The sequence below is a fragment of the Leptospira montravelensis genome, assembly GCF_004770045.1.
Taxonomy (GTDB): Bacteria; Spirochaetota; Leptospiria; order Leptospirales; family Leptospiraceae; genus Leptospira_A; species Leptospira_A montravelensis.
The window spans coordinates 202844-260514 of the sequence record NZ_RQFO01000016.1 but is presented as its reverse complement, the minus strand read 5'-3'; the positions used below and the strand labels follow the sequence as shown (position 1 = coordinate 260514).

The following is a 57671-nucleotide window of genomic DNA, read 5'->3' as shown; positions in this document are numbered from 1 at the left end:
CAGGAAACGAAAACAATGGAATACACCAAATCAAACAGATAGAATCAATCAACCGAGTCCTTTCGATAGGGGAGCCGCCAAGATTTTGCGATTGGGACATGCCGTTTTACTTAAACAGGAATTTTTTAAAAATGCGCAATGGTATTGCGACACTTTTGGCTTGATACCATCAGATATTCAAATTCTTCCTGATTCTAAAGAACCAGTCATTGTGTTTTTACGTTGTGATTTAGGAAATCAGCTAACAGATCATCATACGATAGTTATTGCAAATGGTCCTGATGATCGATTGGAACATTGTGCATTTGAATTAGAAGATTTAGATGAAGTAGCAAAAGGAAGAGAATGGTTATTGGAGAAGGGTTGGAAACCAGCATGGGGTATCGGGAGGCATCTTTTAGGGAGTCAAATTTTTGATTACCATAGAGATCCTGCAGGTATGCTCGTTGAACATTACTCTGATGGTGATAAGTTTGATAACACAATTCCTGTTAGTTACCATTTGGTGAATCGTAAAAGTTTATACCAATGGGGACAGGATATGCCAGAAAATTTTTTAGACTCAAAGTTAACTTTGGACAAAATTTATTCTCTCATAAAAGGAAAATTCAGCGGTCGGAACATTAAAATTGGTAATTTAATTTCGCTTAAAAAAACGATGAAAATCTCACCGAGAAAATGGATTCAGTATTAACAAGAAGGAAGATGATATGGCTACAAATTATATACGTTTTGAAAAAGAGAAAAAGATTGATTGGGCTAAATGGGAAAATGGAAAATTGTTTCCTCTGTTGGCTGGTGATTTGAATACTAAAGAATTTTTGGAATTTGTAAAAACCAAACCAAAAATTTCGGAGTCTTCCAAATTATCTTTAGAAGAAGTATCTCTTCTTTCCCCGATTACAGCGCCATGCCAAATCATTTGTCAAGGAGCAAACTACGAACAACATTTGATAGAGTCAGGACTAAATCCAAAAGAAAAAAAATATAATTTGTTTTTCACAAAATCAGATGCTTCTTTGTCTCCTCCAGTCGGTGAAGTGATTCGACCAAATCATGTTAGGTTACTTGATTATGAGATTGAACTTGGGTTGGTATTTGGAAAGCCAATCAATCAATCGCTGGAAAGTAATTCATTCAAACTAAGTGACTATGTTTCTGCTTTGTTTATGGCCAATGACATATCTGCTCGAGATATCCAACTCCCTCAGATGCAGTGGTACAAAGGAAAATCATACCGTAGTTTTCTTCCCGCAGGTCCAATACTAGCAGTATTAGAAGAAGGAGATGTTTCATTATTAGAAAATTTAGAACTTACCTTACTTGTCAATGATCGCATACGCCAACACGATTCTATTGCTGGTTTGGTTTATAAACCTGAAGAAACCATCCAAGAGTTATCTCAATTTTGCGATATAATGCCAGGTGATGTTTTATTAACAGGCACACCTTCTGGTTGTGCCCTAAGAGCCCCAGGAAAACTGGTACAGAAAATCGCTGCCTTACTTTCGGAAAAAAGGAAATGGGAACTTTTTATAAAAGGCCAATTAAAACGAACTGAATACTTGCAGCCTGGTGATACCATTCGTTCTTCCATAAGAACTGCGGACCGTCGAATTGATTTGGGAGACCAAATATTAAAGGTAGTCCAAGAAAAATGAAATTATTGTTGGATCATAAAAATATGTTTTGGAATGGAAAAGTTGTTTGGATTACGGGGGCTTCTTCTGGTATCGGAGAGGCTTTAGTGCAAGAATTAAAGGAAACAGGTGTTAAACTTGTACTTTCTGCCCGTCGTAAAACGGAATTGGAGAGAGTAAAAAGCCAATCAGGATTGTCAGACGAGAATTGTTTAATTTTACCTCTAGATTTAGAAAAATATACTACGTTAGTAGAATTTCCAGAATTAATACTGCAAAAATTTGGAAGTATCGATGTGTTAATCAATAATGGTGGAATCAGCCAACGTTCGTTAGCTCATGAGACTAGTTTGTCAACATACCAATCGCTTATGAATATCAATTTCTTTGGTAATATCTCTCTTTCACTGGCTTTGTTACCTTATTTTAGAAAACAGAATAAAGGTCATATTGTTAGTATCGCAAGCATTGCTGGAAAATTTGGTGTTCCTTATCGTACTGGATATTCCTCTTCAAAATTTGCGCTGACTGGTTTTTATGAAGCCCTTCGCGCAGAAAATACAAATCATAATATAAAAATTACTTTAGTATATCCTGGATTCATTAAAACCAATATTTCGGAAAATGCATATTCTGGAGATGGTTCTAAACATGGAAAGGTTGACCCTGGAATTCAAGAAGGGATCGATTCTCGCGTGTGCGCAAAACAAATCATATCGGCGATTGAAAGTGGAAGGTTGGAAGTAGTCATTGCTCGTCCAAAAGAAAAATTTGCCATTTTTCTACATAAATACTTTCCAAGATTGTTCGCTAAGTTGATTCCAAGAGTAAAAGTTGTGTAACCTGTTCACTTCATGGTTGTTTTGCGTTTGGAAATTTTTCACATCCACTCCATTCCCAAGCATTTTGTTTTAAGATTTTTTCGTTTGCACTTCCAGACGTGATTACATTTGGTACGAGAGAAAGACCATTTCGCTCTAATCCAAAAGCCAGATGGCGTAGTTCTTTTGGATATTTGCTGAGGGGAATAAATAAATAAGCAGCCCAAAATAGAAAGGAGGGGCCTACAGGATCGAATCGATCCTTTTCATAAATACCAATTCTTTTGTGGATACGCCAGCGACCATCTTCATCCAGTTCAAATTGATCATAAAACCGTGTGTAAGAAGTTACATCCAGTTCGATTGGCCCCGTATTACTTCGAACCATAATCATCACATCTGCTTCACTCAAGGCACGGTTTCCACAAAGGGTGATCCTAGGAGAGGAGATCCAATGTTTTGTTGGTGGAGTTCCACTATCTACCATTAGGCGAGATTTTTCTACAAAACTTTTCGCCGCTCCATCAAACCAACTGATAGAGATCGTTGCATCTTTTTGGAAAAGATCTTCTAATTCTTCCCACCGAGCTGAGTCTCGATAGGCAAAAGAAGAAATATTGGATGCAATTTCTAATTTTGATTTGGTTTCTAAAAATTGTAAATTTTCCGGCATTGTAGGTCTTGCGGAAAACACTATTAATAGTAATAATGTTTTAATCTTGAAACTGTTTTTATTTTCGTTAGTAAAGTTTTTCACGATTGTTAAGCCATTTGCTAAATTAGCGTGTGTTCAGTTCATAATGGAATCCATCATCCGCTATAATCACTTCACCTTTGTAAACATTAGAAACTCCTTCTAGAAACATTGGAACAGTAATGAAGGTTCTTGCAAGAAAAGGTCCGAGTGTAGGAGTGATATGGGTATAAACTAATGTTTTGACATTTGCTTTCTGAGCTATCTCAGCTGCATCTAACGGAGAGGAATGATAATCCATAACACGGACTGCCGTTGTAGCTGCAATTTGCATCGAAGTATCATCTGGATATTGGACTGTGACTTCTAGAAATTTTTTTAAAATTTGTTTATTTATAGCCTCGTGAACAAGGATGTCGGCATTTTCTGAGAAGTATTCAAGATTTTCACTTTTTCTTGTATCACCACTGATAACAATTGATTTCCCCTTGTGTTGGATCAAATAACCAAACGCAGGTTCGACTGGAGAATGTGATACGGTAAAACAATATACTTTTAATCCATTTAAACCTTCGAATAACAATGATTTTACTTTCTCGTTAGGGGTTGGAATTTCTTTTCCGATTGCTTTTGCAAATGAAATTGAAGAGTTTCCATCTCCATTTTTATGGCGATATGTTGCATCAAAGGACATAAATTGATTGATACCATCTACAACTTTAATCGTTCCTTCTGGACCTAAAACAGGGAGATTGTGTTTCCTTCCTAATCTCCAACTACTATTGACCATCATCGGGACATCGGCAATATGATCGGAATGAAAATGTGTTATAAAAATTGCATTCATCTGATCCATAGGCAGATGTTGTCTTTCGGCAGCAATGGAAGTGCCTGATCCTGCATCAAAAATCAAAAAATTTCCATCGGTGATGATTGCAGTTGAAGTTTGCATTCTTTTTTCATCCGCTCGAGGAGAACCTGTTCCAATCGTGATGAGATGAATTTTTCCGTCGGAAAGCCAATTTCTTTCGCTGTGTTCGGAAGTATTTTTGACGATTTGTTTTTTAATCAAATGATCTGCGATATAAGTATTATGAAAGGAACAGGAGCTAATGAATAAATAGAAAAATCCGATTAAAAGTTTAGGTGTAGATTTTTGAAGCAATAACACGAAATTTAATTTAACACTTTTACACCGAAAAATTAAAGTTATTTGTTTTTTCATAATATTGACAACTCTCTCAATTATGAAAAATATGTCAACTATGTTGAAAAGATGGAGAAACGGAATTGATATGATTCCACCAGGGCTAAGGTCATAGTAAGAAGTTTACGGAAACAATTGTGTTCTGTTACAGGTGGCAATTCTAATTTAATTCAAAAGGGCTCATTGTATTAGAGCCCATAGAATTCTTAAAAAGAAATATCATTTATTTCTTAAATGGCATCTCACCCAAATAATCTTTTTTGCCAATTTCAACTCCATTGTGTCTAAGGATCGCATAGGCAGTTGTTATGTGGAAGTAAAAGTTTGGGATTGCGTGATGGGTAAGATATTCAAAACCAGTCAAATATTTTCCTTCCCATCTTGGTTGGGATACTTTGATTTCGGAAACAGATTTAAAATCTTCTGCCTTATAGGTTTCTAAATATTGGATCACAGAACCAATTCGAGTTTTTAGTTCCGCTAAAGTTGTTTCTGAATCTTCATGAACGGGCGCATCTTTTGCTGTAATACGTGCCACACAAAGTTTGGCAGTATCACAGGCAATTTGGATTTGTTTAGTTAATGGGAATTGGTCTGGGAATAGTCTTGCATTCAGTAAATTCTCAAAAGGAAACTTTTTTGTTTCCGAATGGATTTCTGCTTTTTCTAAAATTTTAATTAAATTTCCAAGTCCTCTTTTAAACGATTGGACAGAGATTTCAAAAATAATGGATTCATTCATGAATCTACGTAAATTTTAGCTTAAACAAAATCAATCCATTAAATCAAAAATTCTAAATCGCAATTCCGCCAGAGAGAATCAGTTCTAAAAATCCAAAATTTTGAGAAGCACGGTTGGAACCCCCACTGGTCAAAACATCGGTGAGATCTATATACCCACCTTTTCCACCGAATTCAAGAAAGTAAGTGCGTGAAAATTCATAACGAGTTGCAACATATCCCGAAACACCATAACCAGAAAGATGGAAGTTGTTGTTTTGTCCTTTACCTAACACGCGTACGTCACTACGACATACCACAGGACCACCACCAATGGAGGATACTAAACTAATACCACTCAATCCATCGGCCGAAGTATAAAGGGGAGTGATCCATCCAAAATCTAAAAATAAGTAATTTAATCCATCGGTATGTTCGTACTTTAATATATCGGGAGTTAGTGCGATGGTTTGGTCTCCTCCATGATAACCTGCCATTTCCTGAACATGATTTGGGAACAGGTAAATAAAAAGGGCAGCTTCTGTGGATAAGGCCATCTGGTTTTTTGCGATGACACCGGGATCAATATAACCTGAATATTTAACCGGTTGGCCTTGAGTTACCACATATTTCATGTGATCTTCGCCAAAGGATAAAAAGAATCGATCAGTAAAAAAATAACTGAATTTTAAATTGTACTGTGGGATCTCAAATTTGGTTGGATTTAGATAAACATCAGCTTTAAAAGACTCTGGTTTATCCCTGGCATCGACTGACTTTAAACTGTAATTGTAACCGGGTCCCCGAAAGTTAATATCACTTTGAGTATAATAATCTCTATTATAACCCCATTGGATATTCCAATTTCCTTTTTTATCGTGAATGCTAGCAGGTGCCACATTTTCATCGGCCGTAATCGAAGAGCCAAACAAAAGAAACACAATCAAAACGTAAAATTTATGTTTAGTGGAAACAAGCGGACGTTTGTTTCTTAGGGAATACAAATTGTACATAAAGCCATCTTCTAAATCGGTAACAATTTGGAATAGGGGAATGTGTAAGGAGAGACCCGGAAAAGAAGAATTTTTAAGTAGGGATAAATACTATATTTAGATTCTGCCTGTCCAGGTTTTCAAAGAATGTTTGAATTGGTTTCCCCTTAGTAACTTCCTCCACTTCCTCCACCGCCAGAAGAACCTCCTCCAAAACTACCACCGCCACCTCCGCCACCGGAAGAACCACCAGAACTACTTTTTTGTTTTTTAGGAATGGTTTCGTATTCGGTAAGACTATGTTTACAATGGGCGCAAGTTCGTCTTACTTCTACTTTCCCCGAACTGCTGTAAGTTGCTTCTGATAAAACACGGCTTGATTTACAAACAAAGGTTTCAAATTTACATTCAGGGCAAACTTTGATTTTAGGAAAAGAGGTACCTTTGAATATATACTCTGGATTTATATTGCGAAATTTATATATGAAGTGTGAGTGGCAACTAGAACAAATCCAAACATCATAATCAATAGAGTTGACAATTTCTTCAGAAACCTGTCCTTCCGATAAATGTTTGTTATCTGCTTCTTCGGAAAGTTTGGTCATGATAGATCCACATTTTTCGCATTTTCTGGGGATGTTGCGAATGGTTTGTAATCGGCCCATGAGCTTACGCATTCGTAAGTCACCCCAGAATATAAAAAATATGACAATACTACCTATGATTAGAAAGATAGATACCGGAAATAGTGCATCTTCTAAAACCAAAGAAAGAAGAGTGATCGTTATGATGACAGGACTAATCACTAAGCCATAAAACAAAACAAAATCGGTTTTGTGAACTATATGGTATTTGGCAGTGGGGGAAGGTGTTATCCAAACAATGAGTCTTTGGAGTAAATTTAAAATTATAAAGAGCGTTAGGTACCCTAAAATAAAAAATTGTTTATAACGAAATGATTCTTCTTTTTCAATTCTTTCTTGTTCCGAAAATTTTTCGTTTAAAAGTCTAGATTCTTCATCGTTTAAAAAGAAATTACTTGTGGTATTGTATCGATCAACAGTATCTTCTAAAATTCGTTTTTCATCGTCAGTTAGTTGTGCATATGATTTCCCTTGGTAATCATATACATCCGTTCTTTGGGATTCATTTGGTGTATCACTATTTGATGGATAGGCACTGGAATTTGAAACATAGTCGGTAGTCGTTGTATTCGAAACTAAATCCTCTACCGCCAACTCAGGATGGTTTAATTTTTGAATTAGGGCTGCAACTGTATCAACATGACCTTTTTGAAAATTATCAGCTTTGAATGCTGGGATTGTATAGGTATCGATAATTCGTTTGATAGTGACATCAGGAAGGTCACCTTCCAAGCCATATCCAGTTTCAATTTCCACACGACGCTGGTCGATCACATGTAAAATTAGAATTCCGTTGTCTTTCCCTTTTTTCCCAATTTTCCAATAATTAAATAAAGCGACGGCAAAGTCTTTTGGCACATAACTTTCAATGGTGGGAAGAGTGACAACGGCAATTTCTAAACCGGAATTTTGTTCTTCGGCATTGATCATCTGGTCGATGACAGTTGTGTCTGTCAAAACTCCGGCACTGTCTTCTACCCAACTGTTTCTAAGTTCTTTGGGGTTCGGAACTTGTGCAACTTTTTGGTCGATTCCTTCCCCCGTGGGAGAACAAAAGAATAGGAAAGAGAGGGTTAAGTAGGGAAGGATTGTCAAAAAAAAATTGGCTTTGTTTGAAGGCATTGTGAATTCTACCGGTGGGATTAAATCTACTGAGTCTATTTTCAGTAAATTAGGAATCAATTAGAAAAAACGCATGGAATGGAAGGTTCATAACAGAAACGAATCATCCGCGGGGCTACGGTTTTACCAGAAACCGATTTAATTCCAGTAATGAAAATTGTATATGGCGTATTCATTGCAAAACTGTATGCCATTTGAATGTCCATTCTGTTTCCGGTGACCACCATATTTCCCTCAAACGGTGGGCTACCAATACTTGGAATTATGACTATTTTATCGAATGCCCAACTTTGAAATGTAGATCCAGATGCAACAAACTCAGGTATTTCTGAAAAGTACAATTGCATAGGATTAATGGTTGAGTATATATTCGTATTGTTTTTAGGAAACGAGTCTACTAAATCAAATTCAGAACCAATTTGATTTGGTTCAATGATCGCAAGTGTAATTTCCATTCCTTGTAGCGCACTAACCAATTGCACATTATTAGCGCTTAACACTTCAATTACGAGTTCAAAGTATAATAGTCCTTCTTTATATACATCAAAAGAATGTTTGCCTATTCCTAAGCTAATATAAAAACGACCTCCTACATCCGTTGTATAAGAGGGGGATGTATTCTTTTTATTTGCTGCAATGGATTTATTTATAAGTTCTAAATTTGCTTGGGCAACTCCATTAGGATCACGAATTTGTCCAGCAACAAGATATATATCTGTTCCTAAAGAGGAGACCCCTAATAACAATCCTAATTGTTTGATTTGTTCGGAACTTTCTTCTGCGGGGTTTAAAATAGATTGCCATAGTGGATGGTAATAGCAGCCAGATGTACTTACCAAAAAAAAAGAAAGAGACATAAAGAAACTTTTTGTTTTAACTTTTTCATGAAATTAAAATTTTTTATTTCCATACATTTAAAATTGAAAGGAAAAAGTGTATGTAGATTAGACAAATTCTAACACGAGTTGTATGATACTGTCAACGCAAAAGATTTTAATTTAAAGAGGCATACATCCAGAACAGGTAAAAGTGATTTTAGTATTGGGAGATAAAGTTTTGCCTGTTTTTGCTTTGATTCCTTCTCCGAATGCAATTGTGTATGTGAGTAAATTGTCCAAGGCCGGGTCAACGGAAAGTTCCATTTTTCTATCTGAAATGGTTACGACGGGAAAAATGTTGATTGTTTCAGTCAAAATTATATTTTCGCTAATCCAAGTCATAGGATCTGAAACGTTATTTTCTATTGCTTCTGAAAATGTAAAAGTGTAAGTAGTTAAGGGAGGTGTAATATCTTCACCATCTGCTGGTATAGAACTTACTAAAGAAAAATAGGGTGATGGGGCTAATCCCAAGGCTGCTAGTAGACTTGCGCTGACAGCACTACCTTCTTCTTTTACTTCTGGGTTTACAACCAATTGCACCACAGGATTGAAGTAACAATTTCCAAGGAACATCCATACGCACAATAGACAGAGTGAAACTGGAAATCTAGCATTTCTCTTCATAAAAATTGGCTCCCAAGGTTAGGATGATTGTTTTAAAATAAGGAAACTACGTTTGAGAAGAAAGAGCCCAGGGCCTTAATCCTACAGAAATCCCATTGCAATGGCAAGAAATTTCTTTACTAAAATGGAGAATCTAAGGATTACAAACCTCCCTTCGTTCCCTGATTCTATTCTAAAATTATTTTAATATACCTACTTTAAATTGGAAAGTACTCTGTTTTAAAGATTTCCCCGTTTTTGATTTAATTCCAGGATTCAAAGTAACAGTGTAAGTTGTCGATGGTTGGATTGACGCGTTATCCAATGACAATTGGACATAGTTGGTAGACACATTTACATACAATAAATACACCGCTGGAGTAACGATGAAATTATCCGCGGCCCAACCAAGTTCCGTGCCTTCCACCAGCTCTTCCAAGTTTTCCGAAAACAAAAACATAGATCCACTTCCGATCGTAGAGCTAAAATTATCTTTGTCAATGTACAACCCGTCATAAGGCATCGAAGCAATTAGTTCAAAGTATACGGGTGGTTCTACTCCCAATTCATAAACTTCAAAACTCTGAACTTGGTAATTTGTTTTGTCAATAGAGACAAGAGTCACTGAAGTTTTTGAAACTTCCAATTGAAAATTCACAATCGTTCCACTGTCGGAAAACTGTAATGAGACAATTCCTGTTGGTGTATCTAAAAAGAATCTTCCCGATGAATTTGTTGTAGAGGAGTTTGTTTGGCTTTTTACAGAAGGAGAAACATTTTGTAATGTGATTTGAACATTGGATAAAGCTGCCCCACCTTTTTTCAGTTGTCCAGAGATTTGAACAGTCCCTGTTTGGTTGGTAAGACCTGCAATCATTCCTAATACAGAAGAATTGTCTTTTGTTTTTTCTGGATTGAGTAAATCAAATACAAAAGGATTAAAGTAACAGTTCGTCAAAGAAACTAAAAAGACGAAGCATAGTAAAATTGGTTTTATACGGATACGTTTCATCTTTTGATTCCTCTATTTTCTTTTTTTCAGAGATTCTAAATCTTTTTCTAACTGTTCTAACTGATATTTTTCTTCTGCTTCTTTTAGTTCTTGTTCTGTTTTGATTTGTTCTACTGCTTCGTCTTTGATTCGTCTGATTTCAGAATCAGACACCATTCGAAATCCAGTGCCTTCACAAACATCAACTATAATTGTTTTGCGAGTGACCGTAATTGCAAATCCGCCTAACAAAGTAATCGCTAAGTCTTTCCAAGTGGAAGTTTGTTTGATGCGCACTGGGCGACTGTCTTTAGGAAGTAATTCGTTCCAATTTGGTTCATTGAAGCGAAGACCACCAAACAGCCAAAAGTATTCTGGATACTCTTTAAACGGTTGGCATTTTGCCGATTCAGGGGCAAGGGTGACCATATTTCCATCGGCGACAGAACCAAGGACAAAGGAATCGCGAAGACTATGAGTTGCTACTTCGCCACCACCCTCTGAAGCTTTTCTTTCTGTTTCTTGTCTTGATAACTCTTCCCGTCTTTTTCGGATTTCTTCTTGTTTGGCAGCTATGGCTTTTTCTTTTTCAAGTTTACGTTTTTCTTCTTCTTCTTTCCTTATGATTTCTTCTTCTGATTCAGCAATGTCTTTGTAGATAATTTTCAAAACTGACTTTTTGGAAATGACCATGTGTTTTCCGTTTTGTGTGTCTACTTCTACACTATCTACGTTTTGGTTTGTGACGATTCCTTTGATAGATTTGCCTTGTTTTAAAAGGATGGTTTGGACTGCATTTAACGGGAAAAAGAAAAAAGTTAAAAAGATAATAGTAGATAATTTGATGTTTCGCATATGCAAGCCTATACTAGTATTTTCCCTATAATATGAAAAATTAGAATCATTTGCAATACCGAATTTATCATTTTTGGGAAATACTCCAGGAATTGACCAGGATTCAGGGATTCATTAGGTGGTGACCACCAAACATCCCTCCATTGGTATCGCACGAACCTAGTGGTAAAATGGGTCAAAAAAATAATTCCTTCATTGTAAATGGCATTATATTTGCAATTTTTGTAGGTTTAGGCCTGAACTGTATTTCATTCCAAGAGGTAAAATGAAAGAAGATCAAAAAATGCATAAAGTTCTACATTCTGTCCATTTATGGGGCATCGCTGTGGGTCTTGTCATTTCTGGTGATTATTTTGGCTGGAACTTTGGGTGGTCCCGGGCCAGTTTTTGGGAATTTAGTTTTGCGGTTGTTTGGATTGCCACTTTTTACGTACTATTTGCACTTTGTTTTACTGAACTTGCTGCCAGTATCCCTCAATCAGGAGGTCCTTCCGCATATGCCAAAAGAGCACTTGGTGATTGGTTTGGACTGGTCACTGGTTATTTAGTATTAGTGGAATTTTTATTAGCTCCACCTGCCATAGCATCTGCATTAGGTGGATATATCCATTTTCTTTTCCCAGTGATACCTGCCTTTGGTGCAGGTATGGTTATGTTTTGTTTGTTACTTTTAATCAATCTAACGGGAATCAAACAAACCGCTCGTTTTGAACTTTTCGTTACGATTGTAGCTGTATTTGGACTTTTGTATTATTTGGTTTTTCTTTGGCCTCATGTTTCCTTGGAACGAATTCCCAGTTTACCTGTAGTAAGTTCTATATCTTGGTCATCGGTATTCCTTTCTATACCTTTTGCCATTTGGTTTTTTTTGGCCGTGGAGGGAGTTGCCTTGGCTTCCGAAGAAGTTCGTAATCCTGCTCGTGACATACCGATTGGATACACTGCGGGAATTTTCACCTTACTTTGTTTAGCAGGATTCATTTTTGTTTTCACTGCTTCCGTTGTGGATACCAAAGAAATTGCCGAGTTGGATTATCCTTTATCTTATGTATTACAAAAGTTATATGGCAAGGAACAAATTTGGCCTTTTATTTTTACCTTTATTGGGTTGTTTGGGCTTGTAGCTTCTCTATTTGGAATCATTCTCGGAAACTCGCGATTGATTTATGCAATGGCAAAAGAAGGTTATTTGCCAACTTACCTTTCGAAACTAAGTTCTGGATCTCTTGTTCCCCAAAATGCAGTCCTGAGTGGTGGAGTTTTAGGAATATTTTGTATGTGCTTTTTGGATACCGCTGAACTAATCACCATGTCAGCATTAGGTGCCTGTGGGATGTATCTTTTAAGTTTAGTATCCTATTTTGTTTTGAGAAAGAAAGAACCTCAGATGCCAAGACCTTACAAAGCACCGTTATATCCTTTTTTACCAGTAATTGCACTTATATTAGGGATTGTTGCTTGTGGTTCGGTTTTTATTTCTGAACCTTATTTGGCCCTTGGGGTTTTAGGGTTTGGCATCGTTTTGGGAATTGGTTTTTATATGAAACAAAGGCGGGTTTAACTCCCCAGTTCCATTTTAGTTTTTTCTTTAGCTTCGTGACAACGATCCAAAAACAGCCTGGAAACAGAATCGTCAGGGTTTTTATCCAGTAGTTTTGAAAAGCCATAAATCGCCTCTTCGAAATCTTCCCGGCGGAATGCATCTAATGCTAAAGTGTAATCATCTTTAATGGCGATGAGCCTTGCTGCTTTTTCTGGTTCGTAGCCATCTAAAACCTCCACAACAAACACAGAATCTGTTTTGCCTTTGATTGCCACACGGTCAAGTAATCTATAATGATAACCCAATCCTTCTGAGGCCTCGATGAAGGTATCTGCACTAATGACAATGCGAGAAGAGAAAAGTTTGGTGATTCCTTCAATGCGAGAGGCAAGATTGACCGCATCAGAAATAACTGTTCCTTCCATTCTTTTATGTTCACCTAATATACCCAAGGTGAGGTTTCCGGTATGGATTCCAATTCCTACTTCGATGGGTATGTATCCACAGTTTGCACGATGACCATTGTAAATACGAATGGCATCTTGCATTTCAACAGCCGCTTTTACGGCATCATTGATATCATAGGGAAATAGCGCCATTACTGCATCACCAATAAATTTATCTATAAATCCATTATTGTGTCGAATGATAGGACCTACACGTTGCAGATAACTATTTAAAAAATCAAAGTTTTCTTTTGGTGTCAGAGTTTCTGAAAATTCCGTAAAAGACCTGATATCAGCAAATAATATGGTCATTCGCTTCTGTACTTGGTCTCCTAAGTCCACATAACGTATGTCAGATTTTCCTAGGTGATATAAAAATTCTGTGGGAACAAAACGACTGAAAGAACTGCTGAGTTGTTTTTGCTCCTGCGCAAATTCCAATGTTTTTGTCATGGTTTGGCGAACCATTCGTCCAAAAGTAATGACTTGCAAAAAAACAAATATTACGACACTTGCAGGGGCGACGTAGGTAGTACGAATGTAAGACTCTGCATGTAAAACATCGTTAGTAGCAGCAATCAAAACTAATAACATTCCGAATAATAAAGGTTTTGATTCCATTCGTTTTTTCATGTATGCACGAATCAAGTAAACGAAAATAATAATACCGTTGGCTACAAATGCAATCGGATAAATAGAAGCAGTTTCTGTAAAATAAATTGGGGGTAACAAAAGACCAATCGTTAAGATGGAAGAAAGGGTGTAAAAGAAGGTTCCCATTTTTTTGGAGAAGTCTTCTGGAAATATCGTATAAAAATAATGATAAAGTAACGGTGCAGACCAGTACCAAGAAAGATATTCTAATCGTAGTAGAACCCAATAAGGAACATCCACAAATTCAATTAAAATTCTTTCCCCAGTCGATATGGTTCTCAAAAGCACGGCAGTTGAGAATAAAAAGATTCCTATAGTATGTTTTCCATCTCGATTGTAGAAATACATTACAAAAAAGAAAATTCCCACAAAGGAAAAGACTGAAGACAACATGGTTTCGTTGATCTTTCGTTTGGTGAGTCGACTTTCTGCTTTATTGTATGAAGAAATTACAACATCATTCCAGATTCCTCCTTTCCTATGTACATAATTGGCGATGTAAAGGTCGATGGTGATTTCTGAAGTTTGAGGTAATACAACGATAGTGGATTTCACTTCGGGAATGTATTCGTTTAGATTTGGGCCTGGTTTTCCAGCTCCACCTAAGTATTTACCATTAACATAAATAGCGTAAGAAGTGTCCTGTTCAGGGACAGTTAAAGCCATTGTTTCTTGAAGATTGTCATTTAACTTTAGTTTGATTCTGAAGCTGGCATGACCAAAACCACCCAGAGAGCCATAATTCATTGGGAATCCATTCCAATGTTTAGGGAGGTTAAGAAATAAATCGGAATCTGTTTCTTTAATTTGTGAAGGTGCGGTATTCCAAAAGAACTTCCATTCTCCATTTAATGATACGAATGGTTCGCTAACAAAGGAATGTTTGCTAAGATCTAAAAACCCTTTTTGTGCTTCCGCTTTTACATTCCTTTCCTCGGAAAGACAACTGAAGTGTAGTAATATAACAACAAAAAGGAACTTTTTCATTTATGCCTGTCGTTTAGGAAATTCCGTATAGTCTTGAAGTTTCGTAAATTTCACTTCATCCCGTTTGTAACCGAGTAATCCTTCTAAGGTTTGGTAACGATTCATTCCCATACTGATTTCAATATCCTGTCCAGTGAACTGTCCTGGATGTTCGTATCCGCAGGAATGCGCCAAACTCAAAAGTTCTTTTCGGAATCCTTGGATGTATTTTGCGGCACGTTTTCCTTTGATTTCAGGATCAACTCCTCTTTGTAACCACCAGTTTTGCGTAGCAACGCCGGCAGGACAATGATCAGTATGGCATTTTTGCGCTTGGATACAGCCAATGGATAACATGGCTTCTCTTGCCACATTGATGAGATCACATCCCATAGCAATCGCAACCACGGCACGGTCAGGGAAACCTAGTTTACCCGATCCAATCCAAACAATTTGTTCCGACAAACCCATACTTTGGAAGAGTGTATACACTCTTTGAAATCCAATTTTAAAAGGTAAGGAAACATGATCCGCATAGGTGAGGGGAGCGGCACCCGTTCCACCTTCTCCACCATCAATCGTGATAAAGTCAGGTCCTTCTCCGTTTTGTTTCATTTCACGAGCAAGTTCTTCCCAAAATTCAATTTCACCGACGGCACTTTTAATACCTACAGGAAGTCCGGTGGCGGAAGCAATTTTTTCGATGAATTGGATTAGTTCTTTTACATTTGTAAACTCGCTATGTGAGTTAGGTGAAATACAATCCTTACCTTCTTCCACATGACGAATCGCCGCAATTTCCGCATTGACTTTTTTGGCAGGTAGGATTCCACCTTTCCCTGGTTTGGCGCCCTGAGATAATTTGATTTCGATCATTTTGATACAAGGGTTCTTTCCAACTTTCTCTTTCAAAACTTCTAAATTAAATTTTCCTGATTTGTCTCTGGCACCAAAATAACCAGTACCAATCTGCCAAACCATATCAGCACCTTCCCTATGGTATTGGCTCAAGCCACCTTCGCCTGTATTGTGATAGGCGCCGGAATCTCTGGCCCCTCGGTTCAGCGCCATAATTGCATTTTTTCCAAGAGAACCAAAAGACATCGCAGATATATTGATAATTGAATAAGGTCTGTAAGGAAACTTACGTTTAGGTCCTATCACTTTTAAGCAAGGAATACAACTAACATCATTGTTATAAATATATGCTTTTGTTTCTGGATAGGGAAACGCTTTATGTTTGATGATTGGATATCCAGGTTCATATTGGATTTCTGTAGTTCCAAATCCAAAGTTATTGTTTTGCCCTTTGGCTGTGGCATAAATCCAACTTCTTTCCGTTCGGTCAAAAGGACGTTCTTCTTTATCGTGAGCTACCCAATACTGTCGAAGCTCTGGCCCGATCATTTCTAAAAAATAACGGAGTCGGCCGACGATAGGAAAGTTTCTCTGAATCGTGTGCGTTTTTTGCGTGATGTCTCTTAAAAAGACGATCACAAAGAAGGTTAACAATCCAATCAGTGTCGAAGATAGGGGAAAGGTTTCAATCCAAGTAAGTATCTGGTCCATATAGGGTGCGTCCATTTCTACATCAAAAGCAAAAAGATGACAAGCTAAGATTGGAAGTGGGACAAGGAATCCAAAAGTTTTTCCTTGGTAAAAGGTTTGAAGATATATCCTGAGATGATTGGAATTTTTGCTGCCCGATCTGTATCAGCTTCGTCTACAGAGGAGCTGACAAGAAACACTTCGATGGTTTTTGGAAACTGGGGAAAAATTTCTCCGAAGGCATCTAAAAATTGCCAACCATCCATAAATGGCATATTGATATCCAGAAAAATGATATCGGGAAGTTGGTCTTTGTTTTCCATTTCCTTGTGAAAAAATTCTAATGCGTTTTCCGCATCGGAAAAAATTAATACTTCTTCTTTGATCCCGGCATTGGAGATGATTTTTTTAGTGGTGAACTGATAAATTTTATCATCATCAATCACACAAATTTTGGGAATTCTCATAAGGAATCACTCCCATCGGGAAAGTACATAAGGAAAGTGGCACCCTCGCCTGGTTTAGAGCGTACCTCAATCCTACCACCTGCTGATTCAATTTTGTATTTAATTAAAAACAACCCGAGTCCTTTACCACTGATATGACGATGAAAAGTTTTCTTTAACTGAAAAATTTGATCACCATAGCGCTCTAAATCGATCCCCGTTCCATTATCCGAAAAAGAAATGGCGGTTTGTGATCCAATTTGAAAGGATTCTACGGAAATACGTAATTTTCTTTCTGGGTGGGAATACCGGATCGAATTGCTGAGTAAATGCAGGAAAATCGTATCTAGATACTCTTTGGAAAAGTATATGGTCTCTCCTCCCGAAAAATCGGATTGGATTTCCACCTCTTTGGTTTTCAGTTCTCCTTTCAGAAGTTCGGTCACATTGAAAAAGGATTGGCCGACTTTGACAGGTTCAGGTTTGTAATTGTTCGGATTTTGAATTCGTAATGTAGAGATAAGTTCAGAGAGGACGGTTTCTAAAGTTCCCGTGACCTCTTCTAAATGATTTTCAAATTCTCTAATTTCTGTGAGGTTGTCTGTCACTTTCATTAAATCAAGAAGGCTTCTTAAATTACTTACGGGAGCGCGTAAATGATGTGAAATGATTTGGTTGTAAGCTTGTAGTTGTTTGTTTTGTGTTAAAAGAGAATTGGTTATGGCCCGCAATCGGTCATTATTTTCTAGGAGTAGTTTTTCTGTTTTTTTTCTTTCATTGATATCAACGATTTGTGCAAGATAATGAATAGGGTGTCCCAATTCATCACGTAAAACAGTCACCGTAATATAGGCCCAAACTTTTTTTCCTGATTTATGAAGGTATTGTTTTTCAATCGAATAGTTGTCGATAATACCTTTTTGAACTTCATCTCTAAATTTTAAATTTTCTTCAAGTTCTTCGTCGGCGCTTATTTCTGAAAAATGTTTTCCTATGATTTCAAAACTTTTATAACCTAAAAATTTGGCAAAGGCATCGTTAGCTTCATCTATATAGCCATGTTTTCCTGTCAGTACAAGCCCAATGGGAGAGTCATGGAATAATGTATTGAATCTACGTTCTGAAAGTGCTAAATTTGCTTCTGTATCAATTTTTTCTGATATATCACGCGATGAGGTATGTAAATATTTGATTCCTGTTGTGGGATGTATCGTTAAACGATTGTCAGACTGTAGCCAGATATAGTTTCCGTTTTTATGTAAATAACGAAAAGTAGTGTGAATGTTCTCGTCACCACGGAGTAGAGGTTGGTGAGATCTTTCCTGGATGAGTCTTCTTTCATCTGGGTGGAAATAATCGTAAGGATTTTTGCCAACTAGTTCTTCGGGCTTATATCCTATAATTTTTTCTGAATTGGGACTTATATATATGTAAGTTCCGTCGGATTCGTGTAGACAAACCAATTCTCGGCTAATGGAAGTTACTAAGTGTAGTATCTCAGAATCGGGAAGTCCCACAGGAAAATTCTCGACACTTACTTTGTATTGTCTATCCGAATTGTAAATGTGAACAAGGATTTTAGAAATTTAGTTTCAATTCTATTTTTTTTTAACCAACCAATTCAAAAACGAACCAATCTTTTCGTGGCCATCAAAATTGATTTAAGGGATACTCAAATGAAAAATCTATCGTATGTCATTCTGGACGGAAATTTAACCGCAGATCCAGAAGAAAGAACTATTGCGGGAGGAAAGTCATTAGCAAATTTCACAGTTGCTGTGAACCATACTTCCAACAACCAAGAAGGAAAGGATAAGGAAGATGTTTCTTATTTTGAAGTAGAAGCTTGGGAGAAATTAGGAGAGAATTGCGTGGAATACCTAAAAAAAGGGAGTAAGGTGACGGTAATGGGCAACCTAAAACAAAACCGTTGGAAAAGCCCTGAAGGGGAAAGCAGATCTAAAATTAAAGTTACTGCTTCCACGGTTCGCTTTGATAGTATGCGCAAAAAAGAAACAAAGGCTGCTTAATGCCTTTTCGCGGGTGTTGGATTTTCCCATCACCCGTTTTTGTCAGTTTATTTGTTACGGAGTAGGAATCGTTCTTCTTTTATGTTTTGTATGCGTAGGAGAATCAAATATTGAATGGGAATCATTTTCCTCTGAATTTGATTTATCTTCTGATTCATTCGTTAGTTTTTTTTCTTCAATACGATCTTCCAACAACGTTTGTTTTCCGTTTTTATTGATAGATTGGATGCGAAAATATTGTGGAGAAGAAACTAAGTTCCATTCTCGAAACATAAATTTTGTGAATCCATGTTTTGGTCCAAACACTCCATTTAGATTTTCAATTTTCGATTTGATATTGGCTTTGAAATCAACCTGTTCACTTTCTGTTAGGTTTGGAAACGGTGCCACTTCTCCTTCTACATATCGATTTCGTAAAATGTCTAATTCTCTGCGATTCCGCCCAGTGATATCCTCAAAGAATTTTTGTTTGGCACCGTTACAATTTCCTGAGTATGATTCACAATTTGGTTCTAACTGTGGATTAACATAGGTAAGTTCTAAATAAATATTAATGTACTCGCCGAGGGCTGGAACTTTGCCTTCCTTAATTTCCAAAACTTGCGGAACTTTGTCACGATCAGTGTATTGTCTTTCAATAGCTTCTCTAGAGATTTTAGTTTCAGGAGTTGTGCTATTGACTTTAACGGGTTTTTTCGATTCACCAACAATCACTTTGTTTCTCATCACTTCTGTTTTTGTTTCCAAAATTTCATACGCTTGGAAGTTTACTGGTTGTTTGGCGATGATTTCTCCCTTTTGGTTTAAGGCAATAATATGATGTTCTAAAATTGTACCAGCAATGATTTCTTCGATGATACTGATTCCGGCATCTTCAAAAAACAAATCCAATTGAATAAAAGGAATTTTATTTTCAGAGTATTCGATGCTGACACCTGGTTCGGACGCTAAAGGTTTTTTCCCTTCTTTGGAATCAGAATGATTGGATTCCGCCTTTGTGATCATTTTGATTCGGTTTAGATTGATTTGTTCGGAATGATTGGGGAAGGTGGGAGTGATTACCTGTTTCGGTGTTTGGCATCCGATCACGAGTAGTAACAGGCAGGTAACAAAATACAATCGATTCATACTATAAGTATCGGACATAGATTGCCCCTAAAATTAGGGGCAATGAACAAGATTAGATATGTTTTACACCTGGAGGAGGAAGGATTGGTCCACTTGTTTGGATGATTTCTACATACTTTCCGTTTACTTGGCGGAATGCTTTTTCAGGTCGATCTTTTAAGAAATAAATTGCTTCCATTCCTTTTTGTCCTGGAGCTTCCATTTTCATAACTTTCCCCCATTCAGTGTAAGTAAGAGTGATGGTTTGTCCTTCATGATTGTATTCTTTGACTAACTTTCCATCAAAGTCATACTCAGCCATAGCAATTGGGTTTTTATCAGTCCAGAATTCGATTAAGTTGAACACTACGATGTCTAAGAAACTTCCGATTCCGTATGCAAAATAAAGAGGGAAAATCATAAGAAGGGAACGAAAGAATCCCGCAACTTTTCCACTTCCAATTTGGATATTTCCATTGAAAGAATAAACTGCTTTTACTGCTCCAAATTTTCCAAAACAATTCGACAATAGACCGAAGGACAAAAGCCCTACAACGGTAGCTTTTAATATTTTTTTCATCGTAACCTCATAGTTTCTAATTAAAGAACTAGGCACCAATCTTAAATGATTCTTGGAAAGTCTGCAAGTCGAAATGATTGACAGGCATATTTTTTCAAAGAGCCTGGTCGGAATAGAAGGCAAAACCCATTGATCTTTTCTGATTTTGAATACTTTGTCTTCTTTCTCTTTGTTTTCTTTACGGTATGGTACGTATTTCCTTCCCTTTTTTCGAATCAATCTAAAGAAACGCGAATCCTACATATTTTTCTACTCGTCAGTAGTTATTTCTTTTACATGTCGTGGGATTACCGATTTGGTGCTCTGATTTTACTTTCCACAGCCATTGATTATTACGTAGGGCTTAGGCTTGCCTCCGAATCTAGAGAAAAAGTAAGATACTATCTTTTACTTTTTAGTTTAATCACAAACTTAGTTTTTATTTTAGGATTTTTTAAGTATTACAATTTTATTGTTACATCTATGAATGCGGTCACCAATCCCTTGTTTGGTGGTGATGCAATGCCAGTTTTAAACATCATTTTACCAGCAGGAATTTCGTTTTTTACATTCCAGTCTTTATCTTATACCATAGATGTTTATCGAAAAGAAATTCCGGCTGAAACTGATTTTATTCGTTTTGCATTATTTGTGAGTTTTTTTCCACAACTAGTGGCAGGTCCAATTGTGACGGCAAGAACCTTTATGCCGCAATTGTATACTCCAAAAAAATTAGAAGACATTGAATTTCGAGTCGCAATTCGATTTTTTATGTTAGGTTATTTTAAAAAAGCAGTTTTGTCAGATATGGTAGCACCAACCATCGACACAATTTATGCAGATCCATCTGGGCATCACGCCTACGCTTTGTTAATTGCCGCAGCTCTAGGTGGGATCCAAGTGTATTTAGATTTTAGTGGTTATTCTGATATGGCCATTGGAAGTGCAATGTTACTGGGATACAAACTTCCTACAAACTTCAACTTACCTTTTTTGGCGACATCTGTTTCTGGGTTTTGGCGCCGTTGGCATATGACATTAAATTCCTGGTTAAGGGATTATATTTATATTCCTATGGGTGGAAGTCGGGTAACATCAGTAAGACGAAAGTTCAACCTTTGGTTTACCATGTTTGTGAGCGGGGTTTGGCACGGGGCACAGTGGACCTTTGTTTTTTGGGGTTCGCTGAACGGGGTTTTTTATGTTTTGGAAGAAATTTGGAAGGAATGGTTTCCTGACAAAATTAGTGAGCAAGAAAACAAAAATTGGTATAGGTTTCCTCTCTGGCTCTTTCAGAATATTCTGAATAGCTCCATTTTCTTTTTGGGGGCAGTTTTTTTTAGGTCTCTCACTTGGGAAAATGCTTGGATCCACATCCAGGGTATTTTCACTTTTCAAGCCGGGCAAATTAGGCCTTATATGTGGAAAGATTTCCTTTGGATCATTGGCTTTTTGTATTTGGGCCATATCATAGGGTATTTTATCTTTGAAAAGGGAAAAGGCAAACAAATCCCCGCCAGTTTGGAGTTTGCCCTGTATCCGATTCTCTTTCTTGTCTTAAATTTAGCTACACCAGAAAATTCCGTTCCGTTCATTTACTTTCAGTTCTAATTTGCTTTTTTCGTTTCCAATAATAGGAATCCTTGTACCTTGTTGCTATGGAAAGTGAGCGCAGGCTTCCAAGAATATCTCCAGGTGACTTTTCTGGGTTTGAGGTACAATTGGATTTGGAAGGGATCACTTTGTTCGGAAAGTTGGGGAATATTTCGGAAGAAGGTCTTTGTTTTTTAGGCGAAGATGACTTACTTAGCGACGAAATCGAGTCCCAAGTTTTAGGCAGCATCGTTTGGGCAAAAGGTACTAAGCGTATGTTTTTTGAAGGTACAATTATTTGGACCCAAACTTCTAAAATTAAAAATGTAGTTTATTATATTGCAGGAATCCAGTTTTTAGAAAGGCTCAATCTAAATGATTCTATGCTTGCGCGTAGTTTGGAGATCAAATGAAAATTTTACTTTTGGGTGGCACAGGTCTTATCGGTAAACAAGTGTTACTCTCTCTTGTTTTTTATCCACAAATCAAAAAGGTAATTGTTTGGGCGAGAAACTCTCAGTCTGCATCCAATCCCAATGTCCCCATTGAAGTAGTCAAAGTTAGTTGGGAAGATTTTCAATCGGGAAAAGTTTCCCTTCCTGATGGTTTGGATGCAGTATTTTGTTGTTTGGGTACAACGATTAATAAAGCAGGAAGCCAGGAAAAGTTCAAAGAAATCGATTACGATTATCCTCTCCTTGCTGCAAAACAAGCTAAGGAAAAAAATGTTCCAGGATTCTACATCATCACCGCAATGGGATCGGATGCTAAATCGACTATTTTTTATAACCGAGTGAAAGGAGAAATTGAAACAGAACTTCGTAAGTTACAATTTTCCTTCCTTGGAATTTTTAGACCATCGCTTCTGATTGGAGAAAGAGAAGAAGTTAGGATTGGCGAAAAAGTAGGGGAAGTTCTTGGAAACCTGATCCCTTTTGGGCTTCTGGGCTTAAAAAAATTCAAACCTATTCCTGGCGAATACGTTGCCAAATCTATGATTTATTCTTTGTTACACGATAAACCGAAACCAGGATCCACTCCACAAGTAAAAGTATATGAAAACGATGTCCTTTGGGAGATCGGTAAGGACCATTCTTTTTGATTCCAGACAACAAACAAAAACCTTATTCCAAAACCAAATACATCATCCTCAGTTGGGTGGTTCACTTCATTGTCCGTGTTTGGTATTTATTTGTTCGCAACCAAAAGTTCATCATTCCCGACGAAAGTGCAAAGGTGATTGAAAAAGGCTCAGGTTACATCATTGCTGTTTTTCACGAAACAACTCTTTCCTTGTACCGGCATGCAACTCAGTACTTGAAACGAAGGAAAAAAGCAGATATGGTGGCCCTTGTCTCTCAATCCAAAGATGGAGAGATCATCCACCAAACCTTTGCTCGCTCAGGACTTCGTTCGGTGAGGGGATCATCAACGAGAGGGGGAACTGGTGCCTTTCGAAATATCTTAAAAGAAATGAAACAAGGTGCAGTTCCCATTTTTACCGTAGATGGTCCGAAGGGTCCAAGAAGGGAAGTAAAACCTGGAGTGATTGTAACGGCTTCACTCACTGGATTTCCCATACTATATTTACATTCTTGTTATGACCGAGCTTATACTTTCAAAAGTTGGGATCGGCATTTTTTTCCTAAATTTGGAGCTAAATTATACATCCAATATGGGGAACCGTTCTTTGTACCGAAAGGCCTAACCGAGAACCAAATAGATGAATATGCCAAAAAATTGGAGATTGTTATGGGAAAAAATGCAGAATCCTTGGAATCTTATGTGCTTGGCCTAAGTGCTGACAATTCTATTGACGTACCGCCTAAACTCTAAATTTTAACCAAGTAAGGTAAAAAATATGTCCTCTCTTAAAAACTATATTTTCACTTCCGAGTCCGTATCCGAAGGACACCCGGACAAAGTCTGCGACCAAATCTCTGATGCCATTCTCGATGCGTACTTAGCCCAAGACCCAAAATCCCGTGTTGCTTGTGAAACTCTTGTCACTACCAATCTCGTTGTCATCGCTGGTGAGATTACCAGTAAAGGTAAAGTCGACACACAAGAAGTGGCTCGCGATGTAATCCGTAAAATCGGTTATAACGATATCAATATGTATTTTGATGCTGATTTTGCTGTGGTTGCATCCCACGTTCATGCACAGTCTCCAGACATTGCCCAAGGGGTAAACGAAGGAGAAGGTTTACATACAGAACAAGGTGCTGGTGACCAAGGCCTAATGTTTGGTTTTGCAATTGCAGAAACTCCTGAGCTTATGCCTGCTCCACTTTACTACTCACACAAACTATTAGAGCATTTATCAGAACTTCGCCACACAAACAAAATTGACTGGTTACGTCCAGATGCAAAATCACAAGTTACTATTCAATACGAAGATGGAAAACCAAAACGTGTTGATACAGTTGTGATCTCCACACAACATAAACCTGGTGTAACACACAAACAAATTGAAGAAGCTGTGATTGAAGAATGTATCAAAAAAATGATTCCAAAAGAACTTTTGACTAACACTCGTTACTTCATAAATCCTACTGGTAAATTTGAAATTGGTGGGCCACATGGTGATACAGGTCTTACTGGACGTAAGATCATCGTAGATACTTACGGTGGAATGGGTCGTCATGGCGGCGGTGCTTTTTCTGGAAAAGATCCATCCAAAGTAGACCGTTCCGCAGCCTATATGGGACGTTATATCGCTAAAAACGTAGTCGCCGCTGGACTCGCTCATAAATGCGAAGTGCAACTTGCTTACGCGATTGGTGTAGCACAACCTGTATCTGTTCTAGTTGATACATTTGGAACAGGAACTATTTCTGATGAAGAAATTGCAAAACGTGTTTTAGCTAATTTTAAACTCACTCCAAAAGGAATCGTAGAAGGTTTGGATCTTCTTGGAAAAGGAAGAACATACCAAGAAACGGCAGCTTATGGTCACTTTGGTAGAACAGGTAGTACTTTTACTTGGGAAAAAACAGATAAAGCAGAAGCTTTAAAAAAAGGATAAATATGGGAGCACCTAGCCAATCAACAGCAGACAAAAAAGCAACAAGAGATGCCTACGGTGAAGCCTTAGTTGAGTTAGGTGCATCTAGACAAGATATTGTGGTTTTAGATGCCGATCTTTCTGGTTCCACTAAAACTGCAGACTTCAAAAAAAAATATCCTGAACGTTTTTTTAACGTAGGTGTCGCTGAACAAAACTTAGTTGGTCATGCGGCAGGTCTTGCCCTTTCTGGGTTCGTACCTTTTGCTTCCAGTTTTGCCATGTTTTTATCAGGTAGAGCTTGGGAAGTGGTTCGCAATAGCGTCGTTTATCCAAAGTTAAACGTGAAACTCGTTGCTTCTCATGGTGGGATCACTGTGGGAGAAGACGGTGCTTCTCACCAATGTATCGAAGATTTTGCGATCATGCGTGTCATTCCTGAAATGACTGTGATTTGTCCTTCTGATTTTAATGAAACCAAACAAGTCATTCATGCGATTGCCGATTACAATGGTCCTGTCTATGTAAGGGTTGGCCGACCAGCCATTCCCGTCATCGAAAGAGAAAACTATAAATTCCAAATCGGTAAAGCAGAAGTCATTTCTGAGGGAAAAGATGTTTGTATCATTGCCAATGGTGTGATGGTAAACGAAGCCATGACGGCAGTGGGACTATTAAAAGAAAAGGGAATTCATGCAAGCCTTCTCAATATGGCAACCATCAAACCTTTGGACAAAGATGCTATTATCGCCAAAGCAAAAGAATGTGGTGCGATTGTTACTTGTGAAGAACACAATGTAGTGGGTGGTCTTGGTTCCGCTGTTTCAGAACTGCTTTCAGAAGAATATCCTGTTCCCGTGATCAAAGTAGGAATGAAAGATACATTTGGAAAGTCAGGAACTTGGAGTGGTTTACTCGACTACTTCGGTCTCCGTGCCAAAGACGTAGTTTCTCACGCAGAAATCGCTATTTCCAAAAAGAAAAAATAAGGTTATGGTTGGGTTATGACCAACATGGGAGCTTCCCAACCTTCCATTTTAGAAGAAACCGAAATTAGGCCCCGTCTGAATGATGGGCCTTGGAAGGTGGTCCTTTGGGACGATGATTTTCATACTTACGAATATGTGATCGAAATGTTAATGGATGTTTGTCAGATGCCTTGGGAAAAAGCTTTCCAACATGCGGTCGAAGTGGACACCAGAAAAAAAACCATAGTGTTTACTGGTGAATTAGAACATGCAGAATTTGTCCACGAACGGATCTTAAACTATGGACCTGACCCTCGTATGAGTTCCTCTAAAGGTTCTATGACTGCCACTTTAGAGAAGTAAATTAAAAATCAAAACCTATATTTACTGAATCCCAAGAATTAAAATCTAACTTTAAATCAACCTATCAAACAATTTACATCTTACGTTCTAATGCAAAATTTCTTTCTGGAACGAGTAGTGAAGAAACCGATTCATTGGTATCCACTTTGATATTGGTAGTTGGATTGTAAGTGTCCAACATATACTCTCCATCGACGATAAATTGGTAGTGGTATTCACCGGGTAATAATTTTTTTTCCAGAGTAAACACACCCTTTCGATCTTTCTTTAGAAAATCATGTTCAGGGTTCCAATCATTAAAATTTCCTACCACTCTTACAACTTCTGCATTGGGCAAATAAATTTGAAATTTTACAGTTCGTAAATCCCTTTCTTCGTTTGCAGAATCTTCCAAAACCATTGTTTTTGTTTGGCGATCGGTATCTTTCCCATCTAAAATAAAACGGGAATAGTAAGAACCTGACCCATCTTCCACCTTATCAAAGTTTTCTGGATCGTAGGTGAGAAGCCCATTCACTCGGAACTTATATTCGTAAATTGGATCATCTTCATAAGTATCAGTGATTTGAGTGGGTTCAATCACAGTATAATAAATTCCGTATTGGTTCCGTTTCATATCGGAACATTCCCAGTTATTAAAACTTCCGCAGATTTCTACCGATTCGTCACGGAGTCCATTGTAAGTAAAAAGGATACCACGGTGAATGAGTTTGCCTGAAGAAACATAGGATTCTACATCGAGATAACGAATGTAACGTGGCGCGATATTTTTTTTGAGGCTTTCCAACTGCCAAAGATAATAAACTGTATCCTGGTCTTCCGTTTCATCAGACATTTCCAGTTCTTTTGAGGAAAAACTTCCAATCCAATCCATTCCTTCCTCGGCGAAGATTCCGATTCCAGTAAAAAAGAGTAAAATGATGGCGATACGAACGGATTTCAATTTCATCATAGTCGTTTGGTCGTAAATTGTCCTTCTAGATAATTTTCGGCAGAATTGAAAAAAGAGAGTGAAAGGTTTTTTTCCAAAGGAACCATCTGACATAATAAAAAAAATATTCTGTCATTTTCAGAAGGGGCCGATAATTCATTAGGAATAGACCTTCAAATGGCTGAGCCGATAGACAAATTGAGTCCGGAAGAAATTAAACAAATCGAGACGATGTTTTCGGCTCTCAATAAAAATCCGCTTTCATCGGAAGAATTGAATCCGATGGCGAAGGTTTTACGTGAGAAACTGGGATATACAAATCCCATTGCGCCTTCTGAGCCAGAACCGGAAGGAGAGGAAGATCCTGAATCTGCCTTCGATGATTTTGATAACGAAGGGGCAGGTGATACAGACGCAAACGATCCATTTACTGGACTCGATGAGGACGATGATTTTGGTCCTCCCAAACTCCCCAACCGCGAAGCAGAAGAAGACGACGGCATTGATTTAGATGAACTTTTAGGTGAGGACGGCCCAAAACCCACTCCAACACCTGCTGCTGACGATTTTGATTTTGATGCACCTGTAACAACTCCAGACGAAGCCGATCCATTTGCCTCAGATTCAGGTACGCCGGAAGAGGCGGATCCTTTTTCTGATATGGGTTCCAGTCCTACCGAAAGTTTTGGTGATGATCCATTTGCTAATTTAGATGCCATTGATGAAGCTCCCTTAGAGGACAAACCGGCCCCTGACATAGGGGATGATCCCTTTGCCAATTTAGGTGGAGAGGATACACCACAGGCCACCGACGAAGACCTGTTTGCTGGTTTTGATAGTGGATCGGAAGAAGAGGCTCCTGCAGGAGATGATTTTGATTTTGGTGGTGGCGATAACCCTGCCACTGGTGATGATCCATTTGCGGATATGGGTTCGACCCCAGCCGCGACAGAGAGTTTTGGTGATGACCCATTTGCTAGTTTAGGTGGAGAGGAAAGTCCTTCTACTGGTTCAGGTTCCGCCGATGATCCGTTTGGTGATATTTCCACTCCGGGTGCTGGTGGAGATACTTCTTTTGGTGACGATCCATTCGCAGATATGGGTTCGACACCTGCTGCTACAGAAAGTTTTGGTGATGATCCATTTGCTAGTTTAGGTGGGGAGGAAGGTCCTTCGACTCCTTCCAGAGACAATGAACCTGCCGACATAGGTGGTGGATTTGATGATCCATTCGGTGACTTGGGTGTGGGTATGGAACCACCAAGTTTGGATGATGATTTAGGCGCACCTTCTTTTGACGATTTGGCACCATCGATTGATGATATGCCAGTTTCTACGATGGATGATTTTGGTTCTGATGGGCCAGGGGGATTTGAGGAAGACCTCATGTCTCTCGGTAAAGAAGAAGAACCAGAAGAATCACTCGAAGCCAACTTAACTGATGAAGAGTTGGCGGTGATTCAATCCGAATTACTTCGTTACCCGCCGAAACTAAGACGTACCATCATTGATACGATTGTGAACCAAAGGATTCCGGTTCGTAATCAAAAAGAAATCATAGAGCTCATTAAGGCACAACAAAAACCAGAGGACATTGCTAGTTACTTAAGTGGCCTTCTGGGAGAACGAGTCGAACTCAGTGACTCCACTGGAAAGTTTGCTGCAGATGGTGTTCCCATCATTGCCAGTCGCGATGCTTACACCAAAGAAGGTGCTGCCCGCAAACGAGAGTTAGTTCGTAGAACCATTCTTTCTTCTGCCGCTGCCGTATTTCTTGTCTTTGGAATTGTGACACTTTGGAAATATGTGATTGTTCCCTATCGTGCAAAAGCACAATACGCACTTGGTCTTGAAAAAATTGAAGAGTTTAGTTATGAAACTGATGCTTTAGAAAAGAAAAAACTGCTAGCCGACGCAGAAAATTATTTTATCAAAGGGGAAGAAATTTTCCCACATAACTTAGAATTTTTGAATAAATATTGTATTGCTTATACCAAAGCCGGTCAGTATGAAAGAGCCTTTGAAAAATGTTTTGGGAAAGTGGAACCTGATTTTGGGTATGAACCAGAAGATAAGGAACACAAAAGAGCATGGGAAAATAGAAAAGAAGTACCAAACATTAGTTTTGCGAAAAAAACAGAATGGAATGATGCAGGTGTCGAAACTGCTGGAAGACGGCCGTTACCGGAACTATCTTTTTACCTTACCTCACAAGATAAAGTTCCAAGAAAGGTTTTAAAAGCGGGTGCCTACATTGCTTCTCGCCTAAAATACAACATTCACGACATAGATACTTACATTGCCCTTGGAACCTTTCACTCTTTCCATAGAAAGGATTTTATAGAAGTTCCACCGGGAAGTAATCGCAAAAAATATAAAAACGATCACCTTGCGATAGAATACTTCAAACGAGTGTTTACCGATGGGGGAGATCCTGATAACGTAGATGCGATTGCTGGAATCGCCAAGATATTTTACAACAAACAAGAGTTTGGAACAGCTGTTAAATACTATAACGATATCATTGAAAAGTATCCGAAAAATGCGATTGGACATGGTGGAATTCTATCAACCTACATCGAAATGTGGAAACGTGATAAAAATCCTCAGTATGTGCTCAACCACCACAGACAGGTTCGGAATGCTCTCAACATTGAAGATGAACTTTCGCTCTTTGTACTTGCAAAACTTGCCTCCTTTTATATTGATTTGGATTCTGAAGAAGTTCGAATCAAATACAATATCAACCCTGAAGACCAAGTCACAGGGATGGAAATTGATGATAATGTGGAATACCTTCTAAACATTGCCTATGGCAAAGAGGGTGGATCTAAATTTGCAGAAGGGTATTACCAAAGAGCTAGATTCTATTTCAAAAAAGAAGAGGCAGCTCGTGCCCTAAAACAATTGGAATTGGCATCAACCTATGACATTCGCCATTATTTAGCAGTGCTTCTTATGGCAGAATACTATATCCAAACGGAAAATTATGATGAGGCCGTCAAACTACTTAGAGAAGCCGATGACCGTTACCAAAATTATAGAGATCGACTTGGAGAAAGAGATGAGGATGAAACCTTACTCGAAGGAAGCCCGGGAAGGATTTCGTTTAACTTAGGTAAAATCCAATTTTTAGAAGCTGCAGGCATTAACGTAACAGACAATATACGAGAGTTCCCTGGTAAAAAAATCTATCCTGAGCGTAGCATTGGAACCCTTTCTTATGAAGAAAAAGAAAGAAGAAACGGACTTTTTATGGCTCGTGAATCTTTCCTTGCAGCCCTGGAACGAGACATCTCCAAAGATCCTAAGATTGTGAGAGAATGTTATTATTATTTGGGTTGGATCGATTACAATCATGGAGACTTTGCACAAAGTTTAGATTTTTGGGCCGAACTTCCTGAAGAAGATATTTATAATAACGCAACCTTACTTTTTGGAAAAGGGAATGCATTCTATTATACAAGACAGTACAATGCTGCTCTAGGCAACTATCTAAAGTTAAAGGATGATTTTGAACTCAAAGAACAAAGTTTGGGTCGAATCGATACCGAAAACTCTGATCATAGAGAAGTATACGAAACTTTAACGGCTCTTTATAATAATATTGGGGCTGTGTATGAGAAAAAACAAGATTCCATCAATGCCCTCAAATACTACTGGAAGGCAATGGAAACGGCTCGTAAAATTGGATCTGTGAGTGAGATTGCAAACTCTAACAAAGATTTGGTATTTGCTCGGGCCAAACTTGACCGCGAACCACTCCTCGAGGATTGGTTGGCACCAACACTAGATCGATTAGACCAAATTAAAAAATAGATTCTAAGAAATTTGCGAGAATTTGATGAGAGGAGGATAGATGCATTCTATCCTCCGAGATGGGTTTGTTCTAAATTTGTATTTTGAATTAATGTTTGCGAAATCGTTCGCGGATCCCGAGTAGAAAGAAATAGAAAGTTTCCCACATCCTTTGGATTCGGTAAGGTCTTGCGATGATCCTCCAAAGCCAGATGAGTCCTCTCTCTTTAAACCATTCTGGTGCTTTTTTGTCAGCACCAGATAACATATCTAAGGCGCCGCCTACACCAATCACAACAGCTTTACCAAAGTATCCAGTGTTGTTTTCGATCCAAATTTCTTGATTTGGAAAATCCATCGCAAGAAAAATGATATCGGGACCGGTTTTACGTATGGCTTCTTTAACTCGCATTTCCCTTTGGCGATCGAGATGGCCTGCGTGCCTTCCTACAATCCTTACTTTTGGAAAATGCCTAGTGAGGTTAAAATAAATACGTTCTACAATTTCGTCTTTAGCTCCAAAGATAAAGGCAGTGAATTCTTTGAGTTCCGCCAAACGAATCAGGTCCATCATCACAGCAATCGGAGTGACACGTTCTTTGAGTCTACCTGAGGTCATCCAACCAATTCCCGCCCCTTCTACCAAAATGGTTCCTGCTTTTTCAGCAATGCGGTGTAGGGACTTTTTCGGACGCATCCTCATCAGTTTAATCGGATCTAAAAATAGTACATGGTGCATGCCTTCTTTTTTCTCAAGCACGCGAAAGAGTTTGGCTATGGCTTCGTCGGTAGTGACGTTGTCGATGGGAATTCCCAAAACATTTAGAGTTTCTAGCTTGGAAACATCGATATTTTGGTATTCTAGTAGTATATCCCTCTCATCTTTTGAGGAATTGTGAACGATTTCGCTCAATTGCTTCATGTAGCCGGGCTTTCCTTTCCTATCTAAAACATTATGTCCAGTACCCTCTATTGTCGCCTCTAAATTTTTAAAAACTATCGTTTTTTCACTTGGATTGGAATCGAAAGAAAGAGAAAAAGTATCAAAATGTTTCGTAGCTATCTTTTCCCAATTTTAATTCTTATTTTTCTCTCAAGCGCAAGTTATGCGGAAAAACTTTCCATTTTTGGAACTATACAAAATGGAACCACCGGTGGACCTGGAAAAGCTGATTCCATTCGTATGCTTGCTTTGCAAGGAGCTATGGTTCCTTTAGCAGACATTGGAGTACAGTCCGGTAAATTTCGTTTTCCAGAAATGGATTTACCAGAGGGAGCACCTATCCTTTTGCAAATCCAATACCAAGGCGTAAATTATAATAAAATGATTCCGCCTACTACTAAGTTTCGTACTTCTCCGCAAGAAGTTTTGGTTTATGACACGGGTGCAGAACGAAAACAGGTAACTATTAAAAGTTTAATGCAGGTTATGCGAGAAAAAAAAGGATTACGAGTCTTTAAATTATTCTTAATTGATAACTCAAGTAAACCTCCTAAATCTTATGATTCGAAAGTTTCTCCTTTAGAATATTCTGTGGCAGCGGAAGCTACAGAGATTTTGGCCCAAATCCAACAACCAGGAAGTAAGATGGCTATTCCTTTAGGAATCCCGGAAGGACCAAACGGAGGAAGATTACTTGACCGTGCCATTCTTCCTGGTGTTTCGGAAATGCAAGTTTCCTATTTTATTCCTAACAACTTAGATTCTTTCAGCGAACGAATGTTAATTGAATCTGAAAATGGAAAATTCCCTATTTTTGTCAAACCACAAGATATGGAAATCAAAACTGGATCTGAAACTCCTGTCACCAAAATAGATAAAGATGTTCCCCCTGGCCTCAGTGCTTATGTATTAAGTTCATTAAGTTTTGGAACAAATGTAAATTTTACTTTTTCCGGTGGAAAACCACTTCCCACCATTTCCAATAATCCAAATCCAGAAATCTGGAACGGTTCCATACTGACAAGTTGGGATCTTTCCCTTTTTGCGGTGATTGGGTTTCTTGGATTTTTATTTACGCTCTCATTTATTTTTGTCTATCGAAAACAAAGAGAAAGGAAAAACAATCCATGAACCAAAAACAAACAAAACGAGAAACAACCTATCTGCGATTTTTTGGCCTCGCCGAACTTGCAGATCATGGGGCAAGGGGTATTTTAGCATTTTGGGTCATCCTGGGAATGGCCTTCTTTTTGTTTGGTGATCAAAACCTAATTGCACCGAATATGAAAAATATTGGTGCTTCCTTGGGCATCACTGACCCCAACGAAGTCGATTGGAAATTAGGTGGTATCATTCCTGTTTTGTTCTTTATTTTGGGTGGTGCTGTCTCATTGTCAATGGGATACCTTTCTCAGACTTTCTCACGAAAGAACTTACTTCTCGCCACTGTCCTACTTGGCGAAATTCCATGTTTTTTAACTGCATACGTTGAAACTTATGACCAATTTTTAGTTTTACGAACGTTATGCGGTTTTGGTCTTGGTGGAATTTTTCCTCTTCTCTTTAGTTTGATTGGAGATTATTTTTCTAGCAAATCTAGGGCGATTGCCACTGGTTATGTGTCTTTGGCGATGGGCCTTGGTGTAGGGGTTGGACAATTACTAGGTGGAATTTTAGGTGGGGCCGATCCCATCAACGGATGGCGTGCTTCTTTTATTTATATGTCAGCTCCTTCCTTTGTTTTTGCTGGCATTTATTTATTCTTTTGTAAAGAACCAAAACGTGGTGGAGCAGAAGGTGTTTCCAGCGATGAGTTATCACATAAAATAAGTTTAAAAGATTTTAAATTACTCTTTGAAAGTAAAACCAACTTAGGTGCCTTTTTACAAGGCCTACCAGGTTGTATTCCTTGGGGTGTGTTTTTTGTTTATTTGGCAGATTATTACGAACACACCTACCATCTTTCTAAAGAAATTTCTGCTGGTATGATTACTTTTGCGGCAGTAGGAATTTTTATAGGAACTTTCTTTGGTGGAGTGCTTGGTCAAATTTTATACAATATCAAAAAAACATACCAACCACTACTTTGTATCGGTACCACTTTTTTTGGTGTATTCCCTGCCATCATGCTGCTGTATTCATTCGATATCGTTCCCTATATGGGCCTTTTCATTGCACTGAATATTTTTACAGGAATTATGATTTCGATCACAGGACCTAACGTACGTGCGGTGTTACTCAATGTAAACGAACCAAAATCAAGAAGTGCTATTTTTTCTATCTATAACCTAACAGATGATTTAGGAAAAGGTCTTGGACCTGTGATGTCTGCAGTGATTTTAGGATTAACTCCGGATCGAGGTCTTGCTCTCTCGATATCCATTCTATTTTGGGTTCCATGTGCATTGGCATGGTTACTGATTTTGTTTAATTATGAAAAAGATGAAAATAGAATGCTGCAGCTGATGAAACAAAATGTTTCAAAGACATAATTTTTTTATCATTTTGGTATAGATGAATATTAAACACAACTTACTCGACATTGAAGGGACAACGGCACCAATTGCCTTTGTCCATCAGGTCCTTTTTCCTTATGCTAAAAAACACATAAGTCGTTTTTTAAAAGACTTCCAGTTTTCGGAATTACAACGAAAGGAAATCCAATCTGAATTTGAGAAGGATTCGGCCCTTCGTGAGGAAAGTTTTTTATCAAGATTTTCAAAGTCAAATTCTCATACAAAAATGGAAACGATTCCATTTACAAAGGATCTCATTTCTTCTTACTTCGAATATTTAATTGAGAAAGATCGAAAGTTTGGCCCTTTAAAAGAAATCCAAGGTAAAATTTGGAAAGAAGGTTATGAATCTGGGGAAATCAAAAGTATTGTATATCCAGATGTTCCTGGTTTTTTAAAAAAAGCAAAGGAATCGGGAATCAAAAATCATGTGTATTCCTCAGGTTCTGTGGAAGCACAAATTTTGATTTATCAGTATTCCGAGTTAGGTGACCTTCGAATTTATTTTGAATCTTATTTCGATACAGCAGTAGGTGGAAAAAGAGAAAAAGCTAGTTATGAAAACATTGCTAAAGAACTAAAGTCATCCCCTGACCAAATTCGTTTTTTTACCGATATCGTGGAAGAAGCGGAGGCAGCAAAGGCAATAGGAATGGATGTGGTGATTTTAAACCGTCCAGGAAATATCCCGCAGAAACCACATCTCTTTCCCATCTGGGATCATTTTTAAGTCAGTAACAAAATACTAACGGAATAAATTCCAATGAGAATAGGAAAGGCCACCTTCCAAAATAGGTGAGCCACTTTCAAATTCATAAAAACAAAACAAATCAAAAGAAATTTGATCGCACTAAATAGAATTAAATTCCAAGTTCCAGGTATGGTAGAACCCATTCCAAAAAATGAATAATAAACAATTCCCAAAAGAATTAAATAAGTAAATAAAATCGATTTCATCAGGAACCTCCTATTGAATTAAATACAAAGCCGGATACAGTAATAACCAAATCAAATCGCACATATGCCAAAACACAGCACCTGCTTCCAGGTTATCAACGGAGATGGTTTTGCGACCCAAATAAATGATAAATAAAATAATCACACCTACAACTACATGAAGATAATGGAATCCTGTGAGTAACCAATAATAACTAAAAAACTGACTGGTTTCTAGACCAAAACCCAATAACCACTTTTCACGGAACTCATAGAATTTAAGAAAAAGAAAAGCAAATCCAAAGAGAATAGATGCTAATAGAAAAATTGTAAAAAAATTAATATTGTTTTTGGTTCTGTAATAAACAGCAGTTGCGATACAAAACCCACTAGTGAGTAAAAAGACTGTATTCCAAAACGCAAATGTTTTGTTTAAGTGTGACTGCATAAATGTAAAAGTGTTGAGATCCTTTGCCTTATCATATAACAAGGAACCAATTCCTAAACTAAATGTCAGAACTTCGACAAGGACAATCATCCAAATGAGGATTCCACCGGGTGGGTACCATAAAGAATCGTTGGTTTCTATTTTGTTTTCTTGCATGAAAATCTCCTTTGTGAATAATATTTACAAATAATCGAATATTCAATTGCTTTAATTTTATAAATTATCATCGCACATTCGCTGCTGTTAGGGTTTTCCTTTAAAATTGGGACAATCTGTACTTTATTTTTTCCATGAACATAGTTCTCGATACAAAAGATTGATTCTAAGTGTCAATTAACCACTGTTCTTATATTCATTCATTATGTTATTAGAAAAATTCAAATTCGTACTTGATATAAATCAATGCCGAAACTAAAATCTGCACCTACAATTCAAAAAATTGAAATTAGGAGGCAAGGATGCTATCAAAATCGCAAGCCAGGGCGTTCTTTTTGGGAGGCACCTTTTTGTTCAGTGCTATCTTTGTGTTTCTCACTGTGGATACCTTGCGACAAAACGATTCCCGAACCAATGCACAAAACATGACCGCTGATGTTTTGAAGGGAAAGGAAATTTGGGAAAAAAACAATTGTATGGGTTGCCATACTTTGTTAGGTGAAGGTGCCTATTATGCACCAGACCTAACAAAGGTTGTCGAAAGAAGAGGAGCAACTTGGATTGATGTCTTTTTAGACGATCCGCAAGCGATGTTTCCAGGAGAACGAAAGATGGTGAAGTATAACTTCACTAAGGAAGAAAAAACACAGGTCATTGCGTTTCTTGATTGGGTAGGTAAAATTGATGCCAATGGATGGCCACCGAAACCAAATATTCCCATTGATTCGATTGCAACTCCTCCTGCCCCAAAGGCAAGTTCCAGTGCAGTTGCTTTGCCTCAACCTGAAAAGTTTTCTCAGCTTTGTGTCGCCTGTCACGCAGTAGGTGGAAAGGGTGGAAATGTTGGTCCTGCACTTGATCATGTAGGTACCAAGTTCGATGCCGATTACCTCAATCGTTGGTTGTCAGATCCACAAGCCATCAAACCGGGAACAAATATGCCAAAGTTGCCGTTAACTGATCCAGAAAGAAAAGATATAGTAACTTATCTTTCTTCGCTGAAATAAGGAGAAACAATGAGATTCCAATCACAAAAGGTCGCATATTGGTTCTTTGCAACTTGTATGTTACTCTTATCTTTACAAATCGTATATGGCTTTATTATGGGTTTTGCTCGCATCGGTTTTGATGGGTTACATGACTATATTCCATTTAATACGGCTCGTGCAACACATACAAATTTACTAGTTGTATGGTTGTTAACTGGTTTTATGGGAGCTGCTTATTACATTATTCCTGAAGAATCTGATAGAGAGTTGTATAGTGTAAAACTTGCCTATATTCAACTTCTTTCTTGGGTTGTTGTGGGAGTGGTCGCCATTATCGGATTTCACTTCAATTGGTGGGAAGGTCGTAAATTCTTAGAAATTCCAAGACCACTTGACTATTTGGTTGTTGTGAATGTTTTAACATTTTTGTTTAACATCGCTATGACGATCTGGCAGGCAAAAAAAAGAAGTACAACACAACTAGTTCTCTTCTTTGGATTGTTATGTGCTGCGTTATTATACCTTCCCGGTATGATTTACTTCGATAACCAAACACTCGATTCTTATTTTCGTTGGTGGGTAGTTCATCTTTGGGTAGAAGGAGTATGGGAACTCATTATGGGTGGTATCCTTGCTTTTTTACTCATCAAACTCACTGGTGTGGATAGAGAAGTAATCGAAAAATGGTTGTATGTAGTTGTTGGTTTAACTTTCCTTTCAGGAATTCTTGGAACAGGCCACCACTACTACTGGATTGGAACTCCTAAGTATTGGCTTATGGTGGGTGGAATTTTTTCTGCTTTGGAACCACTTGCTTTTCTTGGAATGGCAATCTGGGCTCTCAATATGTATCGCAAAAAAGGAAAAAACCATCCTAATAAAATTGCGCTCTATTGGACTTTGGGCAGTGCCATGATGTCTTTTATTGGTGCTGGATTTTTAGGTTTTGCTCATACATGGCCTTCCGTAAACCAATGGACTCATGGAACTCTCATCACTGCAATGCATGGACACCTTGCATTCTGGGGAGCCTACGCTATGTTAGTGTTAGCTGTGATTTCCTATGCAATGCCAAACCTAACCGGAAGAAAACTGTTTACTGGAATGTCAGGTTATTTGGCATTTTGGGCATCCAATATTGGAATGTTAGGTATGACTGGTGCACTCGCGGTTGCCGGTATCACTCAAGTGTATTTAGAACGTAAATTAGGAATGGACTTCCTCGTGGTTCAGAAAGAAATTATATTCCACTTTATTGGAATGTTACTGGCTGCCACACTATTTACGGTAGGGATCACTTACTTTATCGTGGATTTCATTCGACATGGTCTTCCATCCGATGAAGCTGTAGGAAAAAATGCAGGTGATCTCGAATAATCTATGTTAACGAAGAAAGCGCCCTATTACGAACCAATCGGTAAGGAAATAGAAATCTTTCAAATGGCGGCAGAGAATTCTCTGCCGCTTTTGTTGAAAGGTCCTACTGGATCCGGTAAGTCTCGATTTTTGGAGTATATGGCTCATACCTTAGGCCGTAGACTCATCACAATTTTATGTAACGATGAAACATCTTCTGTAGATTTAGTCGGAAGATTTTTAGTCAAAGGTGCTGATACCATTTGGATGGATGGACCTTTAACAACAGGAGTCAAAGAAGGAGCCATTGTTTATTTAGATGAAGTGGCAGAAGCAAGACCTGACACTCTTGTAACCATTCACTCCTTAACCGACCATCGCCGTACTCTATTTTTAGAAAGAAAAAACGAAGAAATCCATGCACATCCTGATTTTTTACTCGTAGCATCTTATAACCCAGGATACCAGAGAGGATTTAAGGAATTAAAACCTTCCACAAAACAACGATTTCTCGGAATGGACTTCCCTTATCCGAAGGCATCTGTAGAGGAAAAAATCATCGTGGGAGAAACGGGAATTAGTGATTCTGTCTCAAAGAAATTAGTGCAATTTGCAGGATTGGTAAGAAATAAGCCAGAGTTAGGTTTGGCAGAGACTGTTTCGACCAGGTTACTCGTATCTTGTGCAAAATTAATGGCAAAAGGTTTACCGGCTCGCTTAGCGGGAAGGACTGCGATTATTTTACCACTCTCTGATGATTTGGATACTGTCACTGCTTTGCAAGATAGTTTTGATCTGATTTTTTAGGGTACAGATTTGGAATGGGATCAGTTTGTATTCTTCCAAGGTCATAAACTTTGGAAAAAGATTCGTAAAAAATTAACTCCACCAAATCCATATTATGCGTATCAAATGGGGTTGGAAGAAGTTCGGGTTCTTCGTTATTTACAAACATTAAAAAAAGAACCTACAATTTTGATTCTTGGTGGAGAATCGGTCACGTTTGGTCCAAATTATTTAAAATTTCCAGTAGAAATACATTGGTTTCTATCAGAGTCTATTTCTAAAAAATTTGTACGTATCTATCTTGCGTATTTAGCATTTCTTTTTAATGGTAAAGAAGTTAAAATAAACCAGTCTTTAGATTTAAAAAAAATTAATGAAGTAACTTCCCATTCAAAAGAAACTTTCTTTTATCAGTTTCGAAAGTTTATCAAAGAATTTCAGGGTATTCGGAGTGATTGGAAGGAGATTCGACAAGAGAGATTAACAATAAGAAAAAAAGATCCAGTCCAACACCTAAAAATAAAGAAACTAATCACGGATACATCCTCTGCCATTTCCAATTTGAAACATGAGTTTCCCACAGGAAAAGATTTTATTTCGAAAACCGATAAACAAAAAATAAAATCCAAAGAATCCAAACAAAAATTAGATCCAAGTGATGCTGAGGTTTTGGAAGTCGATGAGAAAAAAATCGAAGAATATACGTTAGGTCATAATTTTGAAAAAATAGAAACGGTAGAAGAGTTTGATGGGCAATGGCGTGACATTGATGGCGAAGAAGATATGGAGGAAGAGGAAGCACTACAAGAGTTAAACTTAAAACATATCATTCGTACAGAAGATCCTGTGCATACCACTCGAAGTAGTGAGTCCGGAGCCGGAACAACTCTGGAAATTTTAGACGAAAAAATTTTGGGAAATCGTTTTTCCTATCCTGAGTGGGACTATAAATTTAAAAACTATAAACCTAACTATTGCAATGTTGTAGAGGAATTTCCCAACCAAAAAGATATTTCTTACACAAAACATGTATTAGAAAAACAACATTCTACTTTGACCCAATTAAAAAAGAAAATGATGGCACTCTTAAACCAAACACGAATCAAAAAACGTTTGGTATCGGGAGATGATATTGATTTAGATGCACTTGTAGATCGTTATGCGGATATCAAAGCTAAAATTAGTCCATCAGAATCAATTTATATGAACCCAATTCGCGATGTTTCCGATATGGTTTTATACTTTTTGGTAGATTTGAGTTTGTCTACTGATTCGTGGATTCAAGAAAAAAGAGTATTAGATGTAGAAAGAGAAAGTTTACTTTTGTTCTCTGAATGTTTGGAAGATTTAAAAATTCCATTTGGAATTGCTGGATTTTATTCTAGAACTCGCAATTTTAATCAATTGATCCATTTAAAACAGTTATCAGAATCTTGGCAGAGTTCTCGTGACCGTTTGGGTGCACTTTCTCCGATTGGATACACTCGTGTTGGTCCGTCTTTACGCCATATCAATTCTATTTTAAAATATACTTCTTTTAAACAAAAGTGGATCATCCTCATTACTGATGCACGTCCCAATGACTATGATAAATATGAAGGAAAATACGGAATCGAAGATGTGAATAAGGCTGTCGGTGAATGTTTGTTAAATGGAATTCAAGTGTATACGTTAGCCATTGGAACAGAAGAAAAACCAACCATCCCGGCGATGATGAGAAATGCAAGTTACCAAATGTTGTTTCATCCAGAAAGGCTCCTCGATTCACTCCAAGAGTTTTTTCGAAGAGCCATCCGGGTATAAAATCTAAAACTTTAAGCTGGTTTTCCGTCTGGTCTTGGGCTAAACAAAATTTTTGTGTATTGAAAAATAAACAAACTAAACGCTAAGATCCAACAAATCCCTGATAAATGGAAGGCCCAGGTGTATTTTCCAAAAAGTGGAAAAAATACTCGGACAAGCACCGCAAAATTTAATATAACATAAGCACCTACAGTGAGAGGAGATGCAACAATGCTCCTTCCTGTATGGCCTAAACTCACACGAGTGATCATCCCATAGATAAAAACTCCGATACCTCCAACAGTCAAACTGTGAATCGCAGATGATACGGGAAAGAAGCCTAAATACGCGAGGCTATACAATAAAAATCCTAAACAGACCCAGAAGTAACCAGTATACAAAATCCAAAGAATTGGTTTTTTGTATGATCTCCAAGGTTTCCATGAAACGTATCGAATCAGATTGGTAACAAACAAAGTAAAACTAACTAAAAAAGTTGTGATAAGTATTAAACTGGAAAGATTCAAATTCGCAATATCCAAGTGTATGGACTCACTATTGACTAAATTACCCTGGATCAATTTGGAAACATAAAATACAAATGGCAAATATAGGATAACCGTTTCTAGTTTTGGCATTCGTTTGAATGAATATCCTTGTATGACAACACCTGTAAAGAAAGGAACAACTCGTCCGCCAATAATCAAAATGAGAAATAGAATTACAAAAATACTTAGATGAATATACAATAAAGTCATTTCTGAATTTAATACAGACCGTGCAGCGATACCAGCTAACAAGTGAAATACTGAAAATAATCCGTAATGATAAAGAATAGGACGATTGTGTTTTTGGGTAGGCACTGTAAGTTTGGGATAAAGTAAAAGGATGACCATTAAGTCGGAACTAATATCTAAACCAAAAGATAAATAAGAAACAATCCCCAGCGGATACATAGAAAATCTTCCTAAAGTCCAAAAGAGAAGAAGGAAAAATAGATTTTTACCTTTTATGATACTTGAGTTAGTCCAGTTTTGAACTGCCGTAAAAAGGAATCCGAGGACTATTGCTTTGGAAAATCCAAATACCATTTCATAAGAATGCCAATGAATCGAGTTAATTTGAATGGGATTCGTAATCGCATTTGATAGAATTAATAACCAAAATCCGATTACTAAAATGCCGTACACCGATCCGAACCAAAAAAATGGCCGGAATGCTGTATTCCATAAACTCCACTGAAAAAAAGAAGTCTTCATGATTTGATCCTATTGGAAATTAGAATCATTTCATTGATTCAAATCAAGAACTAAGCCAAAATTTTAAGCAAACCTTCTTTGTCTAAAATGGATATTTCTCCTTTTTGGTTATCAATGAGACCCTGATCTTTTAATTGTTTGAGAATTCTAGAAAAAGTTTCTGGTCTTAGATAGAGAAGGGAGGCCATTTGCGTTTGTTTTAATGCCAGAGAATCAGGCGTTCCGTAAAATAAAAAATGTGCTACCCTTTGCATCGCATCCATTGTTAATCCGCGATTGATCGCTAAATTTAATGTATCAATTTTATTCATTAGCGAGTGCATGAGAATATGGTTTAGCTCAATATTTTTATGTATGCGTGTTTGCACTTCGGAAAGAGGCATTCTTAAAATCGTACTTGTTTTGGTAAATCTTCCTGAAGCTGGGTAAGGAATTCCTTGGATGACGGCCCATTCTGCGATGATACTAACAGGGCGAAAGAAAGTTAAAGTAACTTCATTCATATTCCCATCATATTTGAATACCTGAAGGTCACCTGTCACTAATAGATCCATGTAACCAACTGGATCGCCACCATGAAATAAAAATTCATCCTTTGAATACGTGAGTTCCTGACAACCTTCGAAGGCCTTTCTTAATGATTCTGGATTCGGATGTGTCAGATACTTTATGATCATGAATAATAAATTTATTTTTTCTTTTTAAAATTGGGAATCTTAATCTCAGTTTCTTTCAATACTTTCCAAATACGTTTTAAAGTAACTCTCCAATCTTCCTTTTCTGTTTTGTTTGGAGTTGATTGATTCGAAGCTTTTGATTCTTTGATTGGTTGCAATTCGGAAACTGGGACGATTGCTGCAATGCCTAAGTCGATTTTTAGGTATTTCTTTTTGATGATTTTGAAATCAATCTTTGCACCTAATAGTCTTACGATCTCAAGAATGATAGCCCATTTTACTTTTATAGGTGTCAAGGTATTATAATTCTCTACTAATTCAGTAAATAATCTTTGTGAAACTTTCGGATTACTGTGAAATAATAAAAATCGGAAATGAACATTTCCTCGTAAGTCTTGGGTAATAATTAAATCATTATGATTGAATTCTTTGAAAGGCGGAAAATCAACTAGTCTTACAACGACTGAGTTAATTAAATCCAAACTGTTATGAATTTCTGTTTCTGGATTTACTTTAATGGAATATGTAATGTCATCTTCCGGAATTACTTCATTGATAAAAGAAACAAAGTTAACTTGCTCTTTAAAGGGAACTTCCTTTAAGACTTCCAAACGAGAAAGTTCAATGATATCATCCATCACATTGTCGATTGATGATTGGACTTCTATCACTTCTTTAACTAAATTTTTATCTTTGGTTTTTTGGTTAGATTCGCGATAAGAAATCAATTTTTCTTTCATGGATTTCAATGGGCCAGATATCATTGCATCCATATAATAAAATATTTTTTCCCGTAGGGAGTCAGCTTCTTTTAACCTTTCGTATCTATTTTGAAGTTTACGTTTCATCATTAAAAATTGGAAACGTAGTGCGAGGGTCATTAAAATTAAATAAACCAAAAAACTTGTTTCAAGAGAAGAAGGTGAGTTTAAATAACCTCTCTCAATTAAAATTTCTTTTAGTATAGAATATAGTAGATAAATAAGGGCTAATAGGTGGATTGCAGAACCACGTTTTTGTTCGCGAAATTTGATAAATGTTACATATATCGCATAACCAATAACTGCTAGTAAATGGATATCCCAATAACCAATAAAGTTATACCAAAACACTGGATTCGAAACTAATGCGAAAACTGCGATAAATAAAAACTGTGTTAATAAATATAGTCTTTGGTATTTAAATGGTTTTAGTTCAAAGAAATCTTGGATAAATTTAATGAATCCGTAAGGAAGTATTAGGAGAAATGAATATTCGATAAATTTTAAAATGGCAAATTGATTGATCAAAAAAAATCGAACTTCGTTTTTGGACAATTCGTAACCAGAGAAAATAAGTGCCAGAATACTAAAACTTAGATATTCTTTTTTATCTCGTAGATTGAAAAAATTAATAAAGAAAAATAGGGCAATAAAAAGATAAAACCCAACAAAGATTAGTTCTACGAGCGAATCATACAAATTGCCGTTGAGAGCTTCTTCGTAAGTAACGATACGAATGGGGCCAGTGATGATGCCTGCAGAAGTTGAGAGTGAAGAATCGATTTTGATAATTAGAACATTTTCGCCTTCTAACAATAAATCATGTGGGATTGGGTAGATTCTTGGTCTACCGAATGCAAATTCTTCTGGGTCTTTTCCGAAGGCAGAATTATTTTTTCCAATTAAAACACCATTGATAAAAACTTCATCTGATTGGTAGATTTTTCCAAGTTGTAGTGCTAAGGATTTTTGGTGTTGTTCTGTTGTGATTTCAAAACTTTTTCTAACCCAAATAGATCCACGGTAATTTCTATTTAAGTTTCGAAAATTACTTGGTACGGTAGTAATATCAAGGTTATTTGCATTGAATTCGTTGCTAAGTATATCTGCATTATTGTGAAAATAAATTCCCCAATCTTCGCCGTCTAACCTTAATACTACAGTATTTTCGTCCGTGGAGCGAGAACAATTCGAAACTAAAAAGAGTAAACAGAGAATAAGGATTCGTTTGAATACAAAGGATTTCATTTTTTTGGTTTCTCCGGGATACGGATTGTAAATTTCGCTCCCATCCCTTCGCTTGATTTTAAACTTACGGTTCCACCAAGAAATTTCGTAGTAGCTTCTACTAAAGTTAAGCCTATGCCGGCACCTGGAATTTCATTTTTTTTATCTCGGTAACCTCTGACGAACTTTTGAAAGATCGTTTCCATTTCTAATTGGCTAAGGCCCATACCTTCGTCCATTACGATGAGTTGGTGAAATCCATCGCGGTTAAAAAACTCTATATTAATGTCTGTCTTTGGATCTGTATATTGATATGCATTTTCAATTAGATTTCTTAAAATACAGAAAAGTAATTCTTTCGGAAAATAAATTTCTAGGTCTTTGGGTTTTACATCAATTGTAGTAGATTTTCTGTGTTGTTCCAAGTGGTTTTCAATATTAGAAACACAGTGTTTAATTAACTCAGTTACGGAGAATGTTTCGTAAAATGGAATGTATGTTTTGTCTTCTAATTTTCTAAGTAGAATTGCTTCTTCAACCATATAACTCATGTAAGATATGTGATCTTCAGCTTGTTTGATGGGATCTAAATCTTGCTTTGTGACACTGGTTTTAGCTTTGGTTTTCTTTTTTGCAGCTTTTTTTGGGGTTGTTTTAGTTTGTTCTTTTGTTGAAATTTTATTTTGGCTAGCTGAAATATTATCAATAGCGTTCTTAATTTTTTCCATTCCTGATTTAAATTCAGAAGATAAATTAATTAAAAATCCAGTTTTGACCCTTTCCATTTGGATGAGTTCTTTTTCTTGTTCGATAAAGTTTTCTAATCCCAAAACAATATCATTTGAAAGTTGGATTGAAATCATCACTAAAAATATCAGAAATCCAAGGTATAATGTTCCAGGCAAGGAAATGACTTCTAAAGCGGAGAGGCTATCAATAAGAACAGTTGGTAAAATACAGGCAATCCCGATGAGAATGAATTTCACCTTTGCTATGTTTGCTTTTCCATTTTTAACAAACAGATAAATTACTAAACCCATTGCCACTGGTAAAGTGTAGTTGAAGAGGGCGATTACCAAAATCCAAGTTTTGGGTGTTCTGAAAAACAAGGTGATTACAAATAATGCAAAAAGAAAAACTTCGTAACCGAGTAACACCAAACTACGTTTCATTTTTAGGTATTGGTGCATGAAATTGATAAAAAATATAGGAAGGCAAATGAGTACTAAAAGTTCTGCTACATAAGACCAAGTAAAACTATCGAATAAGATGTCTCTATGTTGTGTGCGGATGAGAACATAAATTCCCATAAAAATAGAAAATAATGCGAAAAAGAAATTTTCTCCAGCTCTTCCACGAACTATGGAACCTACCAAAAAGTAAATTCCCATAAAGATAAATACATATCCACAAACCATCGCAAAGGCTTCTTTTGAAAAAACTGCCTCACGTAACAGGCGTTCCTTTGCTATTGTCGGTGCCTCCTTGAGTCCATTTAAATTGGTGGCTGCATATATCCGAATGGCCATAATATTGAGGCCAGGTTTAAGAAGGTGAGTTGGTAGGGAATAAATTCGAATTTTTTGGAAATCTACCTCCATTTTAGGTAGAACCGTTCCCGTTTTATCAATGAGTGTTCCGTTTAGATAAAACTCATCAATGTCTCGAATTCGTCCCAATTGGATGGCAATTGGTTCTACCGGAGTTGTATAATTTTCTGGCAAAAAGAAGGAGCAACGATACCAATGATAACCCGTTAGGTTTTCCGTTTTTGAAATTCCGTAATCAGGAACAGAACGTTTAACCCAGAAGGATTCTTCAACCGTTTCATCTCTCCAATCTAAATTGTCACCTTTTCTAAACAACCAATCAGTTTTTAATACAATTGGTTTTTCGAACGATGTAATTAAAGTTCCGCAAGGTTCTGCCGCCAAACTGAACAAAGCTGGTGACAAAACAAATGCGAACCCGAAAACGATTTGGTAAAAACGGGTTTTCGAAATCATATCGGCTCTACGTTTCGAATTGCCTCTTCGATTTCTTTGAGCTGAGTGGAGATCCTTGCGTCGATCGCTCCCACATCTGTTTCGATGATCACACCACCGCGGTCTACACGAGAATCTTCGTAAATGTTTACTTTTCTGAGTGATTCCATTAGTTTGATAAGTTCATCTTTATGAGCTGTTGTGAGCTCCAAGTCGGCAAAGTTTACGCGAATATCAATACGATCACGGTCTTTGATTCGTTTCATTGCTTCGCGAATATTATTAAGTACAATTTCTTTACGTTCAATGATTTCGTCTTTGATTACTTTTCTTGCAATGACAAGAATCATTTCTACCATTTGTTTTTCAGATGCAGCAATCATTTCTTCGCGAATGTCGATCGCCTTACCAATGATAGTTCCTAACCTGTCAATGAGTCGCCTCACTTCTCCTTGACCTTTTTTGAAACCTACTTCACGACCGGCATCATATCCTTTTTGGTAGGCTTCGTGTTCGATCTCAGCCTGTTTCATTTCGGCTTCTTTGATCATACGTTCGACTTCCATCTTGGCACGATCTAAGATTTGTTCTGCTTTGGCGCGGCCAGAGTCTTCTTCTAATTTAATTTTTTCTTTGGAGTCTTGAACCATTTGGAAGGCTTTGGTTCTACCTTCTTCTTCAATGGCTTTGGCTTGTTTTTTTGCGTCTTCTAATAATTGACGAACTTGTTCTTCTGTCTCTTGGCGATACCTTTGGAGTTCCGCTTCGATTTCTTCAATCGATGGACCTTGGTATTGTTCGATGATATTCCCTTCTTGGTCTATCTCGAAGTCTTCTTGTTCGTCGGTTTTATGAAATTTTTTGTACTTATCAGGAAGTTGGATTTCAACTTCTTCTTGTAAGTCGGCAATTTGGATTGGTTTAAAGACGAGTTTTGCCATATACTTACTTCAATCTCCAGAGTTTCACTTTGCCTTCATCCATTGCTTCCCGCAAACGATCTAAGATACCTTTTTGAGCTTCTTCGATCTCCGCGAGTGAAACAGGACCTAACGAATCCCATTCGATCTTTATTTCTTTTACGAGCCAAGATTCCAAATTGGAATACACTTGGTCACGGAAATCCGTCTCTACTCCCTTCAAAGCACAAGCTATGACAAGAGGATGGATCTCAGAAAAAAACCGAGTAAGACTCGTCCTTCCTAAATGAAGGAGGTCTTCCAAACGAAAGTAGTGTTCTACTATAGTTTCGGCATATTCTGGGCTTTTTTTCTGAATTCGTTCAATTAAATTTTGAGATGGCAAAAAAGGAAGTCGTGTGAGAATTTCCCCTGCCGTTTTGGCTTTCCGGCTGCGAATTTTAGAAACCGGCATTTTTTTCTCGATCAGTTCCATTTTGAAACGTAGAAACCGTTCCAGTTGGTCGCGTTCTCTGTCCGAATGGTAGTCAATTTCGGAAAGTGCTAAAATGATATTTTCTCTATGGTTTTCCGGATATTCGGCTAAAACCTCGGATGCCGTTTCCGGATCAGAAAAGCTAAGGACCCGGGCCACTACTTCTGATGACTCATCCATAGTCAAATGGCGGAGCATTTCTAAGGAAAATTTGGGAAGTTCGGGCCAAAGCGGAGAGTTGGCTTTAGTTTCTTCTTCTTTTAGAATTTCCTGGAGTAAGGAATACAATTCATTTGAATCTGGATGTTCGTTATACGTATATTTCTCATCTGAACTGCTTGGATTTCGGGGATGGTTGTAGTTATTCGTAAAGCCACCCACGTGGGGTTCATTTCCAAGTTGAAACGCAGAATTCCCTGCTTTTTTGGGTGAATCATCGATCTTCGCAGATTTCCCTTTTGTTTTTTGCTGATTCTTTTGAAGGAAATTGGTAAAGGAAAGGAGGATGTCTTTTTCTTGCCGTTTTGTTGGGGAAGGGTTGGATTCTACTTTCAGCAGAAGTGATTCAATTTCCGCATCACTCAAATGTGCGAACACTTCATCCGGTAAATAGCGGCCGAGGATTTGGTAGGTAAGGGCGGCCTTATTGGAACCGGAAGGAGTTTTCATTTAGGTGACATAATAACTGAATAGGACAGCCGTACAAACCAAAAAATATTATTTTTTTTAATTCGAAAACTTCCTTTCCAAATTCGTGTCCCCAAGGAGTCTCTGAAGGTTAGGGATGACCCGCCAGACAATAACCTATCTTTGCCTTTCCTTTTTGTTAACGGCCTGCCGTATGGTGACACCTTCCCCACAAATTCAATCGGGTGAATTGGACCTACAAAATTTCTCTTTCGAATCTGGGCCGGCCTTGGCACTACAGGGAGATTGGAAATTTTTTCCAAGAGAGTTTCATGTGGCACCTGATGCCGCTGCCCCCACTCACCTCCCCGTTCCTGCACTTTGGAATCAAGTACCACTTCGCTCTAGTTTTGGAGATGGGAAAGGTTTTGGGACTTATGTTTTGGATATCAAACTGCCGGAAGAAACTCAGATTTATTCGGTTTATTTGCCTGAGGTTCGGACAGCGTTTCGACTAATAGCAGGTAACAGAAGTTTGGTGTCTGGTGAACCTGGTTTAACCAAAGAAACTACGATACCCAGTGCTCAGGGACAGAGTTTTACAATTTCTGCAAGGGACCACATTCAAATCCAAATTGAAGTAAGTAATTTTCATCACAAAGAAGGTGGCCTACCAAATGCGCCGGTCTTTGGTCTTGCTGAAAACGTTCAAAATTATATTTTAGCACAAAGCACTATGGATTTGGCCTTAACAGGTGCTATATTCATGTTCGGTTTGTATCATTTTATTTTGTTCTTTTATAGAAACAAACAAAGAGAAGCTTTTTACTTTGGGTTTTTCTGTTTAGTTTTTGCTTTTAGAATTCCATTTATCGGAAGTAAAACAATTTATGCAGTTTTTCCCAATATACCTTGGGATTTGGTTGTTTATGTTGAGTATGCATCCGTTTTTGTTTTAGGCATTTTGTTTTTGTGGTTTGTGGATGGACTTTTTCCAAGGTTTGTTGATACAAAGTTAATTTTATATTTTAGTGCCTACGTACAGTTTATGTTAGTTTATGGTTTAATCATAAAACCAGAAGTATATACACAGTTTGAAGTTGTTTTCCAAGTATTAGGAATTGTCTATGCTGTGTTTTTGGGGATTCGGTTATACCAAATGATGGTAAGAGGATTACCAGATGCTGGAATTTTCTTTATAGGTTATTTGGTATTATTTGTTGGTTTTGTTTATGATGTTTTCCTCGCTTATAGCGGTGAAGGCGAATCAACCTTGTCTCAGGTTGCAGTTTTTTTATTTTTTGGAGTTCAATCAACCATTGTTACACTTCGTATGACAAGGACTTTCCAAAAGAAGGTTTTGTTAAAAGAAGAGTTTGAAACAATCAACGAACAATTTATCCTAACAAATCGATTTTATGCAAAATTTATTCCTCGTGACTTTTTAACTCATTTGGGTAAGGAAAGTATCGAAGAAGTTAGGTTAGGTGATAGTAGTGAACGAGAGATGACAGTTTTGTTCGCCGATATTTGGGAGTATTGGGATATTATTTACTCCATTCCTTTAGAAAATCGAATGTTGTTTACCAATTCTTATTTGGGAAGGATTGGGCCATGTGTAAGAAAAAATAATGGTTTTATCGATAAATACATTGGAAGTGCGATTATGGCACTTTTTGATGGAGGAATTCAAAATTCCATCAAGGCAGCAGAAGACATCCAATGGGAATTAGAAAAATACAATGAACGAAGACTAACGTTTGGGTATATGCCTCTTCATGCAGGAATCGGAATTCACTCCGGGGATACGATGCTCGGAATTCTGGGAGAAGAGGAAAGACTAGAATCCACAGTCATTTCTGATACTGTCAATCTTTCGAGTCGAATCCAGGGATTAACCAAAAAATATGGCGCAAGAATTTTGGTAAGTTTAACCTCACTTATGTTACACGAAGACTTGGATACAATTCCATATCGGATTTTGGACTTTGTTCGTGTCAAAGGAAAACAAGAAACGGTAATGATAGCGGAAGTTTTGATACCCGATATTGATGTTATCTCCAATAAAAAAATTGAAAATAGGGAAAGGTTTGAAGCCGCAATTTTTGATTATGAACGCGCAGACTTTGTTTCTGCCTTAGAAGGATTTCGTGAAGTATTTGCAAATAATCCTGAAGATTTGGCAGCTCAGATTTACATTGAACGATGTGAATATTACCAAACAGCCGGTGTTGGTGAAGACTGGGATGGAGTTTCTGCATGGGAAAAATAAATAAATCCATTCTCCTAGTTTTAAACTTTTTGATTTTCTCTATTTCATTTTTTTCCTGTAGTTTCAGTTCTTCAACGGAAGCGGATAAAGGTTACCTTGAAATTCCAATTGAGGCTGTTGAAAACCATCAAAAATTTTCCACTAGTGGAGAATGGGAGTTCTATTGGGGAGAGGTATTTGGTGAAAGTTTATTTGAAAAAATAAATAAACCTGAAAAAACTTATGCGAAAGTTCCTTCCTCTTGGAATTCCTATCGACCAGAAGGTGAGGGAGGCGATGGTTTTGCCGTATTTCGCCTAACACTAAAAATACCCGATCCGAAAATTCGTTATTACCTAAGGGTACAACCTGCCACAAGTTCTTATGAGTTATATGTCAATCGGCAAAAAATTGCAAGTTCTGGAAAGGTGGGAACTGACGAGTTAAGTGCAGTTCCAAAATACCAAATCCAATATGTATCTTTCCAACCTGAAGGTTTCGAACAAGAAATACTTTATGTGGTAAGTAATTTTCGTCATGCGCGTGGTGGATATAGAAAACCAATTGAAATTGGAACAAAAGAAGTCATTCAAAACCAATCTCTCATATATTCCGCTGGAGAAGTATTTGTATTTGGTGCAATGTTAACAATGGCATTATACCAACTAACAGTATTTTTATTCCGAAGAGACGAAAAGAGTTCTCTATTTTTTGCATTGTTTTGTTTGTTTACTGGCCTTCGATTGGTGGTTCTTGATAACTATTATATTGTGTATGCGATTCCAGATTTTTCCTGGCATTGGATGCAGGTTTTGGATTATACTTCCGCACCTCTTCTTGTTTGTTTTTTCTTAGGTTACTTAAAGAGTTTGTTTCCGGGAAGGTCGGAAGTTCCTAAGTGGATGTTGTATTCTTGTTGGAGTATAACAGCTTGTTATGTGTCATTTGTTTTACTAACGGATGTAAAACTGTTCACGAAAACAAATATTTTTTCTCAAGTTGTAATTCTATTTTTTAGTGTTTGTTCTTTTTATGTGATTTTAAGGATTTATAAACAGAAAAAAAGAGATAGTAGTTTGGTTTTTTATGGATCTCTACTTTTAATGATTGGATCGACACATGATTTGATGGCCGGAAATTACTGGTTTCAGTCCCAACCATTGATGCCTTTTTCATTGTTTGTCTTCTTTTTGTTTCAGAGTATTCTCCTCGCTAGGAGAAATGCTAGGTTTTATACTTCGATGGATACTTTAACAACGGAACTAATAGAAGTAAATAATCGCCTTGAGTCATCTAACCAAGTTTATGCGAAATTTGTTCCTTTGCGGCTCATTCAATTGTTTTCAAAAGTATCCAAAACGAGAGTGAAACGTGGAGATTTTATCGTAAAACAAATGTCTGTATTATCCTCAGATATTCGTGATTTTACGGCAATTTCTGAAACATTAAGTCCAGAAGAAACTTTTTTATTCCTTAATGATTATTTAAGACAGGTAGGACCAACCATTCGATCTCATAATGGGTTTATCGAAAAATATGTGGGGGATGCTGTTTTTGCTTTGTTTGAAAAACAACCAGAAGATGCGTTATCTGCGGCGATTGAGATGCATAAAACAATTGCAAAGTGGAATAAGGAAACTAGACCACACCGAGTAGGGGATATTAATATCGGTGTAGGAATCCATTTTGGAGAGTTGATGTTAGGCATCATCGGAGAAGAACAAAGAATAGAGTCTGCCGTTTTATCCGATTCGATGGGTGTTGCGAATTCTTTGGAATCAATGACCAAAAAATATGGTGCAAAAATCATTCTAAGTTTGGACGCACTTCTTGAGTTGGAACATCCAGATTCGTATCCACATCGGCTATTAGATTTTATTAAAATCCCAGCCAAACAGAAGTTAATTGGAATTGCTCAAGTTTTGGTGGAAGGTGTGGAAGATTCCTTTGATCTGAAGTTAAAAACCAAAGAACAGTTCGAAGAAAGTGTGAATTTGTTTTGGGATGGAGAATTTGCCAAAGCGGGGGATGGGTTTCGGGCTGTTCTCACTATCGATCCTACTGATAAAGCATCCCAATTGTATTTGGACCGAACGGAGCTTTATGCGCAAAACGGCCCACCTCCCGGGTTTGGAAAAGGATTTTTGGCATAAAAAAGACATAGATTCGCCCCGATTTCTGAAAAAGTTCTTGAACTTCCTCTGTAAATGAACGAGAGTCAGTAATACGGAGATTCCCATGACCCAAGCCACCCTCTCACAAACCTCAAATTCTGGAAAGGCTGTGATCCAAACCAAAAGTTTTACTCCCTCTGATATTGATCGTATTTTCCAAGCGCAAAAGAAAAAGGCATTGGAACTTCGTTTATCCAATTTCAAAACACGAATTCTCAAATTAAAAAAACTAAAAAACGCAGTCCTCAAATACCAAAAAGAAATTCAAACAGCACTGCATTCTGATTTCAGAAAATCTGCAGGAGAAGTGGACATCACTGAAATATTGCCAACCATTGCGGAGATCAATGATGCCATTCGCCATGTAAAACATTGGATGCGTCCAAAAAACGTAATGACACCTCCCACTTTACTTGGTGCCTCTAGCCGTATCGTTTATGAACCGAAAGGAGTTTGTCTCATCATAGCTCCTTGGAATTATCCGTTCCACCTTGCCATTGCCCCACTGGCTGCTGCAATTGCTGCTGGAAACACAATCATGATGAAACCTTCTGAGTTTACACCACATACAGCAGATGTCATCAAAGCAATGTTAAGTGAAGTATTTGCAGAAGATGAAGTTGCCGTTTTTGAAGGTGATGTATCTGTTGCAACTGCATTGCTAGAAGTTCCTTTTGACCATATATTCTTTACTGGTTCAACTCCGGTCGGTAAAATTGTAATGACAGCCGCTGCAAAAAATCTTACCAGCGTAACATTGGAGTTAGGTGGAAAGTCTCCTTCAATCGTTGCAGAAGATGCTGACTTAAAAGTGGCTGCAGAAAGAATTATGTGGGGAAAATTTTTAAACGCAGGGCAAACATGTGTGGCTCCCGATTATCTCTTAATTCCCGAATCCAAAGTGGAAGAGTTTGTAAAATATGCAAAAGAAACCACTGAAAGTTTTTTTAAGTCTAAACCTGAAAATTTTACTGCAAGTCCAGACTTTTGCCGTATCGTGAACGCCAAAAACTTTGGAAGAGTTTCTTCTTATATGGAAGATGCGGTGAAGAAAGGTGCAAAAATTGCATATGGTGGAGAAGTAAGAAGTTCTGATAATTTTATTTCTCCAACCATCCTGACAAACGTAACTCTTGACGCTCGTATTATGGAAGATGAAATTTTTGGACCTCTCCTTCCAATCATCACTTACAAAACTTTGGACGAAGCCATCCATATCATCAACGAGAGACCAAAACCACTTGCTTTGTATATTTTTACTAAAAAACGAAGCACATCCAGGTATGTTCTTAAAAGAACAAGTTCAGGTGGAGCTGTTATCAATGATGTGATTCTACATTTGGTGAATTCAAATCTTCCATTTGGTGGAGTGAATCATTCTGGTCATGGTAGTTACCACGGACTTTTTGGTTTTAAAACTTTCTCCCATGAAAGATCTGTTTTACAAACTCCTAAGGCATCGATTGCAAAATTGATGTATCCACCTTACTCCGGTTTCGTGAGACTGATGGTAAAATTAACTACTAAATTTTTCGTTTAGTTTTCTTTTCTTTACCTTTCGACACTCCTGGGTTTACCTAGGAGTGGCTCCCATCCTTGAATTAAATCCGCTAGACTTGTAGTTTTTTACCAGTTTCCTTCTATTTTCCAAAATACTGATAAATATCAATTTCTGAAATGATTCTAAATCCGTGACATCCAAGTGGTTAACTTTTTTGTGGGACTATGCAAAAGGATTACTCCGCACATCTAGATTCCTTACGAATCACATGGTTAAGTGAACCTTTCCATCTTGGGATTCCGATCATCGATCTTCAACATGTGTGGTTGGTACATATCATCCTTGAATTAGAAGAAATCATTGTTGAATCTGAAAAAGAAGGTTCAGAGGTAGATGTTCATTCTTCATTTCGAAAAGCCTTGGACTATGTGGCAGAACATTTTGCATTAGAAGAAGATATTCTTGAACATTTTAACTATCCAAAGTTTTCAGAGCATATTCAAGGGCATCGTAAGTTTGTAGAACGATTAACCGAAAAATATTATGAAGCGAAAAATAGCCAAATGGCAGCTCTTGGAATATTGCAGATTCTTAAAAAATGGCTGTTTCAACATATCCTACATGATGATACAGATTATGCTGATTTTTTTAAAGCAAGTGGTCTTGATTTAAAATCCTACTGTAATGAAATTTTAAAATCAGGTAAATATCCAATTTCTAAAGAACAACTTTTGATTTATCAAAACATTGTACAGATGGATACAACACATATTTCACTCCATGAACAATCAATTGATACAATTCAGGAGATAAGAAATATATGGAAAACTTATAATCTTACTACTGGAATTCCAATTATCGATTTACAACACATTTGGTTATTAAAAATGATAGTTGAGCTAGATCATTCTTTAAAGTTAGGTGATGGTTCCAGTGCCACCTTTCAAAAAGTCATAACAGCAGCAATAGAATACACCAAAGATCATTTCGGTGTGGAAGATAAAATTATGCGGTATTTTAGATATACTGATGTGGTTAACCACATGAACCAACATAAACGGTTTATTGATTTTATCAAAACAAGAAACGACGAATTCAAATTGGGAAACCCAAGGGCGGGACTCCATTTGGTCCAAGACCTTCGCAATTGGCTTTTGTCTCATATTGCATTAGAGGATAAAAAAATTGGACTCGCATTCGAATCACGTGTGAGAGAACTTTCTGAGTTTACGAAAAAATTGCACCAAACTGGTGAAATTAGCATATCTCGAGAGCAAAAAAACCTATATAAATTGGTTATGCAATCAGCTCCTGACCCCCTCGATTGATTTCCCTCGGAAATTGAATTGCCAGGTTCATTTTCCAGGAAAATCCTGTTTACAAACGCATGGAATACGAAGTCATCATCGGTCTGGAAGTTCACGTCCAGCTCAACACTCTATCTAAAATTTTTTCTACCGCTACAAACGAATTTGGCGGTAGCCCCAACACACATATCTCCACACTTTGTGTCGCCCTACCGGGCACATTGCCGGTGTTAAACGAAGTTGTTTTGGAGAAAGCAGTGCGCGCTGGTGTGGCACTCGGATGCGAAATCACTCGATTTACAAAATTTGATCGTAAAAATTATTTTTACCCAGATTTGCCTAAGGGCTACCAAATTTCTCAATTTGATAAACCTTATGCAACCCAAGGTGGAATCCATATCAAACTAAAAGGGGAAACAGAAGAAAAATTCATTCCCCTAACAAGGATTCATATGGAAGAGGATGCGGGAAAACTCATTCACTCTCATGATCCTTCCATCAACCGTTCCTATGTAGACTATAACCGTGCTGGAACTCCTTTGATTGAAATCGTATCAGAGCCAGACTTACGTTCTTCAGATGAAGCTTATGTCTATTTGAACGAACTCAAAACCATTTTACGATACATTCAAGTATCTGATTGTAATATGGAAGAAGGATCACTTCGATGTGATGCAAACGTTTCTATTCGTCCTAAAGGTGAAAAAGGTTTTCGCACTCGAGTTGAAATTAAAAACTTAAACTCTTTTAAAGCCGTAAAACAAGCGATAGACTATGAGATTGAATGGCAAAAAGATGTGTATTCTCGTGGAGAGTCTTTTCGCCAAATGACAAAACTTTGGGATGCCACATTACTCAAAACGATTCCTATGCGTTCCAAAGAGATGAGTCATGACTATCGTTATTTTCCAGAACCAGACCTTCCAACAATTCAAATTTCTGATTCTTTTATTGAAGACATTCGTAAAACATTGCCAGAACTTCCAAGGCAAAAAAAAGAAAGATACAAAACAGAACTTGGACTACCCGATTATGACGCCGAAGTTTTAACCAGCGAACGTGAGATAGCCGAATACTTTGAAGAAGCACTTCTTGTTTCTGGAGATGCCAAAAAAACTTCTAACTGGGTAAAAGATGAAATACTTGGAATCGTAAATAAGGAAAACATTTCCATCCAAGAATTCTCTATCGATCCATCACGAATTGGTAAACTTGTAAAACTTATCAATTCTGGTGAAATTACAGGAAAAATTGCTAAAACTATCTTCGAAGACATGTTAACTTCTAAAGACCAACCAGAAGCCATTGTCGAAGCAAAGGGTTTGAAAGTGGTTCGTGATGACAAAGCATTAGAAGAAATTGTCATTCGCGTAATTGAATCACAACCTGAATCAGTGGAAGGTTGGAAAAATGGAAAAGATCGAGTTCTTGGTGCCATCGTTGGTGGTGTGATGAAAGAAACCAAA

50 protein-coding genes (2 of these 50 running past the window's edge) are annotated in these 57671 nt (G+C 37.5%); 25 read left to right on the top strand and 25 right to left on the bottom strand.

All coding sequences use genetic code 11. From position 1 onward, the window contains the following. The 3 genes in view from EHQ31_RS11575 to EHQ31_RS11565 are tightly spaced (at most 16 nt apart) and all read left to right on the top strand, a layout consistent with a single transcriptional unit that may run on beyond the window. Positions 1-694, top strand: partial view of a VOC family protein gene (locus EHQ31_RS11575; RefSeq protein WP_135573559.1) — the 3' portion only. It extends 428 nt beyond the left edge of the window; 694 of the gene's 1122 nt are visible here — the last part of the coding sequence; the start codon falls outside the window, past its left edge; its stop codon occupies positions 692-694. A 16-nt stretch (positions 695-710) separates the two neighbouring features. After that, positions 711-1661: a fumarylacetoacetate hydrolase family protein gene (locus EHQ31_RS11570; protein ID WP_135573561.1), complete on the top strand. Its 951-nt coding sequence runs from the start codon at positions 711-713 to the stop codon at positions 1659-1661. Next, entirely contained in the window at positions 1658-2482 is an 825-nt protein-coding gene (locus EHQ31_RS11565; RefSeq protein ID WP_135573563.1) for an SDR family oxidoreductase, read from the top strand. Before EHQ31_RS11570 ends, EHQ31_RS11565 begins: the two co-directional genes overlap by 4 nt. Positions 2483-2492: 10 nt before the next feature. Here EHQ31_RS11565 and EHQ31_RS11560 read toward each other — a convergent pair whose 3' ends face one another. The 9 genes from EHQ31_RS11560 to EHQ31_RS11520 all read right to left on the bottom strand — a co-directional run bounded on the left by EHQ31_RS11560 (position 2493) and on the right by EHQ31_RS11520 (position 11170). Next, the gene (locus tag EHQ31_RS11560; protein WP_135573565.1) at positions 2493-3134 is read right to left on the bottom strand and encodes a nuclear transport factor 2 family protein; all 642 of its coding nucleotides are present in this window, start codon (positions 3132-3134) and stop codon (positions 2493-2495) included. A gap of 106 nt (positions 3135-3240) precedes the next feature. Further along, positions 3241-4380, bottom strand: coding sequence for an MBL fold metallo-hydrolase (locus EHQ31_RS11555; protein WP_135573567.1), 1140 nt, complete (start codon positions 4378-4380; stop codon positions 3241-3243). Between the two features lie 205 nt (positions 4381-4585). Next, on the bottom strand, positions 4586-5092 hold the full coding sequence (locus tag EHQ31_RS11550) for a DUF1993 domain-containing protein (protein WP_420844115.1): 507 nt from the start codon (positions 5090-5092) through the stop codon (positions 4586-4588). A gap of 64 nt (positions 5093-5156) precedes the next feature. Beyond that, a complete protein-coding gene (locus EHQ31_RS11545) occupies positions 5157-6095 on the bottom strand; it encodes a hypothetical protein (RefSeq protein ID WP_135573570.1) in 939 nt (312 codons plus the stop codon). Positions 6096-6241: 146 nt separating this feature from the next. Then, positions 6242-7840 carry a TPM domain-containing protein gene (locus EHQ31_RS11540; RefSeq protein ID WP_135573572.1) on the bottom strand — a complete coding sequence of 533 codons (1599 nt, stop codon included), beginning with the start codon at positions 7838-7840 and terminating at the stop codon, positions 6242-6244. A gap of 56 nt (positions 7841-7896) precedes the next feature. Then, entirely contained in the window at positions 7897-8697 is an 801-nt protein-coding gene (locus EHQ31_RS11535) for a hypothetical protein (RefSeq protein ID WP_135573574.1), read from the bottom strand. 141 nt (positions 8698-8838) lie between these two features. Beyond that, positions 8839-9345: an Ig-like domain-containing domain gene (locus EHQ31_RS11530; RefSeq protein ID WP_135573576.1), complete on the bottom strand. Its 507-nt coding sequence runs from the start codon at positions 9343-9345 to the stop codon at positions 8839-8841. Positions 9346-9523: 178 nt separating this feature from the next. Then, a complete protein-coding gene (locus EHQ31_RS11525) occupies positions 9524-10336 on the bottom strand; it encodes a carboxypeptidase-like regulatory domain-containing protein (protein ID WP_135573578.1) in 813 nt (270 codons plus the stop codon). 12 nt (positions 10337-10348) lie between these two features. Next, a complete protein-coding gene (locus EHQ31_RS11520; protein WP_135573580.1) occupies positions 10349-11170 on the bottom strand; it encodes an LA_0442/LA_0875 N-terminal domain-containing protein in 822 nt (273 codons plus the stop codon). 265 nt (positions 11171-11435) lie between these two features. Here EHQ31_RS11520 and eat point away from each other — a divergent pair, with 265 nt between their 5' ends. Continuing rightward, the gene (eat, locus tag EHQ31_RS11515; RefSeq protein ID WP_135573582.1) at positions 11436-12731 is read left to right on the top strand and encodes an ethanolamine permease; all 1296 of its coding nucleotides are present in this window, start codon (positions 11436-11438) and stop codon (positions 12729-12731) included. On the opposite strand, the gene EHQ31_RS11510 is transcribed toward eat, so the two are convergent. The 4 genes from EHQ31_RS11510 to EHQ31_RS11495 are packed head-to-tail and all read right to left on the bottom strand — an operon-like array spanning position 12728 to position 18290. Further along, on the bottom strand, positions 12728-14800 hold the full coding sequence (locus EHQ31_RS11510; protein WP_135573584.1) for an adenylate/guanylate cyclase domain-containing protein: 2073 nt from the start codon (positions 14798-14800) through the stop codon (positions 12728-12730). The two genes, eat and EHQ31_RS11510, sit on opposite strands and share 4 nt — an antisense overlap. Beyond that, a complete protein-coding gene (locus tag EHQ31_RS11505; protein WP_135573586.1) occupies positions 14801-16363 on the bottom strand; it encodes an FMN-binding glutamate synthase family protein in 1563 nt (520 codons plus the stop codon). Positions 16364-16392: 29 nt separating this feature from the next. Then, positions 16393-16794, bottom strand: a complete 402-nt coding sequence (locus EHQ31_RS11500) for a response regulator (protein ID WP_135573588.1) — start codon at positions 16792-16794, stop codon at positions 16393-16395. Continuing rightward, positions 16791-18290, bottom strand: coding sequence for a sensor histidine kinase (locus tag EHQ31_RS11495; protein ID WP_135573590.1), 1500 nt, complete (start codon positions 18288-18290; stop codon positions 16791-16793). Before EHQ31_RS11495 ends, EHQ31_RS11500 begins: the two co-directional genes overlap by 4 nt. A 159-nt stretch (positions 18291-18449) precedes the next feature. Here EHQ31_RS11495 and EHQ31_RS11490 point away from each other — a divergent pair, with 159 nt between their 5' ends. After that, on the top strand, positions 18450-18803 hold the full coding sequence (locus EHQ31_RS11490; protein WP_135573592.1) for a single-stranded DNA-binding protein: 354 nt from the start codon (positions 18450-18452) through the stop codon (positions 18801-18803). A gap of 54 nt (positions 18804-18857) precedes the next feature. Here the strand turns inward: EHQ31_RS11490 and EHQ31_RS11485 are convergent, their stop codons facing one another. Together EHQ31_RS11485 and EHQ31_RS11480 are read right to left on the bottom strand one after the other, a co-directional pair. Continuing rightward, positions 18858-19931 (bottom strand): hypothetical protein, encoded by a 1074-nt coding sequence (locus EHQ31_RS11485; protein WP_135574118.1) that lies wholly within the window; start codon positions 19929-19931, stop codon positions 18858-18860. A gap of 52 nt (positions 19932-19983) precedes the next feature. Further along, positions 19984-20490 (bottom strand): DUF3332 family protein, encoded by a 507-nt coding sequence (locus tag EHQ31_RS11480; protein ID WP_135573594.1) that lies wholly within the window; start codon positions 20488-20490, stop codon positions 19984-19986. A gap of 129 nt (positions 20491-20619) precedes the next feature. On the opposite strand from EHQ31_RS11480, the gene EHQ31_RS11475 reads away from it, so the two are divergent. Genes EHQ31_RS11475 through EHQ31_RS11445 form a run of 7 tightly spaced genes read left to right on the top strand, consistent with a single transcriptional unit; the run spans position 20620 to position 26400 of the window. Then, the gene (locus EHQ31_RS11475) at positions 20620-22080 is read left to right on the top strand and encodes an MBOAT family O-acyltransferase (protein WP_135573596.1); all 1461 of its coding nucleotides are present in this window, start codon (positions 20620-20622) and stop codon (positions 22078-22080) included. A gap of 47 nt (positions 22081-22127) precedes the next feature. After that, entirely contained in the window at positions 22128-22475 is a 348-nt protein-coding gene (locus tag EHQ31_RS11470; protein ID WP_244247357.1) for a PilZ domain-containing protein, read from the top strand. Then, positions 22472-23164 (top strand): Rossmann-fold NAD(P)-binding domain-containing protein, encoded by a 693-nt coding sequence (locus EHQ31_RS11465; protein ID WP_135573600.1) that lies wholly within the window; start codon positions 22472-22474, stop codon positions 23162-23164. Before EHQ31_RS11470 ends, EHQ31_RS11465 begins: the two co-directional genes overlap by 4 nt. Continuing rightward, entirely contained in the window at positions 23161-23898 is a 738-nt protein-coding gene (locus EHQ31_RS11460) for a lysophospholipid acyltransferase family protein (RefSeq protein WP_135573602.1), read from the top strand. The genes EHQ31_RS11465 and EHQ31_RS11460 overlap by 4 nt, the downstream gene beginning before the upstream one ends. 25 nt (positions 23899-23923) lie before the next feature. Continuing rightward, complete coding sequence (gene metK, locus EHQ31_RS11455; RefSeq protein ID WP_135573604.1) at positions 23924-25090, top strand: methionine adenosyltransferase; 1167 nt, start codon at positions 23924-23926, stop codon at positions 25088-25090. Between the two features lie 2 nt (positions 25091-25092). Further along, positions 25093-26058, top strand: a complete 966-nt coding sequence (locus EHQ31_RS11450; protein ID WP_135573606.1) for a transketolase family protein — start codon at positions 25093-25095, stop codon at positions 26056-26058. Positions 26059-26073: 15 nt separating this feature from the next. Next, positions 26074-26400, top strand: a complete 327-nt coding sequence (locus tag EHQ31_RS11445; protein ID WP_135573608.1) for an ATP-dependent Clp protease adaptor ClpS — start codon at positions 26074-26076, stop codon at positions 26398-26400. A 73-nt stretch (positions 26401-26473) separates the two neighbouring features. Here EHQ31_RS11445 and EHQ31_RS11440 read toward each other — a convergent pair whose 3' ends face one another. After that, positions 26474-27352: a glycogen-binding domain-containing protein gene (locus EHQ31_RS11440; protein WP_244247356.1), complete on the bottom strand. Its 879-nt coding sequence runs from the start codon at positions 27350-27352 to the stop codon at positions 26474-26476. A gap of 156 nt (positions 27353-27508) precedes the next feature. Between EHQ31_RS11440 and EHQ31_RS11435 the strand changes: the two genes are divergently transcribed. Then, positions 27509-31150, top strand: coding sequence for a tetratricopeptide repeat protein (locus EHQ31_RS11435; RefSeq protein ID WP_135573610.1), 3642 nt, complete (start codon positions 27509-27511; stop codon positions 31148-31150). Between the two features lie 88 nt (positions 31151-31238). Here the strand turns inward: EHQ31_RS11435 and EHQ31_RS11430 are convergent, their stop codons facing one another. Continuing rightward, positions 31239-32051, bottom strand: coding sequence for a WecB/TagA/CpsF family glycosyltransferase (locus tag EHQ31_RS11430; RefSeq protein ID WP_135573612.1), 813 nt, complete (start codon positions 32049-32051; stop codon positions 31239-31241). A gap of 126 nt (positions 32052-32177) precedes the next feature. Between EHQ31_RS11430 and EHQ31_RS11425 the strand changes: the two genes are divergently transcribed. The 3 genes from EHQ31_RS11425 to mtnC are packed head-to-tail and all read left to right on the top strand — an operon-like array spanning position 32178 to position 35318. Continuing rightward, positions 32178-33203, top strand: a complete 1026-nt coding sequence (locus EHQ31_RS11425; protein WP_135573614.1) for a hypothetical protein — start codon at positions 32178-32180, stop codon at positions 33201-33203. Then, positions 33200-34564, top strand: coding sequence for an MFS transporter (locus tag EHQ31_RS11420; protein WP_135573616.1), 1365 nt, complete (start codon positions 33200-33202; stop codon positions 34562-34564). The genes EHQ31_RS11425 and EHQ31_RS11420 overlap by 4 nt, the downstream gene beginning before the upstream one ends. A 22-nt stretch (positions 34565-34586) precedes the next feature. Next, positions 34587-35318, top strand: a complete 732-nt coding sequence (gene mtnC / locus EHQ31_RS11415; protein ID WP_135573618.1) for an acireductone synthase — start codon at positions 34587-34589, stop codon at positions 35316-35318. On the opposite strand, the gene EHQ31_RS11410 is transcribed toward mtnC, so the two are convergent. Together EHQ31_RS11410 and EHQ31_RS11405 are read right to left on the bottom strand one after the other, a co-directional pair. Then, positions 35315-35545 (bottom strand): prokaryotic cytochrome C oxidase subunit IV, encoded by a 231-nt coding sequence (locus EHQ31_RS11410; protein WP_135573620.1) that lies wholly within the window; start codon positions 35543-35545, stop codon positions 35315-35317. The genes mtnC and EHQ31_RS11410 overlap by 4 nt on opposite strands. 10 nt (positions 35546-35555) lie before the next feature. Beyond that, positions 35556-36128 carry a cytochrome c oxidase subunit 3 gene (locus EHQ31_RS11405; RefSeq protein WP_135573622.1) on the bottom strand — a complete coding sequence of 191 codons (573 nt, stop codon included), beginning with the start codon at positions 36126-36128 and terminating at the stop codon, positions 35556-35558. Positions 36129-36430: 302 nt separating this feature from the next. Here EHQ31_RS11405 and EHQ31_RS11400 point away from each other — a divergent pair, with 302 nt between their 5' ends. The 4 genes from EHQ31_RS11400 to EHQ31_RS11385 are packed head-to-tail and all read left to right on the top strand — an operon-like array spanning position 36431 to position 41062. After that, on the top strand, positions 36431-37135 hold the full coding sequence (locus EHQ31_RS11400; protein ID WP_135573624.1) for a c-type cytochrome: 705 nt from the start codon (positions 36431-36433) through the stop codon (positions 37133-37135). Positions 37136-37144: 9 nt separating this feature from the next. Further along, positions 37145-38494, top strand: a complete 1350-nt coding sequence (locus EHQ31_RS11395; RefSeq protein WP_135573626.1) for a cbb3-type cytochrome c oxidase subunit I — start codon at positions 37145-37147, stop codon at positions 38492-38494. A gap of 3 nt (positions 38495-38497) precedes the next feature. Continuing rightward, positions 38498-39280 (top strand): CbbQ/NirQ/NorQ/GpvN family protein, encoded by a 783-nt coding sequence (locus tag EHQ31_RS11390; protein ID WP_135573628.1) that lies wholly within the window; start codon positions 38498-38500, stop codon positions 39278-39280. 9 nt (positions 39281-39289) lie between these two features. Continuing rightward, positions 39290-41062 carry a nitric oxide reductase activation protein NorD gene (locus EHQ31_RS11385; RefSeq protein ID WP_135573630.1) on the top strand — a complete coding sequence of 591 codons (1773 nt, stop codon included), beginning with the start codon at positions 39290-39292 and terminating at the stop codon, positions 41060-41062. A gap of 11 nt (positions 41063-41073) precedes the next feature. Here the strand turns inward: EHQ31_RS11385 and EHQ31_RS11380 are convergent, their stop codons facing one another. From EHQ31_RS11380 to EHQ31_RS11355, 6 genes are read right to left on the bottom strand one after another with little or no spacing between them, the layout of a single operon-like run. After that, positions 41074-42300 (bottom strand): NnrS family protein, encoded by a 1227-nt coding sequence (locus EHQ31_RS11380; protein WP_135573632.1) that lies wholly within the window; start codon positions 42298-42300, stop codon positions 41074-41076. Positions 42301-42350: 50 nt separating this feature from the next. Beyond that, a complete protein-coding gene (locus tag EHQ31_RS11375) occupies positions 42351-42977 on the bottom strand; it encodes a Crp/Fnr family transcriptional regulator (protein ID WP_135573634.1) in 627 nt (208 codons plus the stop codon). Positions 42978-42988: 11 nt separating this feature from the next. Beyond that, positions 42989-44986, bottom strand: coding sequence for a 7TM-DISM domain-containing protein (locus tag EHQ31_RS11370; protein WP_135573636.1), 1998 nt, complete (start codon positions 44984-44986; stop codon positions 42989-42991). Further along, on the bottom strand, positions 44983-46971 hold the full coding sequence (locus EHQ31_RS11365) for a sensor histidine kinase (RefSeq protein ID WP_135573638.1): 1989 nt from the start codon (positions 46969-46971) through the stop codon (positions 44983-44985). Before EHQ31_RS11365 ends, EHQ31_RS11370 begins: the two co-directional genes overlap by 4 nt. Then, positions 46968-47891 (bottom strand): flagellar assembly protein FliH, encoded by a 924-nt coding sequence (gene fliH / locus EHQ31_RS11360; RefSeq protein WP_002973208.1) that lies wholly within the window; start codon positions 47889-47891, stop codon positions 46968-46970. The genes EHQ31_RS11365 and fliH overlap by 4 nt, the downstream gene beginning before the upstream one ends. Positions 47892-47895: 4 nt before the next feature. Next, positions 47896-49014, bottom strand: coding sequence for a FliG C-terminal domain-containing protein (locus tag EHQ31_RS11355; RefSeq protein WP_135573640.1), 1119 nt, complete (start codon positions 49012-49014; stop codon positions 47896-47898). Positions 49015-49129: 115 nt separating this feature from the next. Between EHQ31_RS11355 and EHQ31_RS11350 the strand changes: the two genes are divergently transcribed. From EHQ31_RS11350 to gatB, 5 genes are all read left to right on the top strand, one after another. Continuing rightward, positions 49130-51244, top strand: coding sequence for an adenylate/guanylate cyclase domain-containing protein (locus EHQ31_RS11350; protein ID WP_135573642.1), 2115 nt, complete (start codon positions 49130-49132; stop codon positions 51242-51244). Then, positions 51232-53376, top strand: a complete 2145-nt coding sequence (locus EHQ31_RS11345) for an adenylate/guanylate cyclase domain-containing protein (RefSeq protein WP_135573644.1) — start codon at positions 51232-51234, stop codon at positions 53374-53376. Before EHQ31_RS11350 ends, EHQ31_RS11345 begins: the two co-directional genes overlap by 13 nt. Before the next feature lie 79 nt (positions 53377-53455). Then, complete coding sequence (locus EHQ31_RS11340; protein WP_420844114.1) at positions 53456-54937, top strand: aldehyde dehydrogenase family protein; 1482 nt, start codon at positions 53456-53458, stop codon at positions 54935-54937. A 185-nt stretch (positions 54938-55122) separates the two neighbouring features. Further along, positions 55123-56226, top strand: coding sequence for a bacteriohemerythrin (locus EHQ31_RS11335; RefSeq protein ID WP_135573647.1), 1104 nt, complete (start codon positions 55123-55125; stop codon positions 56224-56226). Positions 56227-56285: 59 nt separating this feature from the next. Further along, positions 56286-57671, top strand: the 5' portion of a protein-coding gene (gatB, locus tag EHQ31_RS11330) for an Asp-tRNA(Asn)/Glu-tRNA(Gln) amidotransferase subunit GatB (RefSeq protein WP_135573649.1). The gene runs 78 nt beyond the window's last position; 1386 of the gene's 1464 nt are visible here — the first part of the coding sequence; it begins with the start codon at positions 56286-56288; the stop codon falls past the right edge of the window.

What these genes read in the sequence shown, in the direction of transcription:
- EHQ31_RS11570 (WP_135573561.1), top strand. Translation starts at nt 711, where the DNA reads ATGGCTACAAATTATATACGTTTTGAAAAAGAGAAAAAGATTGATTGG.
- EHQ31_RS11565 (WP_135573563.1), top strand. Translation starts at nt 1,658, where the DNA reads ATGAAATTATTGTTGGATCATAAAAATATGTTTTGGAATGGAAAAGTT.
- EHQ31_RS11560 (WP_135573565.1), bottom strand. Translation starts at nt 3,134, where the DNA reads ATGCCGGAAAATTTACAATTTTTAGAAACCAAATCAAAATTAGAAATT.
- EHQ31_RS11555 (WP_135573567.1), bottom strand. Translation starts at nt 4,380, where the DNA reads ATGAAAAAACAAATAACTTTAATTTTTCGGTGTAAAAGTGTTAAATTA.
- EHQ31_RS11545 (WP_135573570.1), bottom strand. Translation starts at nt 6,095, where the DNA reads ATGTACAATTTGTATTCCCTAAGAAACAAACGTCCGCTTGTTTCCACT.
- EHQ31_RS11540 (WP_135573572.1), bottom strand. Translation starts at nt 7,840, where the DNA reads ATGCCTTCAAACAAAGCCAATTTTTTTTTGACAATCCTTCCCTACTTA.
- EHQ31_RS11535 (WP_135573574.1), bottom strand. Translation starts at nt 8,697, where the DNA reads ATGTCTCTTTCTTTTTTTTTGGTAAGTACATCTGGCTGCTATTACCAT.
- EHQ31_RS11530 (WP_135573576.1), bottom strand. Translation starts at nt 9,345, where the DNA reads ATGAAGAGAAATGCTAGATTTCCAGTTTCACTCTGTCTATTGTGCGTA.
- EHQ31_RS11525 (WP_135573578.1), bottom strand. Translation starts at nt 10,336, where the DNA reads ATGAAACGTATCCGTATAAAACCAATTTTACTATGCTTCGTCTTTTTA.
- EHQ31_RS11520 (WP_135573580.1), bottom strand. Translation starts at nt 11,170, where the DNA reads ATGCGAAACATCAAATTATCTACTATTATCTTTTTAACTTTTTTCTTT.
- eat (WP_135573582.1), top strand. Translation starts at nt 11,436, where the DNA reads ATGAAAGAAGATCAAAAAATGCATAAAGTTCTACATTCTGTCCATTTA.
- EHQ31_RS11510 (WP_135573584.1), bottom strand. Translation starts at nt 14,800, where the DNA reads ATGAAAAAGTTCCTTTTTGTTGTTATATTACTACACTTCAGTTGTCTT.
- EHQ31_RS11505 (WP_135573586.1), bottom strand. Translation starts at nt 16,363, where the DNA reads ATGGACGCACCCTATATGGACCAGATACTTACTTGGATTGAAACCTTT.
- EHQ31_RS11500 (WP_135573588.1), bottom strand. Translation starts at nt 16,794, where the DNA reads ATGAGAATTCCCAAAATTTGTGTGATTGATGATGATAAAATTTATCAG.
- EHQ31_RS11490 (WP_135573592.1), top strand. Translation starts at nt 18,450, where the DNA reads ATGAAAAATCTATCGTATGTCATTCTGGACGGAAATTTAACCGCAGAT.
- EHQ31_RS11485 (WP_135574118.1), bottom strand. Translation starts at nt 19,931, where the DNA reads ATGAATCGATTGTATTTTGTTACCTGCCTGTTACTACTCGTGATCGGA.
- EHQ31_RS11480 (WP_135573594.1), bottom strand. Translation starts at nt 20,490, where the DNA reads ATGAAAAAAATATTAAAAGCTACCGTTGTAGGGCTTTTGTCCTTCGGT.
- EHQ31_RS11470 (WP_244247357.1), top strand. Translation starts at nt 22,128, where the DNA reads ATGGAAAGTGAGCGCAGGCTTCCAAGAATATCTCCAGGTGACTTTTCT.
- EHQ31_RS11465 (WP_135573600.1), top strand. Translation starts at nt 22,472, where the DNA reads ATGAAAATTTTACTTTTGGGTGGCACAGGTCTTATCGGTAAACAAGTG.
- metK (WP_135573604.1), top strand. Translation starts at nt 23,924, where the DNA reads ATGTCCTCTCTTAAAAACTATATTTTCACTTCCGAGTCCGTATCCGAA.
- EHQ31_RS11450 (WP_135573606.1), top strand. Translation starts at nt 25,093, where the DNA reads ATGGGAGCACCTAGCCAATCAACAGCAGACAAAAAAGCAACAAGAGAT.
- EHQ31_RS11445 (WP_135573608.1), top strand. Translation starts at nt 26,074, where the DNA reads ATGACCAACATGGGAGCTTCCCAACCTTCCATTTTAGAAGAAACCGAA.
- EHQ31_RS11440 (WP_244247356.1), bottom strand. Translation starts at nt 27,352, where the DNA reads ATGATGAAATTGAAATCCGTTCGTATCGCCATCATTTTACTCTTTTTT.
- EHQ31_RS11435 (WP_135573610.1), top strand. Translation starts at nt 27,509, where the DNA reads ATGGCTGAGCCGATAGACAAATTGAGTCCGGAAGAAATTAAACAAATC.
- EHQ31_RS11430 (WP_135573612.1), bottom strand. Translation starts at nt 32,051, where the DNA reads ATGAAGCAATTGAGCGAAATCGTTCACAATTCCTCAAAAGATGAGAGG.
- EHQ31_RS11425 (WP_135573614.1), top strand. Translation starts at nt 32,178, where the DNA reads ATGTTTCGTAGCTATCTTTTCCCAATTTTAATTCTTATTTTTCTCTCA.
- EHQ31_RS11420 (WP_135573616.1), top strand. Translation starts at nt 33,200, where the DNA reads ATGAACCAAAAACAAACAAAACGAGAAACAACCTATCTGCGATTTTTT.
- mtnC (WP_135573618.1), top strand. Translation starts at nt 34,587, where the DNA reads ATGAATATTAAACACAACTTACTCGACATTGAAGGGACAACGGCACCA.
- EHQ31_RS11410 (WP_135573620.1), bottom strand. Translation starts at nt 35,545, where the DNA reads ATGAAATCGATTTTATTTACTTATTTAATTCTTTTGGGAATTGTTTAT.
- EHQ31_RS11405 (WP_135573622.1), bottom strand. Translation starts at nt 36,128, where the DNA reads ATGCAAGAAAACAAAATAGAAACCAACGATTCTTTATGGTACCCACCC.
- EHQ31_RS11400 (WP_135573624.1), top strand. Translation starts at nt 36,431, where the DNA reads ATGCTATCAAAATCGCAAGCCAGGGCGTTCTTTTTGGGAGGCACCTTT.
- EHQ31_RS11395 (WP_135573626.1), top strand. Translation starts at nt 37,145, where the DNA reads ATGAGATTCCAATCACAAAAGGTCGCATATTGGTTCTTTGCAACTTGT.
- EHQ31_RS11390 (WP_135573628.1), top strand. Translation starts at nt 38,498, where the DNA reads ATGTTAACGAAGAAAGCGCCCTATTACGAACCAATCGGTAAGGAAATA.
- EHQ31_RS11380 (WP_135573632.1), bottom strand. Translation starts at nt 42,300, where the DNA reads ATGAAGACTTCTTTTTTTCAGTGGAGTTTATGGAATACAGCATTCCGG.
- EHQ31_RS11375 (WP_135573634.1), bottom strand. Translation starts at nt 42,977, where the DNA reads ATGATCATAAAGTATCTGACACATCCGAATCCAGAATCATTAAGAAAG.
- EHQ31_RS11370 (WP_135573636.1), bottom strand. Translation starts at nt 44,986, where the DNA reads ATGAAATCCTTTGTATTCAAACGAATCCTTATTCTCTGTTTACTCTTT.
- EHQ31_RS11365 (WP_135573638.1), bottom strand. Translation starts at nt 46,971, where the DNA reads ATGATTTCGAAAACCCGTTTTTACCAAATCGTTTTCGGGTTCGCATTT.
- fliH (WP_002973208.1), bottom strand. Translation starts at nt 47,891, where the DNA reads ATGGCAAAACTCGTCTTTAAACCAATCCAAATTGCCGACTTACAAGAA.
- EHQ31_RS11355 (WP_135573640.1), bottom strand. Translation starts at nt 49,014, where the DNA reads ATGAAAACTCCTTCCGGTTCCAATAAGGCCGCCCTTACCTACCAAATC.
- EHQ31_RS11350 (WP_135573642.1), top strand. Translation starts at nt 49,130, where the DNA reads ATGACCCGCCAGACAATAACCTATCTTTGCCTTTCCTTTTTGTTAACG.
- EHQ31_RS11345 (WP_135573644.1), top strand. Translation starts at nt 51,232, where the DNA reads ATGGGAAAAATAAATAAATCCATTCTCCTAGTTTTAAACTTTTTGATT.
- EHQ31_RS11335 (WP_135573647.1), top strand. Translation starts at nt 55,123, where the DNA reads ATGCAAAAGGATTACTCCGCACATCTAGATTCCTTACGAATCACATGG.